The 54,196-nt window shown below is 50.2% G+C and carries 66 protein-coding genes and 2 tRNA genes (2 of these 68 cut by a window edge); 37 read left to right on the top strand and 31 right to left on the bottom strand.

The genetic code is table 11. The features are described 5' to 3' along the window. The 4 genes from SYNC_RS05520 to SYNC_RS05505 all read left to right on the top strand — a co-directional run. On the top strand, window positions 1-718 hold the 3' portion of the coding sequence (locus SYNC_RS05520; protein ID WP_011619125.1) for an FAD-binding oxidoreductase. It extends 575 nt beyond the left edge of the window; 718 of the gene's 1,293 nt are visible here — the last part of the coding sequence; the start codon falls outside the window, past its left edge; the stop codon is at window positions 716-718. 642 nt (window positions 719-1,360) lie between these two features. After that, a complete protein-coding gene (locus tag SYNC_RS05515) occupies window positions 1,361-1,645 on the top strand; it encodes a hypothetical protein (protein ID WP_237699288.1) in 285 nt (94 codons plus the stop codon). Window positions 1,646-1,771: 126 nt separating this feature from the next. Then, window positions 1,772-2,263 carry a hypothetical protein gene (locus SYNC_RS14635; protein ID WP_237699287.1) on the top strand — a complete coding sequence of 164 codons (492 nt, stop codon included), beginning with the start codon at window positions 1,772-1,774 and terminating at the stop codon, window positions 2,261-2,263. Window positions 2,264-2,773: 510 nt separating this feature from the next. Next, window positions 2,774-4,345 (top strand): SulP family inorganic anion transporter, encoded by a 1,572-nt coding sequence (locus SYNC_RS05505; RefSeq protein ID WP_041426486.1) that lies wholly within the window; start codon window positions 2,774-2,776, stop codon window positions 4,343-4,345. Between the two features lie 19 nt (window positions 4,346-4,364). Here SYNC_RS05505 and SYNC_RS05500 read toward each other — a convergent pair whose 3' ends face one another. Beyond that, a complete protein-coding gene (locus SYNC_RS05500) occupies window positions 4,365-4,688 on the bottom strand; it encodes a hypothetical protein (protein ID WP_041426485.1) in 324 nt (107 codons plus the stop codon). A 111-nt stretch (window positions 4,689-4,799) separates the two neighbouring features. Here SYNC_RS05500 and SYNC_RS05495 point away from each other — a divergent pair, with 111 nt between their 5' ends. From SYNC_RS05495 to SYNC_RS05475, 5 genes are read left to right on the top strand one after another with little or no spacing between them, the layout of a single operon-like run. Further along, entirely contained in the window at window positions 4,800-5,852 is a 1,053-nt protein-coding gene (locus SYNC_RS05495; RefSeq protein ID WP_041426484.1) for an amino acid ABC transporter substrate-binding protein, read from the top strand. Beyond that, window positions 5,849-6,748: an ABC transporter permease subunit gene (locus tag SYNC_RS05490; protein WP_011619120.1), complete on the top strand. Its 900-nt coding sequence runs from the start codon at window positions 5,849-5,851 to the stop codon at window positions 6,746-6,748. The genes SYNC_RS05495 and SYNC_RS05490 overlap by 4 nt, the downstream gene beginning before the upstream one ends. Before the next feature lie 25 nt (window positions 6,749-6,773). After that, entirely contained in the window at window positions 6,774-7,277 is a 504-nt protein-coding gene (locus tag SYNC_RS05485) for an HdeD family acid-resistance protein (RefSeq protein WP_041426483.1), read from the top strand. Then, a complete protein-coding gene (locus SYNC_RS05480) occupies window positions 7,277-8,305 on the top strand; it encodes an amino acid ABC transporter permease (protein WP_011619118.1) in 1,029 nt (342 codons plus the stop codon). Before SYNC_RS05485 ends, SYNC_RS05480 begins: the two co-directional genes overlap by 1 nt. A 25-nt stretch (window positions 8,306-8,330) precedes the next feature. Beyond that, a complete protein-coding gene (locus SYNC_RS05475) occupies window positions 8,331-9,074 on the top strand; it encodes an amino acid ABC transporter ATP-binding protein (RefSeq protein ID WP_041426482.1) in 744 nt (247 codons plus the stop codon). On the opposite strand, the gene SYNC_RS15000 is transcribed toward SYNC_RS05475, so the two are convergent. Then, a complete protein-coding gene (locus tag SYNC_RS15000) occupies window positions 9,059-9,409 on the bottom strand; it encodes a hypothetical protein (RefSeq protein WP_011619116.1) in 351 nt (116 codons plus the stop codon). The genes SYNC_RS05475 and SYNC_RS15000 overlap by 16 nt on opposite strands. 46 nt (window positions 9,410-9,455) lie before the next feature. On the opposite strand from SYNC_RS15000, the gene SYNC_RS05465 reads away from it, so the two are divergent. Together SYNC_RS05465 and SYNC_RS05460 are read left to right on the top strand one after the other, a co-directional pair. Next, complete coding sequence (locus tag SYNC_RS05465; protein WP_041426480.1) at window positions 9,456-9,893, top strand: DUF6538 domain-containing protein; 438 nt, start codon at window positions 9,456-9,458, stop codon at window positions 9,891-9,893. Between the two features lie 59 nt (window positions 9,894-9,952). Next, window positions 9,953-10,900 carry an AEC family transporter gene (locus tag SYNC_RS05460; protein ID WP_011619115.1) on the top strand — a complete coding sequence of 316 codons (948 nt, stop codon included), beginning with the start codon at window positions 9,953-9,955 and terminating at the stop codon, window positions 10,898-10,900. Here the strand turns inward: SYNC_RS05460 and SYNC_RS05455 are convergent. Beyond that, on the bottom strand, window positions 10,842-11,429 hold the full coding sequence (locus tag SYNC_RS05455) for an alpha-ketoglutarate-dependent dioxygenase AlkB (RefSeq protein ID WP_011619114.1): 588 nt from the start codon (window positions 11,427-11,429) through the stop codon (window positions 10,842-10,844). The two genes, SYNC_RS05460 and SYNC_RS05455, sit on opposite strands and share 59 nt — an antisense overlap. 85 nt (window positions 11,430-11,514) lie before the next feature. Here SYNC_RS05455 and SYNC_RS13775 point away from each other — a divergent pair, with 85 nt between their 5' ends. Next, a complete protein-coding gene (locus SYNC_RS13775) occupies window positions 11,515-11,847 on the top strand; it encodes a hypothetical protein (protein ID WP_011619113.1) in 333 nt (110 codons plus the stop codon). Here SYNC_RS13775 and SYNC_RS05450 read toward each other — a convergent pair. From SYNC_RS05450 to SYNC_RS05425, 6 genes are all read right to left on the bottom strand, one after another. After that, window positions 11,809-12,702 (bottom strand): homoserine O-succinyltransferase, encoded by an 894-nt coding sequence (locus SYNC_RS05450; protein ID WP_011619112.1) that lies wholly within the window; start codon window positions 12,700-12,702, stop codon window positions 11,809-11,811. The two genes, SYNC_RS13775 and SYNC_RS05450, sit on opposite strands and share 39 nt — an antisense overlap. Before the next feature lie 214 nt (window positions 12,703-12,916). Then, window positions 12,917-14,239, bottom strand: coding sequence for an O-acetylhomoserine aminocarboxypropyltransferase/cysteine synthase family protein (locus tag SYNC_RS05445; protein WP_011619111.1), 1,323 nt, complete (start codon window positions 14,237-14,239; stop codon window positions 12,917-12,919). A gap of 24 nt (window positions 14,240-14,263) precedes the next feature. Beyond that, window positions 14,264-14,968: a hypothetical protein gene (locus SYNC_RS05440; RefSeq protein WP_011619110.1), complete on the bottom strand. Its 705-nt coding sequence runs from the start codon at window positions 14,966-14,968 to the stop codon at window positions 14,264-14,266. A gap of 64 nt (window positions 14,969-15,032) precedes the next feature. Then, window positions 15,033-16,028: a lytic transglycosylase domain-containing protein gene (locus SYNC_RS05435; RefSeq protein ID WP_148201858.1), complete on the bottom strand. Its 996-nt coding sequence runs from the start codon at window positions 16,026-16,028 to the stop codon at window positions 15,033-15,035. A 19-nt stretch (window positions 16,029-16,047) separates the two neighbouring features. Then, on the bottom strand, window positions 16,048-16,614 hold the full coding sequence (locus tag SYNC_RS05430) for a DOMON-like domain-containing protein (RefSeq protein WP_011619108.1): 567 nt from the start codon (window positions 16,612-16,614) through the stop codon (window positions 16,048-16,050). Between the two features lie 19 nt (window positions 16,615-16,633). After that, window positions 16,634-17,788, bottom strand: a complete 1,155-nt coding sequence (locus tag SYNC_RS05425) for a phosphotransferase enzyme family protein (RefSeq protein ID WP_041426478.1) — start codon at window positions 17,786-17,788, stop codon at window positions 16,634-16,636. On the opposite strand from SYNC_RS05425, the gene SYNC_RS05420 reads away from it, so the two are divergent. Then, window positions 17,787-19,094, top strand: coding sequence for a DNA repair exonuclease (locus SYNC_RS05420; RefSeq protein ID WP_237699286.1), 1,308 nt, complete (start codon window positions 17,787-17,789; stop codon window positions 19,092-19,094). The genes SYNC_RS05425 and SYNC_RS05420 overlap by 2 nt on opposite strands. After that, entirely contained in the window at window positions 19,094-21,745 is a 2,652-nt protein-coding gene (locus SYNC_RS05415; RefSeq protein ID WP_011619105.1) for an AAA family ATPase, read from the top strand. The genes SYNC_RS05420 and SYNC_RS05415 overlap by 1 nt, the downstream gene beginning before the upstream one ends. On the opposite strand, the gene SYNC_RS05410 is transcribed toward SYNC_RS05415, so the two are convergent. Then, a complete protein-coding gene (locus SYNC_RS05410) occupies window positions 21,742-23,271 on the bottom strand; it encodes a hypothetical protein (protein WP_011619104.1) in 1,530 nt (509 codons plus the stop codon). The genes SYNC_RS05415 and SYNC_RS05410 overlap by 4 nt on opposite strands. 507 nt (window positions 23,272-23,778) lie before the next feature. Here SYNC_RS05410 and SYNC_RS05405 point away from each other — a divergent pair. From SYNC_RS05405 to arsS, 3 genes are all read left to right on the top strand, one after another. Then, window positions 23,779-24,360, top strand: a complete 582-nt coding sequence (locus SYNC_RS05405; protein WP_011619103.1) for a glutathione S-transferase family protein — start codon at window positions 23,779-23,781, stop codon at window positions 24,358-24,360. A gap of 117 nt (window positions 24,361-24,477) precedes the next feature. Continuing rightward, window positions 24,478-25,677: a glucosylglycerol 3-phosphatase gene (stpA, locus tag SYNC_RS05400; protein WP_041426477.1), complete on the top strand. Its 1,200-nt coding sequence runs from the start codon at window positions 24,478-24,480 to the stop codon at window positions 25,675-25,677. Window positions 25,678-25,736: 59 nt separating this feature from the next. Then, entirely contained in the window at window positions 25,737-26,762 is a 1,026-nt protein-coding gene (gene arsS / locus SYNC_RS05395) for an arsenosugar biosynthesis radical SAM (seleno)protein ArsS (protein WP_011619101.1), read from the top strand. On the opposite strand, the gene SYNC_RS05390 is transcribed toward arsS, so the two are convergent. Next, window positions 26,755-27,054: a cell division protein SepF gene (locus SYNC_RS05390; protein ID WP_011619100.1), complete on the bottom strand. Its 300-nt coding sequence runs from the start codon at window positions 27,052-27,054 to the stop codon at window positions 26,755-26,757. The two genes, arsS and SYNC_RS05390, sit on opposite strands and share 8 nt — an antisense overlap. A gap of 19 nt (window positions 27,055-27,073) precedes the next feature. On the opposite strand from SYNC_RS05390, the gene SYNC_RS05385 reads away from it, so the two are divergent. Beyond that, window positions 27,074-27,547: a hypothetical protein gene (locus tag SYNC_RS05385; RefSeq protein ID WP_011619099.1), complete on the top strand. Its 474-nt coding sequence runs from the start codon at window positions 27,074-27,076 to the stop codon at window positions 27,545-27,547. On the opposite strand, the gene SYNC_RS05380 is transcribed toward SYNC_RS05385, so the two are convergent. After that, entirely contained in the window at window positions 27,548-27,994 is a 447-nt protein-coding gene (locus SYNC_RS05380) for a Fur family transcriptional regulator (protein ID WP_011619098.1), read from the bottom strand. A gap of 104 nt (window positions 27,995-28,098) precedes the next feature. On the opposite strand from SYNC_RS05380, the gene SYNC_RS05375 reads away from it, so the two are divergent. Continuing rightward, window positions 28,099-28,335 (top strand): hypothetical protein, encoded by a 237-nt coding sequence (locus SYNC_RS05375; protein WP_011619097.1) that lies wholly within the window; start codon window positions 28,099-28,101, stop codon window positions 28,333-28,335. Between the two features lie 4 nt (window positions 28,336-28,339). Here SYNC_RS05375 and SYNC_RS05370 read toward each other — a convergent pair whose 3' ends face one another. After that, window positions 28,340-28,702, bottom strand: coding sequence for a hypothetical protein (locus SYNC_RS05370; RefSeq protein WP_041426959.1), 363 nt, complete (start codon window positions 28,700-28,702; stop codon window positions 28,340-28,342). 12 nt (window positions 28,703-28,714) lie between these two features. On the opposite strand from SYNC_RS05370, the gene SYNC_RS14995 reads away from it, so the two are divergent. From SYNC_RS14995 to SYNC_RS05345, 5 genes are all read left to right on the top strand, one after another. Beyond that, window positions 28,715-28,894 (top strand): hypothetical protein, encoded by a 180-nt coding sequence (locus SYNC_RS14995; protein ID WP_011619095.1) that lies wholly within the window; start codon window positions 28,715-28,717, stop codon window positions 28,892-28,894. A 27-nt stretch (window positions 28,895-28,921) separates the two neighbouring features. Then, window positions 28,922-29,155, top strand: a complete 234-nt coding sequence (locus SYNC_RS05365) for a hypothetical protein (RefSeq protein WP_011619094.1) — start codon at window positions 28,922-28,924, stop codon at window positions 29,153-29,155. A gap of 34 nt (window positions 29,156-29,189) precedes the next feature. After that, a complete protein-coding gene (locus tag SYNC_RS05360) occupies window positions 29,190-30,200 on the top strand; it encodes an SDR family NAD(P)-dependent oxidoreductase (protein ID WP_011619093.1) in 1,011 nt (336 codons plus the stop codon). 545 nt (window positions 30,201-30,745) lie between these two features. Then, window positions 30,746-31,327: a glutathione S-transferase family protein gene (locus tag SYNC_RS05350; protein ID WP_011619092.1), complete on the top strand. Its 582-nt coding sequence runs from the start codon at window positions 30,746-30,748 to the stop codon at window positions 31,325-31,327. Window positions 31,328-31,446: 119 nt separating this feature from the next. Further along, entirely contained in the window at window positions 31,447-32,073 is a 627-nt protein-coding gene (locus SYNC_RS05345; protein ID WP_041426475.1) for a DUF3598 family protein, read from the top strand. Window positions 32,074-32,088: 15 nt separating this feature from the next. On the opposite strand, the gene SYNC_RS05340 is transcribed toward SYNC_RS05345, so the two are convergent. The 7 genes from SYNC_RS05340 to SYNC_RS05315 form a co-directional block, all read right to left on the bottom strand. Beyond that, window positions 32,089-32,553 carry a nucleoside 2-deoxyribosyltransferase gene (locus tag SYNC_RS05340; protein WP_011619090.1) on the bottom strand — a complete coding sequence of 155 codons (465 nt, stop codon included), beginning with the start codon at window positions 32,551-32,553 and terminating at the stop codon, window positions 32,089-32,091. Window positions 32,554-32,562: 9 nt separating this feature from the next. Further along, a complete protein-coding gene (locus SYNC_RS05335) occupies window positions 32,563-32,958 on the bottom strand; it encodes a phosphoribosyltransferase (protein WP_011619089.1) in 396 nt (131 codons plus the stop codon). Next, the gene (locus SYNC_RS14285) at window positions 32,958-33,176 is read right to left on the bottom strand and encodes a hypothetical protein (protein ID WP_148201856.1); all 219 of its coding nucleotides are present in this window, start codon (window positions 33,174-33,176) and stop codon (window positions 32,958-32,960) included. Before SYNC_RS14285 ends, SYNC_RS05335 begins: the two co-directional genes overlap by 1 nt. A gap of 371 nt (window positions 33,177-33,547) precedes the next feature. Beyond that, window positions 33,548-33,724 carry a hypothetical protein gene (locus tag SYNC_RS14630; RefSeq protein ID WP_167897185.1) on the bottom strand — a complete coding sequence of 59 codons (177 nt, stop codon included), beginning with the start codon at window positions 33,722-33,724 and terminating at the stop codon, window positions 33,548-33,550. A 136-nt stretch (window positions 33,725-33,860) separates the two neighbouring features. After that, entirely contained in the window at window positions 33,861-34,067 is a 207-nt protein-coding gene (locus SYNC_RS05330) for a hypothetical protein (RefSeq protein ID WP_011619085.1), read from the bottom strand. Between the two features lie 669 nt (window positions 34,068-34,736). Next, window positions 34,737-35,057 carry an MgPME-cyclase complex family protein gene (locus tag SYNC_RS05320; protein ID WP_011619083.1) on the bottom strand — a complete coding sequence of 107 codons (321 nt, stop codon included), beginning with the start codon at window positions 35,055-35,057 and terminating at the stop codon, window positions 34,737-34,739. Next, complete coding sequence (locus SYNC_RS05315) at window positions 35,054-35,803, bottom strand: pyridoxine 5'-phosphate synthase (RefSeq protein ID WP_011619082.1); 750 nt, start codon at window positions 35,801-35,803, stop codon at window positions 35,054-35,056. The genes SYNC_RS05320 and SYNC_RS05315 overlap by 4 nt, the downstream gene beginning before the upstream one ends. A 179-nt stretch (window positions 35,804-35,982) precedes the next feature. Between SYNC_RS05315 and SYNC_RS05310 the strand changes: the two genes are divergently transcribed. The 4 genes from SYNC_RS05310 (at window position 35,983) to grxD (ending at window position 37,873) form a co-directional block, all read left to right on the top strand. After that, the gene (locus SYNC_RS05310; RefSeq protein ID WP_237699304.1) at window positions 35,983-36,636 is read left to right on the top strand and encodes a 1-acyl-sn-glycerol-3-phosphate acyltransferase; all 654 of its coding nucleotides are present in this window, start codon (window positions 35,983-35,985) and stop codon (window positions 36,634-36,636) included. A 26-nt stretch (window positions 36,637-36,662) separates the two neighbouring features. Beyond that, a complete protein-coding gene (locus SYNC_RS05305; RefSeq protein WP_011619080.1) occupies window positions 36,663-37,202 on the top strand; it encodes a hypothetical protein in 540 nt (179 codons plus the stop codon). Between the two features lie 68 nt (window positions 37,203-37,270). Next, window positions 37,271-37,504 (top strand): BolA family protein, encoded by a 234-nt coding sequence (locus SYNC_RS05300; RefSeq protein ID WP_041426474.1) that lies wholly within the window; start codon window positions 37,271-37,273, stop codon window positions 37,502-37,504. 45 nt (window positions 37,505-37,549) lie between these two features. Continuing rightward, complete coding sequence (gene grxD, locus SYNC_RS05295; RefSeq protein ID WP_011619078.1) at window positions 37,550-37,873, top strand: Grx4 family monothiol glutaredoxin; 324 nt, start codon at window positions 37,550-37,552, stop codon at window positions 37,871-37,873. Between the two features lie 37 nt (window positions 37,874-37,910). Here the strand turns inward: grxD and SYNC_RS13770 are convergent, their stop codons facing one another. Next, window positions 37,911-38,183, bottom strand: a complete 273-nt coding sequence (locus SYNC_RS13770; RefSeq protein ID WP_011619077.1) for a DUF6761 family protein — start codon at window positions 38,181-38,183, stop codon at window positions 37,911-37,913. A 118-nt stretch (window positions 38,184-38,301) separates the two neighbouring features. Between SYNC_RS13770 and SYNC_RS05290 the strand changes: the two genes are divergently transcribed. Continuing rightward, the gene (locus tag SYNC_RS05290; RefSeq protein WP_369791617.1) at window positions 38,302-39,024 is read left to right on the top strand and encodes a response regulator transcription factor; all 723 of its coding nucleotides are present in this window, start codon (window positions 38,302-38,304) and stop codon (window positions 39,022-39,024) included. A 512-nt stretch (window positions 39,025-39,536) separates the two neighbouring features. Here SYNC_RS05290 and SYNC_RS05285 read toward each other — a convergent pair. From SYNC_RS05285 to SYNC_RS05255, 7 genes are all read right to left on the bottom strand, one after another. Further along, entirely contained in the window at window positions 39,537-40,082 is a 546-nt protein-coding gene (locus tag SYNC_RS05285) for a hypothetical protein (RefSeq protein WP_011619074.1), read from the bottom strand. Further along, window positions 40,079-40,360, bottom strand: a complete 282-nt coding sequence (locus SYNC_RS05280; protein ID WP_011619073.1) for a hypothetical protein — start codon at window positions 40,358-40,360, stop codon at window positions 40,079-40,081. The genes SYNC_RS05285 and SYNC_RS05280 overlap by 4 nt, the downstream gene beginning before the upstream one ends. 223 nt (window positions 40,361-40,583) lie before the next feature. Next, entirely contained in the window at window positions 40,584-42,119 is a 1,536-nt protein-coding gene (gene crtH / locus SYNC_RS05275) for a carotenoid isomerase (RefSeq protein ID WP_011619071.1), read from the bottom strand. Window positions 42,120-42,150: 31 nt separating this feature from the next. Then, window positions 42,151-43,104, bottom strand: coding sequence for a cation transporter (locus SYNC_RS05270; protein ID WP_011619070.1), 954 nt, complete (start codon window positions 43,102-43,104; stop codon window positions 42,151-42,153). Beyond that, complete coding sequence (gene trmFO, locus SYNC_RS05265) at window positions 43,085-44,464, bottom strand: FADH(2)-oxidizing methylenetetrahydrofolate--tRNA-(uracil(54)-C(5))-methyltransferase TrmFO (RefSeq protein ID WP_011619069.1); 1,380 nt, start codon at window positions 44,462-44,464, stop codon at window positions 43,085-43,087. Before trmFO ends, SYNC_RS05270 begins: the two co-directional genes overlap by 20 nt. A gap of 43 nt (window positions 44,465-44,507) precedes the next feature. Further along, window positions 44,508-44,630, bottom strand: a complete 123-nt coding sequence (locus SYNC_RS05260; protein ID WP_006852358.1) for a photosystem II protein Y — start codon at window positions 44,628-44,630, stop codon at window positions 44,508-44,510. 27 nt (window positions 44,631-44,657) lie between these two features. Continuing rightward, a complete protein-coding gene (locus SYNC_RS05255) occupies window positions 44,658-45,221 on the bottom strand; it encodes a gamma carbonic anhydrase family protein (protein WP_011619067.1) in 564 nt (187 codons plus the stop codon). An 80-nt stretch (window positions 45,222-45,301) separates the two neighbouring features. On the opposite strand from SYNC_RS05255, the gene SYNC_RS05250 reads away from it, so the two are divergent. Then, a tRNA-Lys gene (locus SYNC_RS05250) sits at window positions 45,302-45,373 on the top strand. Between the two features lie 73 nt (window positions 45,374-45,446). Further along, window positions 45,447-45,800 (top strand): response regulator transcription factor, encoded by a 354-nt coding sequence (locus SYNC_RS05245; protein WP_011619066.1) that lies wholly within the window; start codon window positions 45,447-45,449, stop codon window positions 45,798-45,800. Here the strand turns inward: SYNC_RS05245 and SYNC_RS05240 are convergent. Next, window positions 45,797-46,990 (bottom strand): PAS domain-containing sensor histidine kinase, encoded by a 1,194-nt coding sequence (locus SYNC_RS05240; RefSeq protein ID WP_041426473.1) that lies wholly within the window; start codon window positions 46,988-46,990, stop codon window positions 45,797-45,799. The genes SYNC_RS05245 and SYNC_RS05240 overlap by 4 nt on opposite strands. After that, complete coding sequence (locus tag SYNC_RS05235; RefSeq protein ID WP_011619064.1) at window positions 46,980-47,363, bottom strand: PAS domain-containing protein; 384 nt, start codon at window positions 47,361-47,363, stop codon at window positions 46,980-46,982. The genes SYNC_RS05240 and SYNC_RS05235 overlap by 11 nt, the downstream gene beginning before the upstream one ends. 78 nt (window positions 47,364-47,441) lie before the next feature. Here SYNC_RS05235 and SYNC_RS05230 point away from each other — a divergent pair. From SYNC_RS05230 to SYNC_RS14280, 5 genes are all read left to right on the top strand, one after another. Beyond that, a tRNA-Pro gene (locus tag SYNC_RS05230) sits at window positions 47,442-47,515 on the top strand. A gap of 577 nt (window positions 47,516-48,092) precedes the next feature. Further along, complete coding sequence (locus SYNC_RS05220; protein ID WP_041426958.1) at window positions 48,093-48,359, top strand: DUF1651 domain-containing protein; 267 nt, start codon at window positions 48,093-48,095, stop codon at window positions 48,357-48,359. Window positions 48,360-48,586: 227 nt separating this feature from the next. Next, window positions 48,587-49,663 carry a calcium-binding protein gene (locus SYNC_RS13555; protein WP_049750329.1) on the top strand — a complete coding sequence of 359 codons (1,077 nt, stop codon included), beginning with the start codon at window positions 48,587-48,589 and terminating at the stop codon, window positions 49,661-49,663. Between the two features lie 93 nt (window positions 49,664-49,756). Beyond that, window positions 49,757-49,957: a hypothetical protein gene (locus tag SYNC_RS05210; protein WP_041426470.1), complete on the top strand. Its 201-nt coding sequence runs from the start codon at window positions 49,757-49,759 to the stop codon at window positions 49,955-49,957. Window positions 49,958-50,245: 288 nt separating this feature from the next. Then, a complete protein-coding gene (locus SYNC_RS14280; RefSeq protein ID WP_148201855.1) occupies window positions 50,246-50,602 on the top strand; it encodes a hypothetical protein in 357 nt (118 codons plus the stop codon). A gap of 1,093 nt (window positions 50,603-51,695) precedes the next feature. Here SYNC_RS14280 and SYNC_RS14275 read toward each other — a convergent pair. After that, window positions 51,696-51,926 (bottom strand): hypothetical protein, encoded by a 231-nt coding sequence (locus SYNC_RS14275; RefSeq protein WP_148201854.1) that lies wholly within the window; start codon window positions 51,924-51,926, stop codon window positions 51,696-51,698. Between the two features lie 1,152 nt (window positions 51,927-53,078). Between SYNC_RS14275 and SYNC_RS05200 the strand changes: the two genes are divergently transcribed. Then, window positions 53,079-54,196, top strand: partial view of a YbfB/YjiJ family MFS transporter gene (locus SYNC_RS05200; protein WP_011619059.1) — the 5' portion only. Its footprint extends 112 nt past the window's final position; only the first 1,118 of its 1,230 coding nucleotides appear in the window; it begins with the start codon at window positions 53,079-53,081; its stop codon lies beyond the right edge, outside the window.

The following is a 54,196-nucleotide window of genomic DNA, read 5'->3' as shown; positions in this document are numbered from 1 at the left end:
ACCATTAGTGATTTGGCGAAGCGTAGGCAGCATTCATCAACTAGCCGTCGCCATCGAGGAGGCAGAACAGTGGAACCACAGTGCCAGCTTGCAGTGGGCCTGGAACGAAAAAATTGAGCTCTTCATCACTTGCTGCGCTGACGACCCTGCAGGGATGAAAGCAATGGAGTCGCTGAGAACCCTTCTGGGCTACTGCGCTGAATCCAGCATGACGATCGTTGCCGGCCAACATGCTCAGCCCCCATTTGGAACGCTGGCAAGATCTAACACTGCACAGGGACACCTTCATAACGAAGTGATCAGCAGGCTGGGGCCTGCCTGGAGCCAACGATTGCCGTCACTGATCGCAGACCTCAATGAACTCATAAGCAACCGTCCTCATATCGGATGCCAAATCAGTGCTCAGCAACTTGGGGGAATGAGTGCTCTGATTCCCGTTTCACGCACATCTTTCATACATCGCGATGCCATCTGGAAACCATGGGTCAGCGCAGCATGGACTGCAGGTGATGCAAAGGGGCGAGAACGTGCACTGGAATGGTTGATGCGCACCAACAACCTCCTCTCCGACTACTGCCCGGGCGTTCACCTCACTCAGATCCATCCACATCTGTCTTGCCATAAAAAAGAACTCAATGACGCCTTTCAAGACTGGCTTCCAGGCCTCAATCAATTGAAGTCGCGTAAGGACCCCCGTGGGTTACTGCCACCGCTCTGAAGACAAGACACGAAAAAGAATTAAAAGAGCGAGGGCACCACTAGATAGCGGGTCTAATTAGTAGAAAATATCTGCCAAGAGAATGACCTGTCGCAACAATCAACACCGCTCTTAGCGTGGCTTTATCAACCAATAGACAGGAATTAGCACAACACTTGCCAGCGATCATTTCATCAACAACGTTGATCACCTCATCAACATAGCCACTACACTCTGCATTTCATTAGCATTAGCCAGGAAATTTTTGATCCAATGTCCTACTTTATTTTTTACTACCACCAGTCACCATTACGGGGTCAATATTTTGTAGCCCAGGGCCAGTCAATTGAGCAATGAACAAAGTAGTCATTTGCTTGAGACATGTGAGTGAAAAGCAAGGGTTGTTTCCCCCCGATGAACACACCATCTCCCAAATCAATAGACGAGGTGATGACCGGCATTAAAAAGTGCTGAGATCTTGCTTACACTGCACCAAAATCACTTCAGCACCGGAGATTCACTGCAGATACTCATGAATGAATTGAACCAGCTGAGGCACCATCCATTTCGTCTTTACTTGAGCGGCTACAGCAATGATCAACAACATGGTAATGGACTGAAAAAACGAGGACGAATGCTTATCTTTAATGACCAGGAGGACAGATGTCTCAAGTAAAGACTGACGAGCTTTGGGTGGAAGCCACAGAGACAATGCTGCTGATGCGCCATGTGCATCAGCACGGCTTCCAAGCTGATGGCTGCACATGGCAATCGGCCAAACAACAGGGGAATAGAGCAATCAGACGAATGGGATCTAAGAAGTTTGCTGAGGCCGTTCAGGAGCTTGTTTCTCTCGGCTATGGAGTCGTGAAGATCGAAAAGCCGCTCACGTATCGCTCTCTTAAGGAGATGGAGAACGTCAGCAACAAGAGAAGTGATAATGACTGACGACCTTCTGACAGCATTGCCCTCACCCAAGGGCAGATGGTCCTCATCAGAGTGATAATTAATAAGGAGCTGAGTGATGCCCAAGGCGAAAAGATGCTATAGAGCCAAGAAGAAGATGACAAGAAAATGAACGAAAGCAGTTCAATAACCCTGCTTCAACTTATCCAGGAGGTTGCCTACTGTGATGGATCAATGTCTCAGGAAGAAGAGGATTTGATCGTGTCGCTTATTGATAGCTATGGTCTTAAAGAAGATCGTGATGCCTTGAGAAACAGGCTTGTTGAAGGTTATTCGTCGCTGTCAAATCATAAAAGTGTGGCGAGGGGAAGCACCAAAAGGATTGTGCGTGATGAGCTTTTGAACCGCTTGAGAGCGCTCAAGACAAAGGAGGAACGAGATCTTGCAGTCAAACTTGCTTATCTCACTGCAATGGTTTCACGAGAGAGTGATGATTCGACAGACATGAATGCCAAGGAGCTCGATCTTTTTCAAACGATCACTGGTGCAGTTCAGTGCCCAGCGGAACGTGTTCGCGCTATTCAGTGGGCAGCTGATGAAGAACTCCAGGAATGGAGCATTCCGTCTTTGAAGCAAGTGCTCTTGAGATGGCTGGCCTAACTCACAATCTTTAGGAGTTTATGGGCTTACAAATGCTCTCCTTTTCCACAGATCAACTTTTACTGGGATGAAGACCGCTCCCTCAACCAACATTCACTCGGCAACGGTTAGCAAAACGCGTGAGCCAAGGTCGACGATTCAACTGGGCTTAGCCAATTCACAGCACATCCAATCGCAGTCTTGCCAATCGGTTTTCATCTGAGCCAAGCGATCAGGCAAAAACTCTCAGTACTGATGGCGATCCATTGATCGCTGATTCGAGCTTCAAGCCCCTCGAACAAGCCAAAGCGAGCCTCAGGATCGACGCACTTATGGCTTGAGTGTGGACGAGTCAGCAGTCATTCGCGTCGAATCCTGGACATCAGCAACTTTTGCGTTCCCGCTGCCTAAGAGCGATTTCTGACAAAACCCAGGCAGAGCCGCGGTAATCTTCGGCGCCTGCCTGTATGTCCTCAGAAAAGGATATTCAGCATTAACGCGTTCCCTGAAAAGAAAGTGGCACAGACGCCCATGGCTTCCTCTCCCGCAATGGGACTTCAGAACTGGTTCAGCAATCCGAGACGAGATGTTCTATCGGGACTGGTCGTGGCCTTCGCGATGATTCCAGAAGCGATCGCATTCTCTGGGATTGCAGGCGTGGATCCCAGGGTTGGATTGTTTGGAGCCTTTTGTCTCTCCATAACGATTGCCTTCGTCGGTGGACGAACAGCGATGATCACCTCCGCAACGGGATCAACAGCCCTGTTGATGACCGGATTGGTGGCGACAGGAAATGCAAGAGGAGAAGGACTAGGGCTGGCCTACTTGATGGCCGCAGGCATTCTCACCGGCGTCTTCCAAATTCTCTGGGGTTACTTACGCCTGGCCTATCAGATGAGGTTCGTGCCTCTGGGCGTCTTAAGCGGATTTGTGAATGCTCTTGCTTTATTGATCTTTCAGGCTCAACTTCCTCAATTGGGGATCAATCTTCACTTTGGGGAAGCTGGAAATGACCATGCCATGCACGCCCTAAGCGGAAGTCAAATCCCCGTTGTCTGGGCACTCGTCTTGCTTGGACTTGTCATCATTTATGGCCTACCACGTATTACACGCGCCTTACCTTCCCAGCTAGTAGCGATCATTGTGATTACAGCTATCAGTATGGGGCTGCAACTAGACATTCCTAAGGTTGTGGACCTTGGAGAGCTTCCTAATGGTCTGCCTTTTTTCAATCTTCCCTTTGGCGATGTTAGCAATCAAAGGGTTCCCTTTAATTTAGAAACGTTTGGAATTGTCTTACCAACAGCTTTATCGATCTCACTCGTTGGCTTAATGGAGACATTCCTCACTCAAGACATTCTTGACGAGAGAACTGATTCCAATTCAAACAAAAATACTGAAGCCAAAGGTCAGGGAATTGCAAACATCGTGTCCTCCCTATTTGGAGGAATGGCTGGCTGCGCGTTAGTGGGCCAATCAGTCATGAACATCGACAATGGTGGCCGAACACGCCTCTCCACCCTGTCATCCGGAGTCAGCCTTTTAGCAATGATTTTGCTTGCCAGTACTTGGCTTAAGCAAATCCCCATGGCAGCTTTGGTCGCTGTGATGATTGGAATTGCAGTGAGTACAGCTGACGTGGCTGGCTTGCGAAATATCCGAAATATCCCCAAAAGTGATACTGCCGTGATGGTGATGACTTTTGCAGTCACCATGCTCACAACGCCCCACAATCTTGCGCTTGGAGTCCTTGCCGGGGTTGCTCTTGCAGGTATTTTATTCAGCCGTAAAGTTGCAAAAGTCATTAGTGTTGAAGCGATTAAAATCAACACTGACGAATGTCGCTATGTCGTAAGGGGTCAACTATTCTTTGTGAGCAAAGTTTATTTTTTACAGGGATTTGATGTTCACGAACATCCAGCACGAATCACCATTGACATGAGCCAGGCACATATTTGGGACCAAAGTGGTGTTGGAGCACTTAACCAACTCATCCGCAAGCTCAGACTTGGTGGATCCGTCGTAAATGTTGAGGGGTTAAATAAAGAAAGCTTGAATCTGTTTGAAAGGATTGGAAGCCAGCCCGAAGGTAGTCATGGGTGATCACGAACCAACTTGATGACTATTTCTTGTTATAAAGGAGTGCCAAACAAGCCGTCATATCATTCCGCATACCATCGAGACGATTACTTATCTCAACGTCATTCGGATTTAACTCAACATAGCGAACCGTTACGTCATTACCGATGCTCATGATGAGACACAGTGTTTCCAAATCATTCGTTTCAACAGCCCTCATCCGAGCCCCTTCGAGCATGACTTTTAAAAGAGACATTTTATTGTAATAAGCTTGTTGATCAGTCTCCTCCCAAGCCATCGAAGGGGAAACTATTCCAAATAAAAACAATGCCGAAAACAGGGCGGATCCCGCAAGGGTTCGGATCATCGAACTGTTAACGGACACTTGCGGAAACTAAACCAGTTCTTTGAATTGACAAGAACGATCAGTCGAGATGAACGAGGTCTGACACACTTGTTCCTTACCAGAGACAAACAGATGAGAGTCCATCTTCTTGCGCTGCCGCTGGTTTCTTTCCTATTCATTTTGAATGGATGTGCCACGCTTGGAGAAGGCGGTGCGTCAAGACTCGATCTCATCAAACGGAGAGCTGAGCTTCGCTGTGGAGTGAGCGGCAAGATCCCAGGGTTTAGTTTTCTGCGAAGGGATGGTTCCTTCGCGGGACTTGATGTGGACATCTGTCGAGCCTTTGCAGCGGCACTTACTGGAAGCCCTGATCAGGTGCAATACAGGTCCTTAACCGCTCCAGAAAGATTCACAGCACTTAGAACTGGAGAAATTGACCTCTTATCGCGCAACACCACGTTCAACCTCAGTAGAGATGCCGTCGGAGGAAATGGTGTCAGCTTCGCCCCTGTTGTCTTCCATGACGGTCAAGGGCTCCTAGTCAAGCGTCAAAGTGGGGTCTCCGATCTCAACGACCTACAAGGCAAGACCATCTGCGTGGGCTCAGGAACCACGACCGAACAAAACCTCAACGATGCTTTTCAGGCCAGAGGGATCGACTACAAACCCATCAAGTATCAGGATCTCAACCAAGTGATCGCTGGCTACCTCCAAGGTCGCTGCAGTGCAATGACGTCCGATCGTTCTCAGCTCGCCGCGGCAAGATCCGGATTCAACAACCCTGAGCAACACGTCATTCTTCCTGAAGTCTTGAGCAAAGAACCCCTCGCTCCACTTGCAGCAGGTGGTGATCAGCGTCTGGCGGACGCCATGCGCTGGGTGATCTATGCGTTGATCGCTGCAGAGGAATTAGGCATTACACAACAAAACATCGGAGACAAACTTGAAGAAGCCCAACGTCGACCTGAACTCACACAATTGAGGCGATTTCTTGGCGTTGAAGGTGAATTAGGCGAAAAACTAGGTTTAAACAACGATTTTATTGTGAAGGTGATCCAAGCAGTAGGTAATTACGGTGAAATCTACAATCGACATCTCGGTCCGGACAGTGCTGTTCCTATTCCAAGGGGCCTCAATAATCTGTACAGGAATGGAGGAGTCCTGACCTCACCCCCGTTCCAATGAATCGTTCAAAACGCTGGTGGTGGCAACTCATCATCGTGCTTGTTCTCCTCACAGTGATGGGGATTCTGATCAACAACCTCGCCGTCAATCTCATAAGAACAGGGCTAGGTCTCAGTTTTGATTGGTTGTGGCGACCCGCAGGTTTCGCACTCAGTGAGCACCCACTTCCGTATCAACCTTCAGACAGCACAGCCTGGGCGCTGCTGATGGGATGGCTGAACAGCTTGCGAGTGATCGTTGCAGGAATTGTGTTGGCAACCCTGCTTGGCGTCAGCACCGGTGCTGCTCGCCGCAGCCTGAATCCGTTGTTAAGGCAATTAGCAGCTCTGTATGTGGGATCAATTCGTCAGATTCCTCTTCTATTGCAGCTTCTGTTCTGGTACTTCGTTGCCTTTCTGGGACTTCCCTCAGAGCCATTTGCACCCCTTGGAGCCGTGATCCACCTGTCCAATCAGGGCATCAGCTTGCTTGGAGTAACTCTCAGTGTGGAGTTTGCAGCTGTCCTCGTGGGACTCAGTGTGTTTACGGGAGCATCCATTGCAGAAGTGGTTCGCGGTGGTCTCGATTCCGTCCCACGCGGACAATGGGAAGCCTTCCGCAGTCTTGGCATGACAGAGGGACTTGGGTTACGCCGAATCGTCCTTCCCCAGGCTCTTCCTGCAATTCTGCCTGCACTCAGCAGTCAATATTTGAATCTGGCCAAAAACAGCACCCTGGCGATTGCCGTTGGCTACGCCGATCTCTACGCAGTGAGTGACACCACCATCACGCAAACGGGTCGAGCGATCGAAGGATTTTTGCTGCTTTTGCTGAGTTTTCTACTGCTGAACTTGCTGATCAATGGAGGCATGCAGCTGCTGAACCGCGCTGTTTTAAAAAGCCAGCACCATCATTAAACTGAAGTTGTATAAGTCCATTGTCATGAATACTCGCCGTATCGCTGCAGTCCTTTTGATTGTGGCGTCTGTTGTAGCGATTTTGCTGCCCTTTGCTTCAGCAACCCTTCTAACCATTGGATTGGGAGGGATTGTGTTCGTAGCTGGACTGAATCAACTGCTTCGGATTGGAGATATTCCAACCAATCAAGGGAAACTTTTTAAAGGCTTGTCAGGTCTGCTCTACATCGGCGGTGCTGTCTTTATTCTGATCGACCCTATCGATAGTGAAATCAGCCTCACGCTGTTTGCAGGCGTCCTTTTGCTTGTTGAAGGGGTGATGGAATTAGCAACAGGAGCCAGTTCCCACGCACCAGCAAGTGGTCTTGTGGTGGTGGATGGAATCGTGACTGCCGTGCTCGGATTGCTGCTGGTGATCGAATGGCCCACTGACAGCCTCTGGGCATTGGGAACCATCTTTGGAGTGTCGCTTTTCCTTTCCGCCTTGAACTTGCTCAAGCCCACGGATGCACCACCAGCCGCCAGCTAATGGCGAGAGAATTCCAACCTCGGCAGCAGCGCTATCGGCGTTGGCGCCAAAAACCGATTGAGGCCGCATTCAGCGTTCTCATTCTCGGTTTAATTGTTTGGGCTCTTTGGTCAACGGGGTCCTGGCTCATCACAGGAGCTGATTGGCGGGTGGTCACTCACAACCTTCCGCTGTTTGCCTTTGGCAGTTACCCCGCTGATCAACGCTGGAGGCCTTTGGTTTGGATGGTCGTTCTCCTGTTGCTAACGATCACCACCTTGGGCAGTGATCACTTACCCCAACCGCTGAAACGCCTCCGACCTTGCCTTCCCTGGGCATGGATCCTCATGGTGCCCACAGGAGTCGTTTTGCTTGCTGGATCCGCAAACCTCCAAGCAGTGCCATCTCGCGCTTGGGGAGGTCTCACCCTCACATTGCTACTGACAACAGCGAGTGGGTTTCTAGCGCTGCCCCTAGGCGTAGGGCTTGCTATTGGCAGAACGTCCAATTTGGGTTTGGTCGCGATGCTCTGCCGGATCTATATCGACCTCATGCGTGCCGTTCCTCTCATTGCGGTGCTGTTTTTCGGACAACTGCTCCTACCTCTCTTCCTCCCAGTTGAGATCGAAATCAACAGAGTGTTGAGAGCTGTGATGGCTTTTGCACTGTTTGCAGCTGCTTATGTAGCAGAAGATGTCCGCGGAGGACTGCAATCCATCCCACCCACGCAAGCGGAAGCGGCAGCGGCACTGGGTCTCAATGCGTCTCTCACGATGAGACTGATCATTCTTCCCCAGGCACTAAGGATCGCTGTTCCGGCTTTAACCAACCAAGCGATCGGATTGATGCAAAACACCAGCTTGATGGCGATTCTCGGATTGATAGAACTGCTAGGAATTAGCCGAAGCTTGCTGGCAAACCCTGACTACATCGGCCGTCATCTTGAGACTTATGTCTGGCTTGCTGGTGTGTATTGGTTGCTCTGTTCAGCGATGGCCCTCTTAGCGAAGCGAATTGAACGTCAAGGACACTTATCGACTGGCTCTTAAGACCGCTCCTATCCACACAACAGTTATGACGATCGCCATTCAAGCGCAATCCGTTAGCAAGTCTTACTCAGACGATCATCGAGCTCTTGATGAGGTGAATCTCAGCGTGAACCTTGGCGAAGTTCTCGTGGTCATGGGGCCCTCTGGTTCAGGGAAAAGCACCTTGATCCGTACCTTCAATGGCTTGGAAAGCATTGATGAAGGCCAGTTGGAAATCGTAGGGATTCAGTTGGATTCCAACCATGAAGAGCGACAGATCAAACGAATCCGGCGCAGAGTTGGAATGGTTTTTCAACAGTTCAATTTATTTCCCCATCTCTCCATACTGGACAACATCACACTGGCTCCAATCCGCGTCAAAAAGGCCAACAAGAAAGAGGCCGAACTCCGTGCGATGTCGCTCCTGACCCAAATGGGGATTGCTGATCAAGCCATGAAACGTCCTGCCCAACTCAGTGGCGGGCAGCAACAACGCGTGGCGATCGCCAGAGCCTTGGCGATGGATCCAGAGGTAATGCTGTTCGACGAACCAACCAGTGCACTCGATCCAGAACGCGTGAAAGAAGTTCTCGATGCCATGCGCGCGCTTGCTTCAGCAGGAATGACCATGGTGGTCGTCACGCATGAGCTGGGATTTGCCCGTGAGGTCGCTGACAGGGTGCTGTTTATGGATGCAGGAAAAGTGGTGGAACTGTCAGATGCGACGACATTTTTCAGTCATGCCAAAGAAGAGCGCAGCAGGCGCTTCCTCAATCAAATGACTAACTGACAACGTCCATCCAACTCGTGCAGGGCGCGCTCGGCGGCCACGAGCTCCCTTTCAGTCTGCAGCCAGCTTTCATTCCCTACAGGGAGGCTATTGATTTGCTCAGCCAAACGCTCCTGTAAGCGCTCACGTTGCGCTTGCAAGGCTTCACTGAGCCGCACAACTCTCTGGGGAATGGAACAGAAAGGAGCCGAAACAGCCACTGAACACCTGTCGTGGGACAGCTGAGACTTTGGCACATCGCCATAAATACTCCTAGTCTTCTCCGAGATCTGGCAGACAGCGCGATTTTTCGCCTCCTGATTGGAACCGATTAATTCGACGAAAACGCTTGTCATCACTGGAAATCCTCCGGCATCATGTTAGTTATCGTGTTAGGTATCAATGGGCAGGAGACGTAAAGGTCCAATACAACTCAATAGAGGCGCTACTTGGTACGTCCGTCTGTGGGTTCCAGAGAAAGACCGCAAGGCAGTTGGCAAAAGCACTCTCATTCGGTCTCTGAAGACCACTGACCATGCGGAAGCATTGGTTAGGTATGGAGCTGCTTACAGGCGGCTAGAGGCAGAGCTAGAGGCTCTACTCAATTCCGCACCGTCGCTACGGGAACAGGTGAAAAAAGGGTTAGAGGGACCTAATGAACTCCCTACAGATAAACCGCTCAAACAAAGAGAGCTCACAGAAATACAGGTTGGCGCCTTTGATCCATCAGATCAGGCACATCAATCCGTTTTTAATTTCTACGACAGGCGACCCCTTAACCAACACATCGCGCTTGCTGGAGCAGACGAGAAAACTATTTTGCAATACCTCACATGCTAGGTATTTTCATTTCACGAACCACGACACATTGCTGTCACTGAATTGGATCTGAGTTAACCGTGCTGCGCCTCCTGGCTGAACTCATTCCAGGCCTTCTTGGTGGTTATCTGCTTGGACGCTTCAAACCAGGGTGGGTCAAGCCCCTAGCAACGCCACTCGTGCGTTACGGCGTTCCCATCAGCCTGATGGGATTGCTGTTGAAAGGTGGATTAAACAGCTCACTCCTCAGCACGGCGGCCACGGCCGCGGCCGCCATCTTTGGCATGCTGCTGGTGCTCAGACGTTGGCGCCGAGAGAGCGATCAGTGGCTCTCGCCCACGCTTCAACTGGGGAGTTGCGTCGGCAACACGGCTTATTTCGGAATTCCGGTCGCTCTGGCTTTACTCCCCCCGGAGGCCCTTTCGATCAGCATCGGATACGACTTCGGTGCAACCCTCCTGTCTTGGGGCCTTGGACCCATCTGGCTGGCTGGATCAAGCCAGGAGGCTCATCCGCACCGTTGGCGTGTGTTGATCCACCACCTCAGTTCAAGTCCTGCGTCACGAGGACTACTGGGCGCCTTGCTGGTGATGGCTACGCCATGGCAAACAACGATTACGTCCGCACTCTGGATGCCTTCAAGGGTTGTGATCGTGCTGGCCTTGATCGTTGTAGGCATGCGACTTGCAGGCCTTTCAGAGGAGAGATCCGAAGCAACTCACAACACAGCAGCACCGATTGCTCCCAGCCAAGCGTTGAATGCTGCTCTGGGGTGCAAACTTTTGTTGTTTCCTGCACTCGTCTTAGGACTCACCCTGGTCCTTCCTATCAGTGCTTTCGCACGTCAGGCCCTTGTCCTACAAGCTGCAGCTCCCACTGCCATTTCCGTCCTCCTCATGGCAGAAACCGAGCAGGCAGACAGCTCTGCTGCCGCACAACTCATTTGGCGCAGCACCCTCCTGGCGATCGTCACGGTGCCAATTTGGGCTGTGCTGCTGAAGACATTGGGAGAAAGACTCGGAACGTGAGGTTCATCCTTGCCGTGCGAACCCTCTTGCGAACAGGAAGGGCGTGCATCCATAACCGTTGGCAATCAGGTTCCATTACCAGCAGGTCGCCATCGGCAAGTGCGAGTTCCACTCGACTGCGACTTTGGCGATGACGAAACTGCAATGCCCTGGTGGCACCAAAAGAAAGGGACGCGATTGGACATCTGGCATCAATCTCTGGTTCGTCATCGGCATGCCAGCCCATGCGGTCATCTCCGTTCCTGTAGAGATTGAACAGACAACCATTGAATTGGGCAGAGCAACTCTCATTCACCTGCTCAAGCAAGGGTGCAAACCAGTCAGGCCAGCCCTGGCCTCGATGAATCACACCGCTATAGCGGTAAGACACCGAAGAATCGGCGAGAAAAGCCGACAATCTCGGCACACGGTGGTACTTGCCGTAGACCCGAACTTGGGGCTGCTCCCAGACAATCTGTTTTTGACAAAGGCCAAACCAGTAAGCAGACGCCTGCGGTTCAAGCCAGCCAACACGATGGTTCCAGCTCATCACTCGTGGGTCTTACCTGAAACAAACCGGTAACGAGCCATAACAGAGACGAAAACTTCGAGGCAACTCCCCATACATTCTTCCCATGGCAGCTCGTATCACGGAAGAGGAATTTCTCAAACGGGCGCGTGAGCGCTTCGGTGATCACTTCGATTATTCGGAGATCAAATACCGCAGCTATAAAAGCCCGGTCAAAATTCGTTGTAACAAGCATCCGGTACAACTGATCAACATCACTCCGGAGAAGCATCTCCAAACCACAGGAGGCTGTCGGCACTGTTTAAGAGAGAGACGAATTGCCGCCTTGGAGCGGGAACTCAATCGCGATGCCGCTCAACGGCCAATCAAAACAACAACAAAAAAGAAGCAACTATCCACTTCAGGACTGAAGGCTGACGCGTTGGTAACAGAACCATAACCACTGCTGGAAAAGCAAATTGCGATGGGAACGCCACAGGGTTCTGGGGTGGTCAGAGTCAAAATTTTCAGGCGGAGGAACATCGCCGCGGGCTCGATCGCGCTCCATTTCCCCCTGCAGCCTTCCAACGTTGTATTCCGGATGGCCGAGATGCATGAGCTGACGCTGGTCTGGCGTTTCAAAGATGGTGTAGCCCACCTTCTCTCCATAGGCGAGAAGCCTCAGTCGACCCTGGCGTTGAGCCGATTCCATCGCCGCATCAGGTAATCCCGCATGACGGCTTTGCGGACAAAGAAATTGATCATCCTGGGTCCCCATCAGGGGATGACCAGGCACAAGACTGCGCATCGGAAACACCCCAAACAATTTCCGATCAAAGGTGACCTTGTTCACTCCAGCGAGATAAGCCAGAGCAAACCCAGCCCAGCACAGTCCGAGGGTGCTGGCACAAGATTGACGAGCCTCGCTGATCAGTTCAACCAGTTCTGGCCAGTAGGTGACTTCTTCAAACGCCAAGTGCTCCACTGGAGCACCTGTGATGATTAATCCATCCAATGAACGCTGTGACTGTGCCTCATCCCAGCTCACGTAGTGCTGGTTGAGATGGGCTTGATCCCAGCTTCGGTAAGCATGGGATTGAAGGCGAATCCAGATCGGTTCAATCTGAAGAACCGATAGACCCAGAGGATGCAGCAGGTTGAATTCGTACTGCTTCCCTAAAGGCATGATGTTGAGAATGCCAATGCGCAGGGGGCGAATGTCCTGACGCTCGGCTTGCTCGGGTTCAATCCAAGAGATCCTGTTCCGTTCAACAGCGGTGATCTTGTGATAGTTCCGAGGAAGTATCAGTGCCATCAGCTCAGATCCCTTCCAATGACTGAGTTTGATTCATCATGTATGCAATGACGAGCGGCCTTTTTTATGCAAGGTTTTCTCTGTTCAACGTAGCCAGGGCTCATGCACCGTGACTTCAGTCAGAGTGCGTCAAATGATGGGGAGTTCTAACCATCCTCAAAGCGATTGATCACCTCAGCCTTGGACTCCAAGTGACCAACCGCCTCTCCCAAAATCAGGTCGCCAGAGCCTGCTCAAAATCAGCCTTGATGTCTTCGATGTGTTCCAAGCCCACTGATACCCGCACCATGGTCGGAGTGACACCGGCTGAGGCTTGTTCATCGGCACTGAGCTGCTGATGGGTCGTGGAGGCTGGATGAATCACCAGCGTCTTGGAGTCGCCAACATTGGCGAGATGGCTTGCCAGCTTGAGGCTGTCGATGAAACGCACCGCATCGTCGTAGCCACCCTTCAGGGAGAACATCAGCATGCAGCCCATTCCACGATTTGTGAGATAGCGCTTGGCAGTTGCGTGATAAGGGTCGCTGGGTAATCCGGGATAGCTCACATGAGCAACACTGGGATGCTGCTCTAACCAGGTCGCCAAAGCCATCGCATTTTGTGCATGCCTTTCCACGCGCAAGCTCAATGTTTCTAAGCCTTGCAGCAACAAAAAGCTGTTGAAGGGACTGATAGCGGGTCCCCAATCGCGAAGACATTCCACCCTTGCCCTAAGAGCGAAAGCGATATTGCGTTCATCGGGTAACCCCAGCATTTTGCAAACGTCACTTCCGAAACCGAAGGCATCCCAGTGAACAAGGCCGTGATAAGCAGCGCTCGGCTGACTCAGCAACGGGAACTTGCCATTGCCCCAGTTGAAAGTGCCGGCATCAACGATCACACCACCAAGACTGGTGCCATGTCCACCAATCCATTTCGTGGCGCTCTCCACCACCACATCAGCGCCATGCTCAATGGGTCGAATCAAAGCTCCTGCCGCACCGAGTGTGTTATCGACAATGAGAGGGATGCCACGTTCCTTAGCGAGTGCGGAGAGGCCATCAAAATCGGGAATGTTGAAGCGGGGGTTACCCATCGCTTCGACATAGATCGCCTTGGTGTTGTCATCAATCTGTGCCGCGAAGCTGGCAACATCGTCGCCATCAGCAAACTTGACCTGAATCCCTAGGCGCGGAAATTGCACCTTGAACTGGTTGTAAGTACCGCCGTACAGAAAGGATGTGGAAACAAAGTTGTCTCCTGCCTGCATGCAGTTTGTAATCGCTAAAAACTGAGCTGACTGACCTGATGCGGTCGCTACGGCCGCCACCCCTCCCTCCAGTGCTGCAACGCGCTTTTCAAAGACATCCGTTGTGGGGTTCATCAAACGGGTGTAGATGTTCCCGAATTCCTTCAACCCAAACAGATTTGCACCGTGTTCAGCGTTGTTGAACACGTAAGAGCTGGTCTGGTAAATCGGGACCGCCCGAGAATTTGTCGTGGGGTCAGGGACCTGACCAGCATGCAACTGAAGGGTCTCGAAACGTTGTGATGTCAAGGCCGAAATACGGATAACTCCTTTCTAGCTCGCGACTTCCGTTGCAGGTTTCCAATTGTTGTCAGGTGCCGGTTTTTCAGTCTCAGCAAGAGATGGAAGAGTGTCACGCAGCAGAGGGGCCAGGCGACTGCGCACTTCAGATCGGAAAGAACTGGCCGCTTCCGCACTGAGGACTGGATAGGGCTGGTCACCCTCTTGCTCGCGCAGATGACGCCACTTGCTGTTTTCTTGGGCCTTAAGTTCTTTTAAGGCCGACATGAAGTCGTAATTCATCGTCTGACCATCTGCAGCTGCGAGAGGACCAGCCTGAGCTGCTAATTCCTCCCGGACCGCATCAAACGCTTTGGCTTTGATCGTGTCGGGAAGGCCAAGCACTGGCTGGTAGTAATCGAGCAAACGTCTTTCCTCCTCCAGCAAAATCGGCCAAGCGCCACGGGAACCTTCAGGTAAGGAATACCCAGCCTCAGCCGCATCCATCGCCTCCAAGTGAAAGCAGAGCCAGCGGTAATAGGACTTCTCGTTAATCGCCTTTTTCGCTGCAGCCTTGCCCGAAACAATCACAGGGAGCGCAGCTTCAGCCTTACGCAAAAACAAACGATCCTCACGTTCGAGGTTCATTGCTCCCCAACGCTGGCGATAGTCCCAAAGCTCGGCGTATCTCGCCACTTCATCCGTAGACCAACCCAGGGTCTTGAGCTCATCGGCCCGATGCGTCAGTTCCTTCGCCAAAGAGCTCAGCCTTCATCTCATCAGAATCGTAGAGGTCAAAGGCGATCACGCCAGTCACTCAACGTCAACCTGCAGGACGGCTGTGCGGATTCTGACGTAAATACAACAAGACATCGGTGGGCCGTGTCTGGTTGTACCCCTCATGAAGCCATAGATCGCCGGCCGAGGAGGCGTAGTGAATTTGCCAGTGATACAAACCGCGATAAGCAAGAGGATCCCGTTTCAGCAGGTCGGCGTAATGGAGAACAGCCCTGCCGTAGTGATCGCTGTTGTTGTAACCCCAGAGTCCTTTTCGGATGTCCTGAAGGCCGCCACGCCGAACCAAATAACGCGCTGCCGCATGAATGGCATCCCAAGGATCGCGAATATCACCACCACGGCCAATCCCAGGTTCCATCCAGGTCGTGGGTAGAAATTGCATCGGACCTTGCGCATTGGCTACTGAAATGCCATCAATCCGACCCATTCCCGTTTCGACCAAATTCACAGCAGCCAGGACTTCCCAATCAATGCCTGTAGACGCTGACGCACTTCGATAAGCCTTGAGCAATTGATCTGGAGGAGCCGGAGTTTGGATACGCCAGGCAGGAAGCGTGGACGAAGCAGGACCACGATGCATGGCCAGAAATGAGCGACGCGCTGCGATGTGCTGATCAAAAACCCAATGCCAGCGGTCATTGAGCTTCAATCGCACTTGGTCGGCGAGAGCAGGGCGATGCGATAACACCCGATAGATCACCTGCTGCTGATGCGCAAGAGAGGGAATGGCCTGTTCAGAGACCTCGGGATTACGAATCGCAAGCTCGATGTCTGACAACAACAAGGCCAGCTGATCGGGGTTGGCTGGAAACAGCGGGTAATGCTCTCCAGAAGGAGCACGGGGAAGATCTGGCCTTGTCGGGAGCACAGGAACAGCGAGTTCCACTGGTTCAACCTGTTCCAGGACGGATGGTTCTTGATTCCGGTTGGCCTGGAGTGCGGGTGAGCGCCTACAGCCCCAGGCCAGGGGAATCACCAACAGGGGAAGAGAGACCAGTAGGCGGCGAACTGAAGTCATCATCAAAAGCCTCAACGCTCCATCAACAGATCAGAAAGCTGCGACGGTCATGGAAGTCTGCAACCTCTCCTGGATGGGAGAGAGCCCAATAGCTGAGCCGGCCATCGCGGTCCTCCACAACCATCGTCAAACCAAGTTCTGGCATCTCCTCAATCGGCCACCAGGGACGTAAATCCAAGACCACATCGCAACGACAGTCCCGTCGCGTTTGTCGCACGGTTACCGATGGAGGCAAAGCCTCAACCAAGTCAGATCCAGCCTGTCGATAGCTCTTGAAGCTGTAAAGGTTCCAATGACCTAATGGCGATACGTTTAGTTCCCAGTACTGCTGCGAACCAGGCAAACCGATGAACGCCTCAAAGCAATTGTGCTTCCAAAGCTCATCGCAGCGATCACCATGCATCGAAACGCACGCTGGCTTTAGTGAAGGCAAGGCAAGAGCAAGCAAATCTCCATCGCTGTATGCCGGCCGAAGGTTGTAGCTGAGTTCAAGGAGGCCTCCTTCGCTCCAAACAAACTCGGCACTGAGCAAAAGATCAGGCGAATTGTGAGGATTGTGAGGAAGGAGCGGGCAAACCTGCCGGACCATCACGGGATGGCGCGACACTTCAGCCCGCTCCTGAAAGTTCGCGAATCATGAGCTTTAGGTCATCCCCCTGGGCTTCGATCGATTGGGTCAGAGCAAATTGCACCAAGGCTCGATCCAAATTGTGAGAAGGGCGTTCTGTCCGAAAGTAACGATCGCCATCCAGGTAGTCGGTTAAAAAGCGCAACCCAAGCTCAAACGGAATCAGGCGAATGCAGTCTGGTAGATAGCGGAAATCCTGCTCCGACAGGAAGGACCTCCCCATCGTCAGATAGCCCTCAAGAATCGCCCGACAGAGTTTGAGATCGAACGACACCAACTCAATCTGCAGGGTCTCCTCTCCAAGAGGATTGCAGCAAGAACGCAAGCAATCACCGATGTCGTAGTGAACCAAACCGGGCTTAACCGTATCGAGATCAATCAATCCCACCGCGCGTCCACTGAGCTCATCGAGCATCACGTTGTTGATTTTGGGGTCTCCATGAATCGGACGGCGTTGCAGCTCTCCGCGAGCGCAAGCAGCTTCCAGCACATCCACGCAGTTGCGTCGACGTTCCACAAAATCAAGCGCACTTTTCAGCCTCGGATCGAGAGATAAGCGTTCCTCAAGCAACTGAGCTTGGTCTCGGCAAACTGTGTCGAATTGCTTGAGGTAGATCGGGGCGATGTGAAAGCCTTCAAGAGTGTCTGCAAGGTCGCAAGACGGTAAATCACTGATGAGGTGATGGAACATGCCCAATCCATATCCCACCTCTCGCGCATGCCCACAATCACGGATCACATCACTCGTGGTGGCCGCTCCGATGTAGGTGATCGACCGCCAAAACTCTCCGTTGTGCTCGACCCAATGGCCTTCGCTATTTCGTGTTGGGAGCACCTTTGGAATCTCCCAACGTCGTCCAGCCAATTCAGGGGGATCCGTGGCCAAACGTTGTTGAACATGCGTGCCGAGGGCAAGCAAATTGCGCATGACCAGCTCGGGCTTTTCGAACACGCTTGTGTTCAGACGCTGCATCACAAAGGCACGACAATCCGCCTCCGCCGCTAATGACACCAAGAACGTGTCATTCACGTTTCCAGATCCCAGCGTGTCAATCGAAGTGATTTGCTCGGGCGGATGAAACAGTCCTGCAATCGCGTCGAGCGATGGGTAAAGCCTGGTAGTGGCATCGGCCATGACGAATCGCATGAGACTCAGAACGAAACAATGCCGTGTATCTGCTGATCCGCCAGCGCTGAGTGTGCGGAAAAAGAGCCGGGAAGCGGCAGCATGGGGGCAGAACACCCGCTCAGCAACGGTGCCACGCTTTTTACACACTGCTGACTGGCAAATCGGCAAGCCTTATCACTGGATTGAGGATCCTCAAAAACGAGCTCGTGTTCAGCAAGAAAGGGTCAACGCCGTTTCACGTATTGCAGCCATAGCAAGCGAGCAAAACCTTGATGCCGTGATGGTGGCCGGTGATCTGTTCGACTCGAGCACGGTGTCTCCAGCCCTTGTGATGGAGGTGATGGAAGCAATCGCTTCCATTCCATGTCCCGTACTTGTGATTCCTGGAAACCATGACCATGGAGGTGCCGGTGGCATTTGGCAGCGCCAAGATGTTCAACGTCAGATGCGGGAACGTTGCCCAAACTTGGAGCTCTTACTTCAAACAGAGCCTCAGGTCATTGCAGGAATGGTGGTGCTCCCTTGCCCGTTGCTGCGCCAAAGAGACAGTCGCAGCCCCGCAGATTGGCTGGAATCTTTGAACTGGAGTTCGTTACCCCAGAATCAGCCCAGAGTCGTCCTCGCCCATGGGTCCGTCCAGGGCTTTGGTGCAGAAGAACAGGTCAACCAACTGCATCACGATCGATGGCCTGAACAAGAGTTGGACTACATCGCTCTGGGTGATTGGCATGCCCTGACTCAACTAAACCCTCGTGCTTGGTATTGCGGCACCCCTGAACCCGATCGCTTCCCCACAAGTGATCAAGACCAACGCTCGCAAGCACTTCTGGTTGACCTCAAACGGCAACAGCCCCCTGATGTCACACCGATTGCAATCGGTGCCATCTCCTGGCACAGAATCGAAGCCAAGGTGAGCAGTAAGGCTGATCTGCAACGCCTCAAAGCAACGATCGAATCCTGTGTGGGGAGCAAGGTTGGGAAAGATTTATTGAGGATTGAGCTAAGCGGACAACTGTCTTTTCAAGAGCACCAACAGTTGCAACAGCACTTGCAAGATTTAGATCAACAACTGCTGCACCTCAGAATCCGCGGGATGCCGAATCGCAAACCCGAACCAGGTGAATTTCAAACGTTCTTACAACGCGACGATGCGCCCTTGATCAAAGGAATCACGAAAGAACTTGCGTCTGAGCTGGAAGACAACAGCACCTCCAGCGCTGAACACAACGATTTGGATCGAGCCATGCTCGAACAAGCGATGCTTGAACTGCAAAGGATTGTGCTGGAAGAAGCAGAGGATCAGGAGGCTTAATGCGGCTGATTCGTAGTGAATTCACCAGCGTTCGCCGCCATCAAGACTTAGCTCTGGACTTTGCTCCAGGGTTAACGGTCATTGGCGGAGCCAATGAAAGCGGCAAAAGTTCCTTAGTCGAGGCTCTGCATCGAACGCTATTTGTACGTGCTGCCTCCAGCGGGACGGCAGCGCAAGATCTGCGTTCCCAGGTCCATGCCGGCCATCCCCAAATCAAGCTGGAATTTGAAACCAGCGAACAACACTGGACCCTTCTCAAACGCTTTAGCGGTCCCAGTGGCACCACCCAATTGGAAACCAAGGGGCAAGTGGCCCTCATTGGATCAGCAGCTGAGGATCAATTAGCCCATCTACTCGGCGTTGATGAGATCCTCAACAGCAGGCAGGTCAACAAAACATTGCCCAGCCGCTGGGCGCATCTTTGGGTGAAGCAGGGTGAATCGGGTCGCGACTTGCTGAGCCTCAGTCATGACCACTACGACCTCAATAATTTGATCGAATGCTTGGAACAACAGGCCGAGCAATCACTTCAGTCACCACTGGATCAAAGGGTTCACAGCCAACTCGAACGTCTGGTGTCTGAAAGCTTGAGTAGCCGAGGCGTGCGACAGCAAAGCGAACTTTGGAAGCGTCAAGAGGCTCTTCAAGCTGCCAAGGAGCGTCACGCTAAAAGCCTTGAACAACTCCAGGACTTTGAGCTGTCCTGTGAGGAGCTTGATCGGATTGAAGACAAGCTGCGCAATCTGGAACTCGAGCAGTTACCCGAGCTCCGGCGAAAGCGCCAACGTTTGCTTCAACTGCAGGAAGCGCTTCAACAATTGAAGCCACTCACCCTGCAGCAACAACAACTTGAAAGAAGCTGCGCCACTCTTCGCAAGCTGGCGGCAGACAGCACGGCCTGTCATCACAATCTTGCCAACCTGGAGCGTGAGCTCCAAGCCTTGGAGACGACCTGCAACGCGGGAAGCAATCAAATCAAAAAGGCACAGCAACGGAGCGCAGAACTCGAACAACAACGACAGGCCCTGGAGCAGCAAGGCCTTTTGCTTAGACAACGCAAGGACCGCGACGAGCTTCATCAGCGCCTCGAGAGGCTGAATCGCCAACATGAGGAACGCCAACGACTAACTGCACAACATCAACAACTCAAGGTGGCGTTCAACAACATCGAAGGTGGTACCGCCCAAGACCTGCAGCAACTGAACAAAACGCAGGAAGAGCTTCGAGCCATCCGCATCCGCATCGAAAGCATGGCCTCAACAGTGTTGGTGGAATCTGCAGATCAAACCATTGCCATTGAGGGGTCACAGCTAAAGGAAGGTGAATCGTGTGAGCAAGCAGGTGTCTTCCGCATTGAAGTTGGAGAGCACGTCCGACTTCAGATCAGCCCTGGTGAAGGCACAGGACTAGCCTCACTCAAAGACGCACAAAAATCCCTTCAAATCGCCTTAAAAGCTGGATTAAAACAGTGGAAAGCAAACTCCCTTGAAGAAGCTCAACAACGCAGTGATCAACGCAACCATCTTCTCCAACAACAAGCGCTGATCAAAGCCCAACTCAGCCAACTTGCCCCTCCTGCAGGACAACAAGCGCCAAACCTCGCAGAGTTACGACTTCAGTTGGACGCACTCAATCAAGGCCTTCCCTCCAAGGATCTAAAAACAGATTCAGATCATGAGAAAGAACTGGATCAATGCCGAACTCACTACCGAAAGCTAAAAGACGAAAGCGATACTCATCAGAAACAAGTTCGCCTACTGGAGATTCATCATGATGCTCAACAGAAACAATGGCAACAAAAGAATCTTCAACAAGAGCGACTCAAAGCAGAGCAGAAGCAACGAACTAACCAACATCAATCGCTTGAACAAGAGATGGGATCCCTGGAACAACTCGCACAATCAATCGAAACATTGACATCTCAGCAGCGACTATTGGAAACCCATATTCAGGAACTTAGACAACCATTTCCAGCCCCAAAAAGCTCCGATCCGAAAGCAGATTTAGAGACGCTTGATCGCCTAGAGCATCAGCTCACAGAGCAGCGTCACGAGCTTGGGATCCAGCGAGGTGCACTCTTTGAACGATGCGAATCTCTCGGGAAAAGCGATCTCCACTCAGCAGTGGCTGAAGCTTCAGCAAAGCTTGATTTAGCAACGCAAGCTGAACAACAAGAAGCACTCTTGATCAGCGCCCGTAGCTATCTACTTCAATGCTTTCAAAAAGCCCGTAGCGATCTCTCTCAGCGCTATTCCAATCCTTTGAAATCCAATATCAATCAGGTCCTGCAACCCTTGCTGGCAAACCCCAATGACAGCTGCTCCCTGAGTTATGACCCAAAAGATGGTTTACAAGAACTAGGTCTCGAACGCGAGGGCACACTCTTTGCCTTTAACCAACTCAGCGGCGGGATGAAAGAACAATTGAATGCAGCCCTTCGCATCGCCATCGCTGACACCCTCAAAGAACGGCATGGGGGCTGCCTTCCCCTGGTCTTCGATGACGCCTTCACCAACACTGATCCTCAACGCATACAGGGAGTTTTAGAGATGCTGCAGCAAGCTGTTTCAAGGGGATTACAGATCATTGTTCTGAGCTGCGATCCAGACCCCTACAAATGTATCGCCAATCAAGTGGTGATGATTGATTAAAGTGCGTTTTCAATAACGTTCATGGCGCGAAGGTAGGCAGGAGGATCATCATCTACTTCCATATCTTCAAGGCCTGAATCACCTCGAATCAAGCGTCGTGCATTATCTGCGATCACTGCATTAACAATAAGATCCATAGCCTCAGGAAGTTCCAGATTCTGTAGAGCTTCTGCGTAGCGACGGCTATGGGAGGGGCGAACAGATTCCTGACAATAGGTAGACAATTGCCGGCTATCAGTCATAACTGAAAAGGCAACATCTTTAGTTGCCTGTCGGCCATAGATAGCCATATAAAGCAAATTAATCATGGATGCATCATGAACAGGAATGGAATATTTACGCGCAATTTGAGGCCAATAACGCAAGGCCTTCAATCCCTCTAAGCCACCCTTACGTAAACCAGCTTCTTCACACCACCCTTCCAGTTCCTCCATGCTCTCAGGACAGCGTTGCTCAAGACGCATATGGTCTGAAAGCACCTGACCAACCTGAAAGTTCCGCGTTGGCTTACCTGAAACAGGCATCATCATGCTGCCTCGAACATCAGCAACCATGGCGGTGAGCTGGGCAAAGGTATGGTCCCGAACCTTCTCCATATCCCCTTCTCGCACAAGGGCCGCTTCAATTCTCGGCACCCCATACCCCAGTTCAGTAAGGGAAAATGGCTGTCCGTTATAGAGCCGTTGACGATCGCGGCGCGCCATCGACACCGTGGCAGCTTGATCCAAGCATTGATCCAAGAGAAGCGTCAGCAAGGTAGGCAAAACGCCTGGATTCTGTTTGTGAAATGAATACCCAAAGCCCGCAAACACAGACGCCATGTTTTTAGCTGCCTTGATGTACTGGCCTTCCACGTTGTGAACACCCGGTGAAACCTGAATATTGGGCGAAAGACGATCCAGCAAACGCGCCCCCAACAAAGCCGTTAATGCATTGGGATGACAGAAGTTGGCCGTGAAACTATCAAGTGGATTGCGTAAGGCTCCATGACGATGAAAACCTGAGAAAAAAGCCAAATTGGGCTCTTTTTCACAGAGCACATAAGACTCATTGGCAATTTGGTCATGACCGAAGGAGCCAGCAAGACAGGCAATCACCACCTGCTCTCTGTTGAGCTCCGAACGCAGCCTGCAAGCCTCTCGAAGATCGTCCTCAACATGATTGCTATTGGCACTGAGGATCACTAACTCACAGCGCATGAGAAGATCGGCCAACGAGTTGGTCACGCGCTTGCCTGCAAGCTCGTGCGTGGCCATTTCCTCAATGGTTGCAACATGGACTTCGTCCATGCCTTGAATCACATCGTCAGGAAAAGCGCCAAGCAACTCTCGACCAGGGCGAGGTGCCAACAGAAGATGGCCCTCACTATTTTTCTGCATGGCGCAGTTGTAGGCAAGGGAGGCGGGATAGAGCCCCACGCTGTAAAGGCCAACCTTGCCTTTCTCCAGCTCCAATATTCGGCGATGGATGGCGTCCCGATCGAGAGACGGTGAAAAAAATGAGTTGCTCTTCAGCACCGTCTCCATCAACCAACCGCTTTGCACACCCCAACACTAAAGAAGGCCTGGCTAGACGCGATGTTCGAGATGAAAACCCACACGAGCCCGAGCAACCTCCGCAGTTAGAACGAAGTGACTGGAGCTCAAATATTTTTGCCTTCAACCACTGCCAGCAAGGCAGCCAGAGCGATTTCATACCTTCACTCTTAGACGCAAAGGCGCAGATTCCAAACAAAGAAGGCAGACACTCCGTCGTACAGAAATCGACGACAAAGATCTATCAATGCTCTCCGGACTATCACCCTAAACCTAGAAACATTGAATAGGCTAAAATAAATTCAACAGGCACAGAATTCTCCACACGCTAGATCGATCCACAACAGTCCTTAAATTTTTTTAGCCGAATCGATGAACGCAACCCAGTAAATCTTGCTATAAATTTGCCATGAATGACAAAATAGGAATTGCGATAAAAATCAGCGCTTCCCCCCTAAGCCATAACGGTTACGATAGAAACTAGAGAAGGATTCCAAAGTGTTGACGCTATACGGAGGACAAAGAACAAGGGCAAGCCTGCCCCGCTGGTACATGGGAGAGAAAGGCATCTCCTTCAACTTGATCGAATTAAATCATCAGAAAGGTGAGAATCTCCAAGCAGGATTCCTTGCGATTAATCCGTTCGGAAAACTACCAGTACTGATTGATTCAAGCATTTTAATGCCAAACGGAGAGCCACTTAAGCTCTTTGAGAGTGGGGCAATTCTTTTGCATTTAGCAGAGCAATATAGCGACGACATAAAAACGATTGGGCATAGAGCTTTAACCAGTCAGTGGCTGCAGTTTGCCAACTCAACGCTATCGATTGCCCTGTTTGCTCCCAGCCACAGAGAGAAGGAATTTCCGCGCCTGATGAAAGAGCTGGATCGCCAATTAGAAACTGGTGATCACCTGGTAGGGAACGTCTGGGGAGCAGCCGATTGCACCATTCAGGCCTACCTGGCCTATTTACCTTTGCTGTTTCCCCAGATCGATCTAGATCCCTACCCGTCAATCCAAGCAACGATCGAATCCGTGGTGCGTCGTCCCGCCTATCGCAAAGCCATGGGACAAGGTTGAGTTGCCTGCTCAATGGAACAGAATTAAAAAAAATCAACCCACATGAGGATCTCGGTTAAGACACCGGATCGCGCAATCAAACCTCTTCAACACTCCTGCAAGGACATCGTTTAAACAATGGCAGCACTAAGCCTTGATGCACTCCGCGACGAAATGAGGGCCGAGACAGACTTGCTGATCGTGCAAGACCTCGATGGAGTTTGCATGCCCCTCGTCAAAGATCCGCTCACACGCAGCCTTCGCGCTGACTACGTACAGGCTGCGGCAGCCATGCAAAACCAGTTCAGCGTGTTGACCAACGGCGAACACGAGGGTCGCCGTGGTGTTAATCGACTCGTTGAGAAAGCCTTAGGCGACGACCAGAAGGCACAACGAGAAGGGCTTTACCTACCAGGACTGGCCGCCGGAGGCGTTCAATTTCAAGATCGTTTTGGAGTGGTCTCACACCCTGGCGTGAGCGATCAGGAAATGAGCTTCCTGGAATCCGTCCCTCAACGGATGCATGATCTGTTGCTTATAAAACTGAGTCAAGTCATGCCTGAGTTGCAAGGCCAAGCACTCGAAGACGAACTCAAGCTGGCAATTCTTGACACCCAGGTCTCTCCAACTATCAACTTGAATAGTCTATTCAGCAGAATCAAAGGAGACGTAAAGCGGCAAAAACAGCTGCAGTTAATGTTGTCGGATTTGATGGATTCCCTTATGTCAGCTGCAACAGCAGCTGGACTACCTAAGTCATTTTTTCTACACGTCGCTCCAAACCTGGGACAGGATGCTTCTGGCCAGGAAAGAATCAAACCAGCTGAACCTGGAGACGTTGGCACCACTGACATTCAATTCATGCTGAAGGGAGCCATCAAAGAAGTGGGCTTGCTGGTGCTCATCAATCGGCACATAGCGCAAAAAACCGGGACGGCGCCGCTCGGTGAAACCTTCAATGTGCGCACCGCGCCCCATGACCATCAAGCCCTGCTGGATCTATGTCATCAGCACATTGAACGAGACGCCATTCCCATGCTGGTTGGAGTTGGTGACACCGTGACATCCACGCCATGTCCATTGGGCGATGGTTGGCTGCGAGGCGGCAGTGACAGAGGATTTCTGACCCTTCTTCAACAACTAGGTGCAAGCTATGAGCGCCCATCCCGGGTTGTTCTTGTGGATAGCAGTCACGGTGAAGTCGATCGTCCGAATTTGAGTGACAGCAAGCTCTTAGGGATCAGCGATCCAGAGGACCCACTCCGTTTTGATTGCCTCGTCAAGGGAGGTCCAGAGGAATATGTCGACTGGTTTAAAACCTTGCCTCAACCTGGATAGTTCTCCAACGAGAAATGGGGGTTACTCCACACCCAGCACCCCACTACTCAAAAATGGAGATGGATCTCAAAAGCAAAAACAAGCAATCCCCCAAGCCCATCACCTTGACTTCAATCTCTTCAGCGAATGAGCAGCAACGCCAACAAATCAGCGTGAATGCTTTCCCTGCGCTAAAGCGTGGCGAGCTTGAAACGCTTCAAGTCAATCTCGGCTACCGCTGCAATCAAAGCTGCAGCCATTGTCATGTAAACGCAGGACCGTGGCGCACAGAAATGATGGAGGAGGAGCAGATCAAGCGGATTCCGAAAGTTCTCCAAACCCTGAATCTCAACTGTCTTGACTTAACTGGAGGCGCTCCAGAACTGCATCCCCAGTTCCGATCACTCGTACGCAATGCAAGGGGCCTTGGCGTTCAAGTCATTGATCGCTGCAATCTGACGATTCTGCAAGAACCTGGCCAAGAAGACCTAGCTGCATTTTTGGCCAATGAAGGAGTGAAAGTGGTTGCCTCTCTACCTTGTTTCGAAGAAGAACGAGTAGATAATCAACGAGGCCTGGGTGTTTTTAAGCGCAGTATTTCTGGATTACAAAGCTTAAACAGACTAGGCTATGGAATGCCAGATAGTGAACTTGAATTAGATTTAGTATTCAATCCTTCAGGGGCACAACTGCCTCCAGAACAAGGCGAATTAGAACATATATATCGCGACAAGTTATTGAAAAACTATGGCATTCATTTCAGCAAATTATTAACAATCACAAATATGCCGATCCAGAGATTTGCACAAACGTTGAAAGCCCGGGGCGAGCTAGAGGCTTATTACTCATTGCTTCATCAAGCACATCGAGACAAGAATCTCAACTCAGTGATGTGCAGAAGTTTGATCAGTGTCAGCTGGACAGGAGTGTTGTTCGACTGCGATTTCAATCAGCAATTAGGCATTCCTGTGAGCTCTGGGCCAAAAACGCTGGATGAGCTTCTGAATCAGACTGAAACCGTCAACAACCAACCGATTGCTGTTGGCGCTCACTGTTTTGGATGCACAGCTGGAGGAGGTTCCAGCTGTGGTGGAGCACTCAACTGAGCTGATCAATATCAACAGAGGCCGGCGCGAATAACAACACCCTCTCTCCAACTCGACGCTCTTGCCCCTGAAGGGCATAGACACCACCAGAAACGAAGTCAGCAGTTCGCTGAGCGAGGTTTTCTTCCATCTCCGAGAGATTGAGCAGAACAGTGCGTTGTTCACGTACAGCCATCACCGCATCCAACCCCTCCTCGAATCCGCGAGGTGTGAGAACAATAATTTCGTTAAAGCCTGAGACGCCAGAAAGGTCCATACTCACCAGATTGACGGAACCTTCTGCTCGCCACAAGAGCAGTAATAATTAATCAATGATTGATTCAGATCCAAAGACCAACGGGGGACACTGCGGCACGAAGCCAAAGAAATTCGCAATTGGAATTGCTCCGCTTGGAACGGTCTCCATCGGAATTGTGCCCATGGGGGTGATTTGTATAGGAGTTGTTCCGATGGGGGTTGTCTCGATCGGGGTCGTCGCGATGGGCGTGATCAACCTTTCCGTCGTAGGGATGGGACTGTTGGCGATTGGGGTCAACACCATGGGCGTTTGGACAGCAGGACCGATGAGCATGGGAATCGTGCAACTAGGCAAGAGCAGAACGGACCACAGCGGTCATCACCATGGCCAGCCAAACCAGAATCAGGACGGTGATGACCCGAGGTTCTTGGCCTACCCAACCAAGGCCGAAGCAGAAGCCGTAGCCGAGTCTCAAGGCTGTAAAGGGGCCCACGCGATGGGTGACTTCTGGATGCCCTGCTCAGAGCATTCAACAAGCGAGCAATGATTAAAGGCAGTTAGGACACACAGCTCGAACGGTCAAACTTGATTCGATCAGTTCAAAATTGAAACGCTTGGCTGCTTCGCGGCCAGCCTCAAGAACCGAGGTGCTTTCAAATTCTTCAGTGCGTCCGCAACGAACGCAAATCAAATGGTGGTGATCGCCATGATCATCGCTTGCGAGCTCAAACCGACGACCTCCGTCACTGAGTTCAAGCTCCTGCAGAAACCCCATCTCAACCAGCAGTCTCAGGGTTCGGTAAATCGTGGCCAATGAGACTCTTGCCTTTGAATCCACCAGCAAACGATGGACATCCTCAGCACTGAGGTGAGTGCCTCCACCGATCTGCTCGAACAGGTCGAGAATCAGCCGACGCTGTGGCGTTAAGCGCCTGCCATCCAGATGCAATCCACGCTCGAGGGGCCCTTCAACCGGAACTGGCAATGAAGCCATTGGCGTCTGCACCGGAACAACTCTTCTCAACAGTACCCATTAATGCGAGAGGAGAACATGGCTGGTGAAAGACCGGTAAGGTTTGATTCTGTTTTTCGATCATTGTGTCTACCTCCTGGCGAGTGTTGATGCGCTTTGTAGCCAGCGGGCTGTTCCTGCTTGCACACGGATTACTCGTGCTCGAGTATGTAGCGCTTGGCACAGCCCTGCACGGTGTTGCTGAAATCTTCCTTGCACCCTGGGCGATCCGTCATCGCGCCTGGGACTTAATCGTGATCGGAGTGGTCTTCTGCGTTTTTGATCTATGGGGAACGCTCAGGCTCACCAACACAATCGGCTGAGAAGTCACTGATCGATCCACCAACGCTGAACCAATCCAGACACATCAGGCGAGGGCGAAGGAACGGTTACCACCGAAAGCCGCTGTCGATCACGGGCATAGTCGTAACGACAAAAGCCAACACCAGTGCCAGAACAGGAGGAGAGGGCAGGTAGTGCTGATCCTGAGGGATCTTGCTTAGGGGCCTGAATGGCTGGATCAGGTTGTGGCAACCAGCCTGAGGCCAACAACGATGCATCTGCCGCGCGAATCGACTGACCAACTTGCAATTCAACAGTCGAGGAAGACGAGGAAGACATGGAATCGGCGAAGCCAGCGCCACCAGTCAGGAATGGCAAGACGAAGAGTGCCAAGCGCAGTCCTTTCATCGCTTCCAAACCATGACTGACTTCGGCATAGCAAGACCGCAAGCCGAACGTCATCAACGAGATGAAACGCTGAGAACCATCAATCGCCGCAGCTGCCCTGGGGAGCTCGAGCGGTTGAAGTCAGATACCGGGTCCATCACAGAACAATTCCGACAACCAACAACCAGCTCCAACGGCAAAAATCGTCGCTAACAAGGAGTGAACACACTTACAAAGCCAATGTCCGCTCAGGCCGTAATCGACCTTGCCAACGCGATCAAAGCGGATGCAACCTTGAAAGCGCTCTGCGCATCAAACCAATGCGCTGATGTTGATGATCAGTGCAGTGTTGCCAAAGAGAAAGGATTTGATATTCATCCCCATGACTTTGATCAATTCAATAATGGCGAACTCATAGAAACAGACCGTGAAGACACGTTCCTAAAGCCATCATGGTGGGACCGGATTTCATAACAGTAAAATCATCGACAAAACAGCATCAAACAGCTTGCAGTCAGGATCAATCGAGACTCCACAACGAATCCTGATCACAGGAGGAAGTTCTGGAATCGGACTCGAAGCAAGCAAGCGGTTAATTCGAAAAGGGCATCAGCTCACACTCCTTTGCCGCACAGAAGAGCGTTGTCTGGAAACAATTAAGACTCTCTCAGCCAATAAAGCGGAGCAGATAACAGCAGAGGGACTATCAATCAACCTTGAAGATCTTCACAGCGTTGAAACGGGTTGCCGCACACTCCTTCAAGAAGATGAGCCAATCGACACCCTCATTTTAAATGCAGGGATTCAAAATGTAGGGATTAAAGAACCACAATTCACCAAACAAGCAATAGAAGAAACATTCTGCGTAAATCACCTCGCTCATCAACACATTGTCATGCGTTTGCTGCCATTATTACTCAAAAGCAAGAAGCCACGACTTGTGATCACGAGCTCTGAAGTGCACAACCCGGCGAGCGGAGGAGGACGGGTTGGCAAACCAGCCACACTTGGATCTCTTGACGGATTAAGACAACACAAACAGTTCGCAATGATTAATGGTGAAACTATTTTTGACGCTGATAAAGCCTACAAAGACAGCAAGCTGTGCAACATCCTGATGGCACGACACCTTGCCAACAAACTCAAGAAAAGTGGCAAAGAGATACCAGTCATCACATGGAGCCCAGGACTGGTAATTCCCAAAGGCAGCGGAGGATTTTTCCGAACTAGTCGTCAACAAAACCCCATTGGTTTAGCTCTCTTCGCCTTCGTTGCGAGAGATTTACTAAGACTGACAGAGACGCTGGAAAAAGCAGGAGCACTACTTGCAGATCTAACCAATAGAGACAACTACGAAAAGAATGGATTCCAATACATCAGCAATCAACTAATCAGCCCTGGACGCCATATTTTCAAAGAAATTGAAACAAGTCAGGAAGGAAAGAATGAACAAATTGGCGAAGAGTTGTGGACACTCAGCAAAAATCTGATCCATCAAAAATTACTTAAAGCCCCCTAAATCCAATGCAGCCCTAAAGAAAACAGGATCACACAATGAAGCATAAATAGATACGCTAAAACGAGCAAAAGTCGAGATGCGGCAAGTTATACGACTGAGCCACGGAGAGGTGATGGAACTGTTTGGCAAAAAAGCAAAAGGATCTACAAAAAGCGAAAGGCTTTAATGCAGCAACCATGATCCGATCATGAATGAATTCAGAACAATCGAAAACTCGGAAATCATTAGAGTTCACACTACAAATGGATACCAAAAGCGGAAGAAGTTTATCAATGAGGATCTAAGAGGGCAGATAGCAATATTAGATAGAACAGTCAACCTTCTAGGACAAAAAATGAAGTTAGTTTTTCGCTATGTGGAATCCTCTTCACCCAAAATACTCTTGAAAGTTATGAGCTTCCAAGTGCATCTCAATCACGCATTGACCAGCCTGCATCAAAAAGGAAACTTGATAATGAACACAAGCCCCTATCAAAGGATTGAAAACCAGCGGATAAAACCAACAATCCACTAGCATTATCCGACAACAGAAGATCCATTCAGCAGTGGCAATCACCCTTTACGGCGGTCCCCAAACACGAGCATCCATGCCTCGTTGGTACATGGAAGAGATGGGAATTCCCTACGATCTTGTGGAAGTATCGTTAGCTGAGGGTCAAAATCTTAATGAGGACTTCCTATCGATTAATCCGTTCGGAAAACTTCCAGCAATGAAGGATGATTCCGTTCTTGATTCCAATGGTAATCCACTCGTTTTATTTGAATCAGGTGCCATCCTGTTGCATTTAGCAGAGCATCACGGAGATGAGATTAGGCAACCTGGCGATCGCTCATTAATCAGCCAGTGGACACATTTTGCAAATTCAACATTAGCCTTTGCAATTTTCGTTCCTGATCAAAAGCTAAAAATCTTACCGCGACTTCTTACTGAAATTAATTCAGAAATTACAAAAGGATATTTGATCAACAACAAGTGGGGCGCTGCCGATTGCGCCATTACATCTTACTTAGCATACATCAAACTATTCTTTCCTAGTGAGGACCTTAGTGCATACCCTGCAGTCAATACTTTGATCCAAGCCACTCGCGAACGACCTGCCTATAAAAAAGTGATGGGACTCAAATAGAAAGGGCATAAAAATAGACTTTAAAAGATGAAGATTTTTACGATTATGATTGAAGCGTCTTAATGCAATTCAATTTAATAAAGCATAAACCGCACAATTAACATCCATCCATCAAACCTATGAACGACCTTCGTAATACATTAATTTTGCACAATAGCGGAGTTTGGCAGGGATGCTTCGTCAGGCTGGATCACACTGGACAAGAACAGGAACGCTTTTCCACTTCCCTTGATGTGAAGGAGGCTGATGGAATCATTCAAACCTGTTTGACCTACAAAGAAAGTGGACGTCAACAGTCGATGAACTTCGCATCGTTACCTCCATCGATGCAGGTCACACAGACAGGGCACTGGTCAACAGGTCCAAGCTCCATCACACCATGGAACTGGGTTGCAGAGGTCTGCGTCGGCAATCAACAACAACGGCGTCGAATAATCGTTCGCCACGGTGTGAGTGGACTTGATCGTGTCATTTATGTTGTAGAAGCCAAACACGGCATAGTACAACAAAACCCACCACAACCACTGCAATGCCAATCAACATCCTTTGGATCGCTACTGATATGGAACCCAGAACCAGGCGTTGAATTATTTCTTGATCCCAGAGATCGACAGCAAGGAGACATTACAGGCTGCGGAATTCGCTGGTGCGATCACAACGGAACCACCCATCAAATTTTGCGTCAATACAACACAGCAGGTGCTCTTTGTCCTTTATCAGACAGTTGGATTATGCCATCCAATTGAGCCGAAAAACAACAATCAGGATTGAGCCCATTGCCCTAAGGGCCTTTCTCGATTCTTAATCGAATCCACTGAGTCGTACACCATCTCTTGCCAATTCGATGCAGGCAAGCCGGCGAACAACATCAAATTGAGAGGGTACTGATCCGAATCTGTGCAACGGCGAAAGTCGTCACGGAACAAGAAAACAGGTTTGTTCAGAGCATAGGCAGCTCCAACCTCCACCATCACTCCCTCATCTGGTGGAGTTCCATTGACGATGGCAAACACTCCGTGAGCATCTCGGACATCCTGCATACATTGCTGGGCCACGCGATAGGCCCATCCAGGCTTGGTGGTATCAACATTTCCATTCCGCTCAAATGGCTCCCAGACCGTAAGGCCAAGCTGGGATAGAGCAGCAACAAACTCAGGAATCAAAAGACGTTTGCACTGGGCAGAGAACCCATAAGGAGAAGCAAGATAAATCGTTTTCGATGTCATGAAGGAGTCTCAGTGAGTGATGGATCGAGAGGCCCGATAGCAACTTTCATCCTCTGCTGCAAGGTCGACATTTTCCCAAGGAAAGACCAACCATTGATCGGGTGAGATCGTTGTTGCAGTATTCCACCATTCCGGAGAGCACTTGCTCATCCAGACCACAAAAGTGGCATCAACCTGTTGACGAATCGCACTCAAGGTCTGGCCAGTTTCATACACATCGTCAACAACTAGACAACCATCCTTTGGTTCTGTCAGCCAAGGAAGAGAGAGACTGTGACTCAATGCCACTGCTAAACAAACACCACCACGCGGAACTCCATAAATACCTATGAATGAGTGAGAGGCATAGCGTGCAGTGATTTCCTCAACTGCCCAATCAAATTGGCTCCAAGTGAGTTGCTGCATCAAACAGTAGGGTGCATGAAACCGTAGATCGCCTGCTCATCGTAGTCACTCAAAGGTGGGCACTCAAGTGAAGAGGGAGGTTCACCGAGAGTTTTCCGATGTTCCTCAATGACCTTGGCAACGCAACTTGCATTTGCAAACCACTTGACTAGCAACAAAAAGAAAACAACAAAATACGGAATATTTAAGTTTAATGCAGCGAAGGGTTCAGAAAGCAAGCCGTTACTCCTCCATCACTGCAAGGCAATGCAAAACATTTGGTGCCGACATTTGAGAGACAAAACACGTGAATGAGTGTTTCGTTTGCAGATAATTGGGTTCCTTCCTAAAAGGCTTTGCCATCTTTTTTACAAGTCGTTGACGCTCTTCCTTCATTGCAAGCTTGGGCAAAACAGGCATCATTCAATTGCTTGGAAGCCAATTTTGAAAAATGCTCGAGCCAAAACGTTACGAGAACAGCAGTGAATTATGACTAATCCTTTCTGTGGTGGTTGCTGTGACACAGGCAAGTGTTGGGTGAGAAGAGAACTGCGAGACAACGCTCGAACCAGATGTCACTGTTATTCTGATCACTTAACAAAATCAATTTTCAGCAGTCGTATTCGATTTCTGAACGCTGTTGATGCCTAATCACATCGTCATCCCTCATCTGCGATTCGTCATAATCAAGTGCCCGAATTCGGCAGGCAGAGGCTTTAAAGGGCTGGTGCTCTCCTTCACGAATCAAGGTGCCAATGGGCTGTGCTGAGGCGATACTGATCTGCATCAGTGGTTGCTGCTACTAATCCATTGGTAACAACTTTCAAGCAGGGCAACAGCGTCTGTGCTGTCTTCCAGATCAAAGGAGCTCATCGATCATGGATCCACCATTCACTGTGATACGACTAATCACATTACTTTGATCACCCATAACGCTTCATAAAGTTTTCAAGGGTGTAGAACTCATTGTCTGTAGAGGTTTCCTTAATCAACTCATCAAGAGTCTTGGCTTCCATTGCTGATTGATACTCTTCAAACGAGAGGTCAATCCCAGGATCATAAGCATCTTTGAACAACTGATTGTATTCATTGCATAGCGCTTGAATAATTTGCCTTCGACTAAACTCCATCAGACAGTCCTTAAGCCTTCTTCATTATTATGCACCCTGCCCGGCACAGCTCAGCAGAGCATGTGCTTCAATTCATTTGCATTACAATCAACACTCAATACCACTCATCACCATACAAAACAAATCGCAGATAAGACAGGAAAATCTTTAAACGATTTGACCAGAATTAAAAGAAGAGCACTATATTCTCAATCCCAAAATATCTCAATTTACTTCGCAAAAGAAAGCAAGGCCCCCTGAACTTAGAACTCACAAACCTTGGTATTCATTGGACAGCCTTCGCAACAGGTTGGTCGTTTTAAACGTTCCTGCTGTGCATTAGATGCTGCTGCCAAGCCAAGCGCCACAACGAAAGCAGAAATAGCTGCAAGCACCGGGAGTCTGATCACCATTAACGACGCGAAGATCTCGAAAAACCATTCTTCATTTGAATTAAAACATTGATTCACCAATTCGCCAATCAAATAACAGACAATTCAACCAGACACAACAGTGGGCTTCCCACTATTCCTGCAATCAATAAGTATAAAAAATATTTAAAATACTATTTACAGTTAGCTTAAACTGGCTTGAATACCAAAACTCAACTGTTAGAAAGCTCCCCTGATTAGCCAAGAGCCACACTTCCCTCAGCTCTCACTCTTCAATTAAAGGCTCAATCCTGTGCCGTTAGTCTTCTTCCGCAAGAGGGTCTGGAATGGAATCAGTCGGAGCATCGAATTGTCCCTCGAGTACATACTCCAGACGCAACTTCATGAATGTGATGAAGGTGGAATCTGTTGAGACCACTGCTGCTGAAGGTTGTGGCACCTTCGCTTTGATCTCAGACAATTCAGGCGCATTCAAGAAACTGGGATTGCGAACAAGCCAAAAATCAATTTTTTTGCCTTGTTCGCCGTAATGCCTGCGTCTTTCCTTCAACACTTCTTCTAGGGGTTCTTCTTCCGTCAGGAAGCGAGCACTCGCTGCAACAAAGTGATGGATGGTCATGAGCTAGTGCTTCCGAACAAGGGGTCACGTCTTGGATTCTGAACCAGACACTTCATCTCTCTTACGGCTTCTTGTAAGCCCACACAAAGAGCCCGGGCAACAATGGTGTGACCGATGTTGAGCTCCTCCATTCCTGCAATTGCAGCAATGGGCTCCACGTTTTGGTACGTCAATCCATGGCCTGCATTCACCCGTAACCCCATCGACCGAGCCTGTTCCGTTGCCTCGATGAGACGCGCCAAGGTTATGGGTTGTTCTCTCCAGCTGGCCTCTGCATAGCGTCCTGTATGAAGTTCAACCCAACGGGCACCACTTTGCTGACAAGCCTCCAGTTGGTTTCGATCTGGATCCACGAACAAACTGACGGGAATGTCGTTGCTCTGGAGCGTATCAATCACAGAAGACAAGCTTTTGCACTGACTGCGGACGTCTAAGCCTCCCTCTGTTGTGACTTCTTCTCGCCGTTCAGGTACCAATGTGACCATGTCTGGTTGCTCTCGCAGAGCAATCTCCACCATCTCTGTGGTGGCAGCCATTTCCAAGTTCAAACGGGTGCGAACGGTTTGACCTAAGAGGGTTAGGTCGCGATCTTGAATGTGACGGCGATCTTCCCTGAGGTGAATCGTGATCCCATCAGCACCACCCAACTCAGCCATCAAGGCCATCGGCACAGGATCAGGTTCAACTGTTCGCCTGGCTTGGCGAACATTGGCGATGTGATCAATGTTGACCCCGAGACTGGCCACAACCCTCGTCCAAAGATTTCAACTTTATGCGCGGGTGGTCGCCGAACGAGACGCCGCTCTAACTGCCCAAGCATGAGCGATAGGGAGACATGAGCCGCCTACATTTCATCCCTGTAGGACAGCGGTATTAAGCCGTGGGCAGCGTTCTGAAAACTAGAGGAGAAGTCTTGGGTTCAGCGATGAATCCCTTCTGGTCATCGCTTGCGATGTTGTTCACGCAAGACTTGGCTTTGCCTTGGTATTTCCGAGAGCGTCATGTGCTCGGAGCCCATCATTTGCCTAAAGAGGGTCCTGTGCTTTTGGCCCCGACCCATCGAGCTCGCTGGGATGCCCTGATCTTGCCCATGGCAACGGGCCGACGGATCACCGGCCGTGATTGCCGCTTCATGGTGACGCGAAGTGAAATGACAGGGCTTCAGGGCTGGTTTCTCTATCGGCTTGGCTGCTTTCCCGTGGACCAAGGACGTCCCACACTGACGACGCTTCGCTACGCAATCGATCTCCTGGCAGCTGGCCAGCAGGTGGTTGTGTTTCCCGAGGGGCGAATCAACCGCACCGACGAACCGATTCGTTTGCGCCAAGGGCTCGTTCGTCTTGCCCAACTGTCCAAAACGAATGGGGTTCCCGTCAGCGTTGTTCCCGTAGGGATCGCCTACAGCGAGGCCAGTCCCCCCGCCTCTAGTAGTGCCGCAATCTGCTTTGAAGCCCCTCTTCTAGCCGAAGGAACGGGTCGGGAAGCTGCAGCTCATATGAGTAAGCAATTAGCAGATCGGATGCATACGGCTGAACAAGCGGCCCGACAGGCAGTGGGCCGACCACTAAGAAGCCACTAAAGTCCGCCCACTGTCCGGCTCAGTTCATGCGTTCCCGTCTCACCATTACCGCTTTAGCCCTTTTGGCTGGTTTGGCTGCTGCTCCCGTGCAGGTGTTTGCTCAGTCTTCAGATGGAACAAACTCCTCTGTGAGCAAAGTGCTGGCGTCAAGCGGTGCTGGCTTCAATGTTGCTGCTGTCCGCACCCTTCTCAACCGGGGCGATTCAGCAGTGGCATCAGGAAATCTGGATCAAGCCAAAACCGATTACGACAACGCTCGGACAGCGGCCAAGCAGCTGTTGGCTTTTTATAGGGATCTCAGTGGTGCTTTCAGAGGTCTGGATGCACGGATTCCAAGGGAGATGGATTCCAAAGGACGCGAAGCTCTTTCCCTTTTGGCGCAAGCCAATTTGCGTTTGGCTGCTTTGTTCAGACGCCAAAATCAGCCAGAAGTTGCAGTGCCTGTTCTCGTTGAGGTTGTGCGTCTGATGACTCCAGCCAGCAACGAGGGGCAGAAGGCCTATCAAAGCTTGGTTGAGCTGGGGTTTGTAGAGACACCGTTTGCTGGGGCGAAATCAGCGAAATAAGAAGCGAGCCACAGGAGTCATTCACGACGTTGATCTGCCAGCATCAGCTCAGTTCAATCCCGCGTTGCATGGTTCAGTCAGAGGCGGTGAGTTCGGCGATTCGCCGAGCTCTTCCAGATGCTCAGGTCTCAGTAGAAGACCTCACGGGAGGTGGAGACCATCTTCAAGTCACTGTGGTGTCTGCAAAATTCGAGGGTCTCACCCGAATCAAGCAGCATCAATTGGTCTATGGCGCTTTGCGTGAAGATCTTGCGAGTGAGGCCATTCATGCCTTAGCTCTCATCACTTCCACTCCTAGCTAATTGTTCGCGCCTTCAGTCCTTACCCCTCAACGCCATCTTTGATCCATGGATTCCAAAACGAAAGAGCGTATTCAGACGCTGATCCAGTCAAGTCCCATTTTTGTGTTTATGAAGGGCACGAAATTAATGCCGCAGTGCGGGTTTTCAAACAATGTTGTCCAAATCCTCAATGCCCTAGGCATGAGTTTTGAGACCTTTGATGTTTTGTCTGACATGGAAATTCGTCAGGGGATCAAGGATTACTCAGATTGGCCCACGATTCCTCAGGTTTATGTCAAAGGGGAATTCATGGGTGGATCCGACATCTTGATCGAGATGTACAACAACGGGGAGTTGAAGGAAAAATTAGAGATTGAGCTCGCCAGCTAACTCAGAGCGATTCGATCTCACCTAAAAAATTTGATCGTTACCAGTCGCGATGGGGATGGCTGTACAACGTACTGACATCTCCATCGGGCCCAATAAAGCTTGATGGATCCATAATCCAGCGCTCAACAAGCGACTCAAGGCGAGCCATCTCACGCGTTTCCAGAGCACTACAGCGTCTTAGTGCGTGCAAATAACCATCCGCATACAGCCTTAGCTCAGACGGGCTGTGGTATCTGGTGGTCAGCTCCTGACAGGCATCGCACAGCGACTGGAAGTGTCGAATGGCTTCCGGATGCTGAAGGGATGTCATCTTTAGTGTGAGCTGCAGCCTCTGCTACCAGCAAGGAGAGGAATGGTACTACCGTAAACGCGGTTTTCCCTGCTGCGTGACCTCCTCATCCCGGGACCTTCTGGACAACAGTCCTGACTTGGTCTCCAATTCACAATTTGTGCCGTCTGCAGGTCAGCCACGAGAACCGTTCCGGGTTCTGGTTGTTGAGCCCCATCCCACGCTGCGAACCGTTCTGGTTCAGCGCCTGCGTCAAGACGGTCACCTGACTGCAGCGGTTTCCTCCCCTGCAGAAGCTCAGGAACTTTGCCAGGACCAATCTCCTGATTTATTGGTTTGCGCTGAGCTCCTCGAGCAAAGTTCAGCTTTGCGCTTGGCCCAGCAATTGCGTGCGCCAGTCATCGTCTTAACCGCTCGTAGCGGTGCTGAGCCTGTCGTAGGACTGCTCGACGATGGCGCCGACGATGTGCTTCGCAAGCCCTTTGGTCTCGAAGAGTTAGCTGCACGCTGCCGCACCTTGCTTAAACGCGGTCACAGCGGACTACAGGAGCGTGTCAGTGTTGGGCCCCTTGAAGTTCACCTACTACTTCGACAGGTCACCCTGCGCGAGAAGCCTGTTGAGCTCAGCCCTAGGGAATTCGCCTTGCTCTGCGCTCTGCTGATGCCTCCAGGAATGGTGCGGAGTCGTCAGGAATTGCTGCGTATGGCTTGGCCTCCCTTCAGTGGAGGCCCACGATCCGTTGATACCCAGGTGCTCACTCTGCGACGCAAGCTTGAGCAAGCAGGGTTAGGAGATGGGGGTGGTATCACAACCGTTCGCCAGCAGGGCTACCGATTCAGCCTTGAAAACATCAGGGACTAAGGATCAGTCGCTTGTTGGCTTTTGCTGCAAGTCAGGAAGGTCAAACGGTCAGGGAGATCACCCAATCAAACTGCCCCAACCAATGCATCGCCCGACTTTTATCGGGACCATGCTTGGCACTTGGGGAAGCCAAGAGAATCCTGTGATGAAAAGAGCTCACAGAAGCTGAGGTTGCATGATTCTTGGTCTAAAGCGAGACGGGCAACAAACTTGATTTCATCTAAACCAGCAGCAGTAGTGGAATACACCTGTTTATTTCCAGCAAAAAGACTGCTAAGTAATGTTTCCACTAGCACGGCACTTCCTTACCAAAACCCATGACTAGTTTGGTAATAGCGAGCAGCCTCGTTCTCTTAAATGTGGCATTGATCTCCACCATCTGTTATCAGTGCCGCTAATCAAGGACGATTAAAAGCATGTGCAAATTCGCATAAACCAAGACATTTAACAGGAAATTATTCAATTTTCATTAATCAAATGCAGTGGTAATGAAGTCTTCAAGATCACTCAAATCACGAAGGAGTAACGATCAAACCTTGCCGAACAGCAAACGCTACGGATCCTTCACCAACGAGCATCAAAGCAGCTAATGCAGCCAGAAGCTGATAAGTCCATGGAGGTGTCAACCTGCCAATTCCGGTCGTTCGTAATGAGCTCTGGGATTGAATCAAATCAAGAAAACGATCAAAGTGTTCAAGACGCTGGGGAAGCAGACGTTGGCTCTGATCGTGGGTTGTGATGTAAAAAACCTTTCCGCCCTGACTCGTACCCACAGGAACGAGGGCTTTCATCTCGGTCCATTCCAGGCTCCAACCTCGACGCAGCAGCCAGCTGCACCAGGCAGGGTGTCCGACCGTGATTCCCGAGCTCGTGACAGTGACTTGTTCGCTGAGCATGGCCAAAACAACTAATAATCCGAATTGAACAGCGGCAAGCAGCCACAACCTCAGGGATGCAGGCGCAAGAGCTGGCAACGGCAGCACCAAGGCTAAGTAAACGGTAATCAACGTCCCTCGAATCAAAGGGGAGAGCTGAAAACAATGGCTGCTTTTGTTCATCGATCCTCCGTAGAGCCCGGTAAGGGCTCGATCACGTCATTGGGTCTGTAATACCCACCAAAGACTTCTGCCTCACGACCTTTCCAGAATTCACCCAAACGCATGAGATCAGAGTGGGCCTCTTTGATGCTGCACATGTAATCCTCTTGACTCATGCTGCCGCGAGCTTCCTTGAGCTTGGCCAATCGCAATATCTGCAGCATCCAGGGTTTACTCAGGTCCCCTCTACTCTCGAGATAACGAGCCAATTCAGCGGCGCTGGGAGGGATGGACTCCACGATGGGCGTTGCCAAAGTGCCCAAACCTTAGGCAAAAACAATGACCCTTAGCGTGATCTGCCAATGCAATGTGGAGTGTGGGATTGACTGGAGGCGCAAAATAGTTTTCCATCACGTTCACAGCTAAATCATTGGCAATTTGAAGAGAATCCTTCGTTGCCAACACGAATCAATCACAAGAGTTAATAGCACAAGCACAGCCTCCGATGGTGCTGCTACTCGTTCAATCTGGAAGAGACCAAGAGTTCAGGCCAAGGTCCGCCCCGATTCTGTGGCTGCAGGCGTAACCACTAAAAGCAACTGCATTGAGCCCCTGACCCGGGAAACAGGAATCACCAACGCAGTACAAATTTTTCAAACCGGTGCGGTTAAACGGCATCGGCAACAACCCAGGAAGTTGATTAGCGGGAATCGGCCCATAGCTGCCACCCATTCGGCCAAGGAAGCGCCGATGTGTGCGGGGTGTCCCGACTTCCTTGAACTCAATGGAACTCTTCAAGCCTGGGAGGAGGACTTCGAGCCGATCGATGACGCGATCGGCATCCTTCTGTTTCTTTTCTGCATAAGCCGAAGGGGAGAGGCCTTTCCAGTAGCTCATATCACTCTGCGTAAAGGTGTGCAGGATGTGACGTCCAGTTGGAGCCAGAGAAGGGTCCAGAAGAGATGGCATCGATACAAACACCACGCCTTGCTCTGCTTCCATCTCAGCCCAGTCTTCAAGCAACAGGTGATGACAATGAAAACCCTCAGGAACGACAGATGCATCAACACCGAGGTGCAGTGACAGGAATGATGATGAGGGCTGGTAACGCTTGCGCCACGTAGTTTCAGCGGCTGGCGTGTGATCAGGGCCAACCAGAGTTGACTCTGCGGACCCTTCCCCGGCGAAGGTATCCCAGCGGGTGGCGTTACTCACAATTCGTTTAGCTCTTAGCTCCTCGCCATCGGCAAGCCGAACGCCAACAGCCTGACCTTGTTCAATCAGAACGTTGGTCACGCGATGCTTGTAGCGAATTTCACCACCATTGGCTTCCAGACCAGCCACGAGTTTTTCGGCGATCACACCTACGCCACCTTTCGGATAGTTGATGCCACCGGCATGCCGATCGGAAAACACCATGCCTGCATTGATCATGGGTGTGCGATCTGCTGGCATCACGGACCAGCAAAAACATTCCATGTCGATCAGACGTAAAAGATCCTCATCCTTGATGTGCTTTTTGGCCACATCTCCAACATTGAAAGGCAGCCACCGAGCAAGACCAAGGCAAGCAAGTGGAGCCTTAAAAAATACTTTTGCGAGATAGGCCGGATCCTCCAAAGAAAGCAGAGGCATCGCATCTAAACAACGAAACACCTGCCAACAGGTCTCGTAAAAAGCGCTAATGCCTTTGGCTTCATGGGGAAAGCGAGCACTCATTCGCGTGATGAAGTCGTCGTAGTTCCTGTCCACGGCCATCGTGAGGCCGTCTGGAAGGTGATATTCAAGCTGCACAGCATCAGGAACCGTCGCGCAGTGTTGGCCCACGTCGGCCAGTGCTCTGGTGAGCAGGTTGGTGTGCCCCTTCTCTCCAAATCCAAAAATCATCGAAGCACCAACATCAAAGGTGTATCCCGCTCTGCGAAAGCTGCCTCCAGATCCCCCAGGAATCAGATAGCGCTCGAGAACCAGGGTCTTAGCTCCCTTCGCGGCCAATTGTGATGCTGTGACCAGGCCACCGATCCCGGATCCGATGACAATTACATCCCAGTCAGGCATCGGAGCGACGATTCATCCTTCGATCCAGACCCTAGGAGGCTCCGGTCGTGGAAAAGGGAGGGGTGGCGGTCAAAATCACTTCTGATCGCACCGGCATGGCTAGGAGCTCTCGGCAGCGCTCCTCAATTCGTTCTCGGATCAGATCAATCGCAGCACCATCCATCGGTTGATTTGGATTGAGATACACCACCACAAAAGACGTGCGCCCCACCTGCATCACGGTGAGGTCCAACAGCCAGCATGACAAGCCGGCGAGCAAGTCTTCCAGAGCAAGTCGAGTGCTGCGAACGATCTCCGTTTCTGCAGATGCACCTGATGCCTGGCCAAGCGTATTCAAAAAGGTCTGCACAGGGTCTTTAAGGATGACCATGCTCACCAGCAAAACCAAAATTGAATCGGCGATTGGGCTTAAGGATGCCAAAGGCGTTCCCTTCAGCAGCGGTGCGCCCAGCAAAGCAATGCCTGTAAGCCCACTGATTAAGGCATCAATACTCGCGGCCCTTGCCTCAGTTAAAAGCAATTGAGACTGACAGCCTGAGCGATTCCAATCATGGTGATGACGCCATGCCAGACCCCAGCAAATCGCCACCATCGAGGTGGAGTAAATCGCTACGGGGCCAAGGGTGACCACCGCAATGGAATTTCCGCTTGCGTAATCAATCAACGTGCTCAGGCCACTCATCGCGGCAAAACTGAGGACACCGATCAGGACAAGTGAACGGAATAAGACGTACAAGACTTCTTGTCCGTCGTAGCCGTAGGGATAGGCCCGGTCGGGAGGACGCACCACATTGCGACTAATTCTCGAAGCGACAAGGCCTGAGCCCACCATCACCGCTGAATAAAGACCATCGAGGAGAAGGGCATAGGACCCTGAAAGCAAGTGAACCCCAATCCCAGCAACGGCCATACAGGCGCTGGCATAGACACCAATGCGCAGCGAGCGGATTTCGATTTGACGCGCTTCAAGCGGTGCAAACGACATTGTCTACCTGGCTCTCATCGATTGTTCGCTGAAGATCCGCCAAGGCTCTGTCGCGATAAGCCCCATAACGGGCTCGCTTCTCTCTAATGCACTCCTGAAGTTGAGGCATCAAACCAAAATTAGGGGGCATCGGTTGAAATTTTCCAGACGGCGCCTCACTGATGAAATGGGTGAGTGCCCCAATCATCGTGGTGTGTGGCAACTGCATCGGGTCATGCCCATGAACCAACCGTGCTGCATTCGTACCAGCCAACCAGCCTCCTGCAACAGCGGCTGCATATCCCTCAGTGCCTGTGATTTGGCCAGCAGCGAGCAAATGAGGGCGGCGGCGAAACTGAAGAGTTGGCTCTAACAGTTCTGGAGCCTCCAAAAAGGTGTTGCGATGCATCACCCCAAAACGAACAAAATCGGCCTGCTCTAACCCTGGGATTAAACGCAACACCCGTTTCTGTTCCCCCCACTTGAGATTGGTCTGGAAACCCACGAGATTCCAGAGCCGCCCGTCTTTGTCTTCCTGTCGCAATTGCACAACGGCATAGGCCCGTTTTGCGCGGCGCACATCACGGTCATTCACATCTCCCCAGCGCGGATCCCATAAACCAATTGGCTTGAGAGGTCCATAACGCATCGTGTCCTCTCCACGACGGGCCAACTCTTCAATCGGCAAGCAGCCCTCGAAAAAAGTGGCACTGTTCTGGTCAAAGTCCTTCAGTTCGGCTTGTTCGGCATCCAGTAGGGCCGCTCGAAACGCCAGAAACTGGTCTTGATCCATCGGGCAATTGATGTAGTCGGCATCGCCCTTGTCGTAGCGACTGGCCCGAAAAGCCTTGGTCATATCAATACTTTCACCCTCAACGATCGGGCTCGCCGCGTCGAAGAAATGGCAATCTTCTCGGCCAGTGAAAGCACGTAGATCGTCGGCCAAGGCTTCACTGGTCAGAGGGCCGGTTGCTAGGACGGCGATCTGATCAGGATCGGGCAGAGTCAGCTGCTCTTCTCGACGAATCGTTACCAAAGGGTGATCGTCGAGGGCAGATGTCAGTGCTGCGCTGTATCGGCCACGATCAACAGCAAGAGCTCCGCCGGCGGGAACAGAATGGTGATCAGCTGTTTGGATCACGAGTGATCCGAGACGCCTTAATTCTTCCTGCAACAAGCCTGCTGCACGGTCACTGCTGAGAGCTCCGAAACTGTTGCTGCAAACAAGCTCAGCAAACTCTGAGCTGTGATGAGCAGGGGATCGCTTGAAAGGTCGCATCTCCCAGAGCGTGACGGGAACGCCAGCTTTCGCGACCTGCCATGCAGCTTCTGTGCCGGCAAGCCCGGCACCAATCACAACAACCGAGGACTGTTCGCTCAAGGACGAAGGAATCGAGATCTCAGCTCAACCCTATCGATCACCATCAAGCACGGCTTCGTTTGATCATCAGCTGGAGCTGGCCAACAGCAGCACGACCGATGTTGAACCCTGCCCAGGCAAGTGCCAGAAGGATCGGAGAAGCCACGAGCACGAGCCGAAGGTCCATGAGTTCATTCACTAAATCTTTTGGAGTTTAAGGACAGTCGGGAGAAGCCGGGATCAACAGTGGGCAGTCCGTTTGGTTTTGCAGCAATTGAGACCACTGCGCAGCTAGCTCGGCGTAGTGGTCTGCATGGTGCCACTGATCCTTGATTTCTTCCTGACTCAGCTCACGTTTCACCTTGGCAGGCACGCCGGCCACAAGCGTTTGGGCTGGGACATCCTTCGTGACCACAGACCCAGCAGCAACAAGGGCCCCTCGCCCAACGGTGACTCCATTGAGCACAACGGCACCGATACCAATCAGACACCCAGCCTCAAGCGAAGCCCCATGAACAACGGCTCGATGTCCAATCGTGACGTTTTCGGCAATGTGAACGGGAAAAGTTGGATCCCCGTGCAAAACAGCACCTTCTTGAACGTTGCTACGAGCACCGATATGAATTTGTGCCATATCACCACGCGCAACTGCCGTAGGCCAAATGCTTGCCCCTGAGCTCACAGTCACATCGGCCATCAGCACAGCTCCAGGTGCAATGAAGGCATCCGAAGCAATGGAGGGCTGGTGCCAAAGGTTGTCCATTCCTAACTCGGTCATCAGTACTGAGAGGAAATATCATGCGGGAGGATGGTTGAGTGATAACCTCCAGGGGTGCCTGATTGGCATGCCTATGCGGCGGGTCGCTAGCTCAGCGGTAGAGCACTCGGCTTTTAACCGATTGGTCCTGAGTTCGAATCTCAGGCGACCCATTTGTTCAAAGCTAAACCTTTTTCCATTCTTGATTAATGGACTTAGGCAAAGGCTCCTTGGATCGGGAAGACAATGAAATACGTAGCGATAGTTGATGATGATCCACGATTACGAGAATTAATTCGGGATGAATTAATTGACGAGGGAGTGGAGCCAATTGTATGTACGGACGGGGAAGCTTTACTGGAGCTGTTAGATCAACGCAAAATAGATTTAATCTTGCTTGATTTAATGATGCCAAAGATGGACGGCATGACATGCCTACAACGGCTAAGCGAGCGTTCCAATCTTGTTCCAGTTTTGGTCGTTACGGCCTTCAATGAAGACCAAAAACGCAGCGAAGCAAAGGCTCTCGGTGCTAGCGATTACATTCTCAAACCAGACTTATTCGAACTACTCCCTGAACTGCTTGAGCGATATCTCTAAACAGAATTAGTCATATCAGTGAATGACTTTGGGCGTGGAAATCGCAAAGTTACAACAAGACCCTTAGGGCCTGAGCTAGCGGGTGCTTGAGGAGATGAACAACTCGCTGATCCTCCCATCCCTTCAATCAGGCTTTTCACCAAAGACAGCCCCAGTCCTCCTCCATCAGTCATGTCGGCATTTCGATGTTCCTGGACACGTGTAAATCGGTCGAACACTGCAACACATTGCTCATTACTTTGGATGCCAGGACCATTATCAATGAATTGCAGCTCTATATGGGATTCTGCTTGAATCAGTCGGATCTGAATCAATGGCTTGGAATTACAAAAACGACGACTATTGTCAAGCAGATGATCAAGAATCAAATGAAAAGCATCCTGATCAACGATAACTTGATAGTCATCAGCTTCATTAGCAACATCTACCTGAAGACAGCTTCTTAAATCAGAACTGAGCTTGAAAGTCCATTGATCAATAAAAGCTCGCAAATCATCGATTTGCAACTTCCAACGGCGATAATCAGTATCCAACTCAGAAAGCAATAAAAGATTGTCAACCAGAGTTGCCATCCTTTGAGTTTCCGCAGTGGCATCAGACAGGGATTGCCGAATATTGTCAGAAAACTGTTCTTTACGCTTTAGTCGATGCAGATTTCCAGTAATAATTGCAAGCGGTGTTCTTAATTCATGAGCAAGATTATCGATAAATTGTCGCTGCCTTGCCAAGGCTTTCTCCAATGGATCAAGATCACGAAATATCAACAAAACAAAGCCCTGATTCATTTGAATAATCAGACGCCAACTCACCGATCGTTTAATCAGTCTTAACTTCTCAGGATCATTAGCAAGAGTAGAGGGTGCTTGTATTAGATAGGTATTACGACCTTCAGCAGATAAGGCTTTTTGTAGAGGATGACTGGGATCTTCATCCCGCAACGGACTGCGATCAAGATGATGAAACTGCAGCAAAGCTGAAAGTGGTCGTCCAACCATCTGCAATGTGATTCCTCCTCCCCAAAGATCTGCTGCTTGCTGGTTGGCCCAGCGCACTGCAGAGGATTCGTCAACGATCAACATCGCTTCACCAGTTGAATCGAATGCAACTCGCAGCAATCCGAGCGACTGACTCATCTGCTGTATCAGCGATCTGGAGTCTGGTGGCCCTGAAAAGCTGTCTTCAACAGGCATGGGGGCCCTCCAAGGGCCTTAGCGTTGCCGCAAAGCTCCAACCACCAGAATCGCTGCATTCGGCAACGATGAAATGTTCACTACGGATCTCAGCTCCGTTACTACAAATGGTCGCCAACTCGAGGGGGTGATCCAGAAGCTTTGAGGTCTCTGTGAGTTTGAAGCGAGAGAAGCCTGCGTGATGGAGCTCACGGAATGATTCGGGCAAGATCATCCCAATCGTTTGACCCACCAAACGGTCGTCCCAGCCATAGATCAGGCGGAAGCGATCATTGAATTCAACGACCTTCCCCTGAGCATCCGTTCGAACAAAAGGGAGATTGTGTTGCTGCCTTAACGCATCAACCGCACCAGGAGTCCAGGAATCTGACATGCCCGGAAAAGCTTTTTGTCAGCTTAGACACGCATCTACAGGATCAAGAGAACCCATTCCTTTAAAGTATTCGGGCTGCGGGGTGTAGCGCAGTTTGGTAGCGCGCCTGCTTTGGGAGCAGGATGTCGCAGGTTCGAATCCTGTCACCCCGATGCCTAATTAGCCAGTCCCCAGCTGGATTCTTCGCCACTCGAAAGGGTGGCTTTTTTATTGCCTGGAGAGTGATGTGCCAACTGTGTGCCAATAGACCTCTAGTCGTGGACTGTTTTTGGCACAACTTTCCGAGCACCAGGACCTACCCCTTGTCATCACAGCCATACTGTTTTCAACTGAACCTCAGGTTGCTGATGGCGCTGGTGTGAGCCTTTCAACCGCTTGTGAGCGCAGAGCAACAAAGCTGAAACTACCCACTGCATTAGACAAAAGAAAACCCCGCGAAAGGCAGGGTCTCTCGGCTTCTCTTTGGGCGTGTTACCTAGTTTCCACTCCGTGAAGAAGCCCTCCTCACTTTTGAATAATGCCTGAGAAATCCGGCTGAGCAAGTCCCTTCGTATCAGTTGATTGATTGTTCTGCGGAATTTCCTCAGCATGTGCTCGGTCAACTCCCTACAAGGTTTGACTCCTCACACCCCCCGAAGAAGGCTTAGTCGCCTTCTTTTTTTATACCTTGACTCATCCTTTCGAGTGAGTGGCTCTGACCCCAATAGGCAATCTCGCCAAACTGCACTGATGTGGCAGAAACAGCCCGATTACGCCCGATACAAAGAGAAGCTCAACGGTGAGGGCTGGCTGGTCAACAGGCAAGAGGGAACGCTCATACAGATCAAGCCAGATGCACCAACACAACATGCTCAGTTCGTTCTGGTGAGCTACTACCGCTTTTCAACACGGCTTGGTCAACCCATCAGACAACAGCGGATGCTCAGGCACCTAGGCATCGAGATGTGGGTCAACCTGCAGAAGATCGGTTGGCATCGCTGCTCAGCGCCTAACTGAGCAACCCATTTGGAAGGACAGACGAGCTGGAAAGATCCTCAGATGCTGCACAGAGGGGGGGGCTGAGGCGGCATAAGGCTCAGCGGTTGCAATGGTTTTCAGGTTTCACCAGAAAATCACCAGATCTCCACCCTGTTTCCACCAGGAGATCACCAGGGAATCACCAAGAGCGCAGTCATCTTCATGTTGTCGGGGGTTCAACCCTCTCACTCTTTGCTTTCAAACCAATGACTGCTTACACACCAGACCAATCACGAATTGAGCTTCTCCTTGATCAATTGGAGGAACGTCAACGTTACGACGATCATGTCATTTATCAGGCTGACGTCATGCCAACTACGCAAGCTGTAGACAATGCATTTGAGCCTGCAATCGTTGAGCCCACGACCAACTTTTTTAACCCTGATGGACCAGTCGCTGAACTTCCTTCGTTCACGACAATTATCGACACACCTACCAAGGCTTTTGGCATCAAAGATTATTACCAGGGCAGTGATGCAGCAGAGATCTTTGAGCTAAGGGATTACCACCTATTCTCTAACCCCATTAATCGAACGGTAGTTCTTGCAGAAGGTGGAGATGACATTGTTCATGGAACACGTGTCATGGATCAGGTTAGTGGCGGTGATGGTCATGACACCGTCTACGGATGGTTTGGTGACGACCAGATACAGGGCGGTAATGGCAACGACATGCTCTATGGCCAACAGGGCAATGATGGGATTTTAGGAGACAATGGCAATGATTACATCGATGGTGGCGAGGGCAATGACTACTTAGATGGAGGGACAGGAAACGACTTGATGTTCGGCGCTAGTGGTGACGACCGCATGTGGGGAGGTGATGGCCATGACAGCATGTACGCAGGTGAAGGCCGAGACATTCTCTCCGGCGGGAATGGCAATGACGTCTTGGATGGTGGCCAAGGCAATGATGTTCTTACTGGCGGTTCTGGCGCTGATACTTTCGTCTTCTCGGGGGGAATGGATGTCGTCAAGGACTTCAACTGGTTTGAAGGTGACAGGATTAACCTTGCTGGTTTCCAGGGGACTGTTTCTGTTAAAGAGTACGTAGATGCATCGGGCACCGTTCACACGGCTGTTTCTAAATCAGCCGACAACTTTATGGTGTTCGAAGACAAGTCTGGTCTGGAGATTGTCGAGGGTTTAAAAGGGAATGAAGGATTGAACGTAGTGGCAAGTAACTTTAATCTACCTGGCACTATGAACTCCTTGCCCCAAGATTCTAGCGAATCTGAAGATTTAATCAGCAGCATGATCGTTGCCGATTCACTTGCCTTCTGAATGCATCAAAACCACAATCAGATCATCAGAGCCCCGCCACGAGCGGGGTTTTTTATTGCAGAGGGGAATGCTTTAACCAGTTGACCCTTACCAATGACTCTCGACACTCAGATGACACTGGCTCTGCTGCAAGAGCTATTGATGGCACTGAGGGCTAATGACGCTGATGGCTACAAGTCTTGGCTAGCCCTTGGCATTGAAGAGCTTGGAAGGGATGTAGGTGGTGATGTCGAGTCTGAGTGGATGGTGCCCCTGTTGGTTGAAGCAGAGAGAGACAGGCTGAGCCGGGTGTGAGTCTCTAACCCGCTTGAGAGAGCAGAACAGCAAAGCCGAGACTGCTGACTGCAGCAGGCTTTCTGCAGCCTTGTGAGCAAAATCACAGCCACTGTTGAGCCAGGGCATCGAGTGAACTCCTGAATTCGGAGATGGTGAGTTCACAGGGGGCAAACAAAGCTTCCAAACCTCACTTCTAATCTCATGGCTAATTTCTCTTTCAAAAAGATTGGAACACTTATTATCTTGCCAATGATTGTTTTAGCAAGCATTACTGCCGAAGCCTATTCAGCTCCGAAAGTATGAGTGTTGAGCCAATCTCAACGCGGACAAGTTTTCCGCAGAAGCAGGTCTATCAACCAACAATTAACAAACAATACTAATCAACATTGCTATCACTCACCAATCTCAGTTGAATCTAAAATCGAATATTCCCAAAATGACGCGTTTGCCAGATTTTCTGCAAAAGAAAACGGGATAGAAGAATGGGAAGATAAAGGTTATGCCATAAGCAATGTTACCCCGCAATGGAAATTCGCCAAAGATAAAACCATTAGGTACGAGCAAAGGACTGGATACCCAGGAGGCGTGCCAACCTCTGGATGGATAGCAATTCTTAAAGCAACGCCATGCCAGACTTATAACCCTGGCCACAACATTCCCTAAACATTTGTCTGAAGTTGATTTATGCATACCCTGCTCTTATGAGTGGGGTTTTTTATTGCCTACGGAATAGCAGCAAAGCTGAAACTGCCTACTGCAGCGGGCAGCAGCAACACAAGCAAGGCATCGTTACGGCATCTAATTAACGCCCCATGCTGCGTCGTCTCTCCCTAGGGCGGTTGGCTTCTTCCATCTCTAATGCTGCTCTTCCTGCCATTGCTCATGAGTCGGTTGCACTGATGGCAGTAAAGAAGTGCCGCCACTGATCACCAGTGGTCGATGCAGAAGAGGAGCTGCTCTCCAAAAAAGAAGAGTCTGCCTACGTAAAACGAAGAAACCCACCGACACCGCATTCGAAGAAACAAAAATCGAACTACAAATGGTATTGAAGGTAGGCGTCAAACGATACAAAGAAAATACACAATCACACTCAAAAAAGAAATTAATACAGCAATTTGAGACGTCTTGTCTATGGATGTATGAAAAAATCAAAGAGACAGACGAGCCAAGATGTATGGCCAAGTTACCCACAAAGATTCAGCTCATTGATCAATGTGTATTGGAAGCTGAAAGGCGCTTTGGAAGAAGCTGGCCTGAAGGGCTAGCACACCACATAGCATCCCTACACTGCACATCAACACGCTTTGTTGTGTCGCGAAGATTGATCTTGGGAGAGATCAGTTAATTAAAGACGCCCCTTATGTTGCTAGTCAATTACAGGTTGAGTGAACCTAAGAACGATTCACTCAACCTGTAATTCGACCATTGCTGGGAACGATAATTATCACACTAACAAATTCAAAAATCTAGCAACCACAATAAGCAACCTGGATGTAGCGACGACTGCATCAAAACTTTGATGCTTCGCTGCCTTGCCTGAAGGCTGAGCTTTTTTCAACCTGCCTGAATTTTGATCCAATTCACGCTCGATCCTATTGACCTCATCGTATGTGGAGCCCATTCGAATACTGCGATATAACGAGCAGAAGAACGCACCCTTGAAGGATGGCGCAAGGAACCAGGCATGGTCTTTCATTTTTTCATTTGGACAGATGCCTGAGCGATTGACTACACCTAATAATAATTTACGCTCGTGTTAATAATAGAAACTCTTTATCGCTTTTAGGTTTATAGGTTCAGGTGCATCTTGATAGTATATTCTTTCACCTTCTACTTCTCTTTGCTTTCGAGAAAGCTCACCTTGAAAGCCAAGAAAACGTCTTGTAGCTTCTTCTAACTTGCAGGTTCTATCCGTAACATACTTTTCATAAGTGTCTGCATCATTGAAGTGTACTAAATAATCAATACGTTCACCTTTTCCTTCCATTCATCACAAGCTGCTTCTGCCTGTTTCTGTGATGCATACTTGCCACATCCAACTAGCACAGATGCAACGAAGATAGAAGCTAGAAAGAGTGTCTTTTTCATAAGTCCATCATACCAATCACTCAACCACCCAAAGCACCACTAACTACAAACATCTAATTTGATTGTCGAATTTCGCTTACGCATCCCTTCACAAAATTCTTGGTTGATTTTATCTAAGGAAGATGTAGCTGTATTAGCTCCTTGATGAGAAGTCTGTACCGTTGAATTGATTAAAGAGCAAACAAGGACAAGTAAAAACAAAGCAATTGATGACTGACCAATCCAACCTACTTTCCTCGCATTGGCAACTTTCATGAGTTGTGATTGATAAGTCATTTAAGTGTTGCAGTGCTTGATCTTGCTTACATGAAAGCTTGCTTAGATTTTGACAAAAAAGTCTGAAGCCTTATATCTTCCGCTCCAAGCAGCAGAAGCACCTCCAGGGGCAGAGAGTGTTTCTCTAACAAAGCGAATTCTCTGCGATCAGAAGTGGACCTTGACTCTCCTACAGGAGCTACTGATGGCACTTAGGGGTGTGCCAGTTATGTCAAGCTCGTTCACAAACCGTTTCAACTGCCAAGTACCACAAGATTTGCAGGGATTGATCAAGTTCCTTGGATGCTTGACGCCTGAACAACTGAGCTGTGATGGCCTGTCTAGCTACCAAAACAGTAATCCGCGCAGTAGCAACTGGATGGCATGGAGGCGCCTTACTAGGCCATTGGCGCAATGCTCAAAGATGGAGCTGAAGACTGAACCTGAGGTTTATTGATTCGTGGCCGGGTTGATCGGGCGAAACATGTAAAGACATTCCCTTAGAAGCAGACGATCCACATCACCTTCGAAAAGCCCGGCGACTTAACAGTAACTGAGGTCAGCGAAGTAACGAGGCATCACTAACCGCCGACATCGCCCTCAATACCTGACAGGGCTAGAGTTCTAAAGATGCTTGCATCTTGAGTCCAGCATTCAATAATTCAGATAAGAGTGTTCAGGCAATATACGCTCACTACCTTTATTTTTTTCACTACCAGAAAACTTAATTGGAAGATTTAAGCTCACTATTCACTTATCAATCGCCAACCAAAGTCAATTTTTTAATACACAAACAATGAGATTTAACTTTGATCATTGGTCTCTTGATCTTCTTGGTGGATGCTTCGGGATCGCAATTGGCTTGGGCCTAGTTCGGTTTGATTTTGGAATTATTGGCAGCCTGATGGTAGACGCTAACTGGATTAACATTGAAGATATTGGAAGACTAGCTGCAATCAATATGTTTGGCTACCTTGCAGGGGCTATTCAGCAGGCTTATATCAAGCGCAGACAGGTTTCAGTCAGATTTGTATTTGCAGGACTAATTGTAATCATGATTTCGATTATTCTTGAGGGGAGATATATAAATTTCACAAGTCAATCAATTTTGCGATTACTGTGTGGATGGGGTGCTGCACAGCTCGTTGCTGGACTGCCATCTCTCGCTCTTGAGCGTGTTCCTTCCAACTGGCGAAGACAATCAACTGGGGTGATCATGTGCGGAGGTGGAGTTGGTGCACTTCTCGGAGCTGTAGCAATCGGAACTTTTTCTCCTACTTCTGCCCCTACTGCATGGAATGTTCTTGGATTGCTGACTGTGTTTCTCAGTTTGCCGACTTTAAAACTAATTTTTACAAACTTCAAACTTCAGGCTAACTTCGCAAAATCTAATTTTAAGAACGTTAGTGATGTCCGATCGAGAAGCAAAGCTGGGGCTCCTGGTAGTTCAATCTTGTTCATTATCATGGGATTTGTCTTTATGCAGATAGGCCAAGTACCTGTAATTCTTTATGAACCATTGATTGCAATCAAGAAAATCGGCTTGACTCCCATGGTTTCTAGCAATGTGGATGGCTTATTCGGATTTGGACTAATCATGGGTGGCTTAATACCTTCAATTACGTCTTCAAGATTAACAACCAAGGCGTTTTTACCACTTATATCTTTGTTTGGATTATTGGGAGTAATTCTTTTTGGAGCGACGCAAAACGTATCGGCACTGTCTATCTCCATTCTCTTAATTGGTATTTGGGATATGATGATTGGCACTTTGACTATAGATCGTCTTGGACAATTGTGTAATGAAGAGCTTCAGCGAAGATATTGGGCTTCTGCTACATCCTTTGGCTCTTTAGGGTTCATCATCTTCTCAATTGCAACATCGCAGCTTTCAGGTACCAATATCAATCTTGT

Source organism: Synechococcus sp. CC9311 (assembly GCF_000014585.1).
Lineage (GTDB): Bacteria > Cyanobacteriota > Cyanobacteriia > PCC-6307 > Cyanobiaceae > Synechococcus_C.
This window is presented reverse-complemented; position numbering and strand designations above follow the sequence as displayed.

Coding starts and splice junctions, on each gene's coding strand:
- SYNC_RS05285 (WP_011619074.1), bottom strand. CDS start 40,082: ATGAACAAAAGCAGCCATTGTTTTCAGCTCTCCCCTTTGATTCGAGGG.
- SYNC_RS05475 (WP_041426482.1), top strand. CDS start 8,331: ATGACGATCGCCATTCAAGCGCAATCCGTTAGCAAGTCTTACTCAGAC.
- SYNC_RS05245 (WP_011619066.1), top strand. CDS start 45,447: ATGAAATACGTAGCGATAGTTGATGATGATCCACGATTACGAGAATTA.
- SYNC_RS05500 (WP_041426485.1), bottom strand. CDS start 4,688: ATGATCCGAACCCTTGCGGGATCCGCCCTGTTTTCGGCATTGTTTTTA.
- SYNC_RS05270 (WP_011619070.1), bottom strand. CDS start 43,104: ATGTCGTTTGCACCGCTTGAAGCGCGTCAAATCGAAATCCGCTCGCTG.
- SYNC_RS05365 (WP_011619094.1), top strand. CDS start 28,922: ATGTCCGCTCAGGCCGTAATCGACCTTGCCAACGCGATCAAAGCGGAT.
- SYNC_RS14635 (WP_237699287.1), top strand. CDS start 1,772: ATGAACGAAAGCAGTTCAATAACCCTGCTTCAACTTATCCAGGAGGTT.
- SYNC_RS05320 (WP_011619083.1), bottom strand. CDS start 35,057: ATGACCATCCATCACTTTGTTGCAGCGAGTGCTCGCTTCCTGACGGAA.
- stpA (WP_041426477.1), top strand. CDS start 24,478: ATGGCAGCACTAAGCCTTGATGCACTCCGCGACGAAATGAGGGCCGAG.
- SYNC_RS05455 (WP_011619114.1), bottom strand. CDS start 11,429: ATGAGCTGGAACCATCGTGTTGGCTGGCTTGAACCGCAGGCGTCTGCT.
- SYNC_RS05260 (WP_006852358.1), bottom strand. CDS start 44,630: ATGGACCTTCGGCTCGTGCTCGTGGCTTCTCCGATCCTTCTGGCACTT.
- SYNC_RS13775 (WP_011619113.1), top strand. CDS start 11,515: ATGGCAGCTCGTATCACGGAAGAGGAATTTCTCAAACGGGCGCGTGAG.
- SYNC_RS13555 (WP_049750329.1), top strand. CDS start 48,587: ATGACTGCTTACACACCAGACCAATCACGAATTGAGCTTCTCCTTGAT.
- SYNC_RS05305 (WP_011619080.1), top strand. CDS start 36,663: ATGCGTTCCCGTCTCACCATTACCGCTTTAGCCCTTTTGGCTGGTTTG.
- SYNC_RS05515 (WP_237699288.1), top strand. CDS start 1,361: ATGTCTCAAGTAAAGACTGACGAGCTTTGGGTGGAAGCCACAGAGACA.
- SYNC_RS05340 (WP_011619090.1), bottom strand. CDS start 32,553: ATGACATCGAAAACGATTTATCTTGCTTCTCCTTATGGGTTCTCTGCC.
- SYNC_RS05420 (WP_237699286.1), top strand. CDS start 17,787: ATGACGAATCGCATGAGACTCAGAACGAAACAATGCCGTGTATCTGCT.
- SYNC_RS14275 (WP_148201854.1), bottom strand. CDS start 51,926: ATGGAAGGAAAAGGTGAACGTATTGATTATTTAGTACACTTCAATGAT.
- SYNC_RS05240 (WP_041426473.1), bottom strand. CDS start 46,990: ATGCCTGTTGAAGACAGCTTTTCAGGGCCACCAGACTCCAGATCGCTG.
- SYNC_RS05370 (WP_041426959.1), bottom strand. CDS start 28,702: ATGAAAGGACTGCGCTTGGCACTCTTCGTCTTGCCATTCCTGACTGGT.
- SYNC_RS05415 (WP_011619105.1), top strand. CDS start 19,094: ATGCGGCTGATTCGTAGTGAATTCACCAGCGTTCGCCGCCATCAAGAC.
- SYNC_RS05385 (WP_011619099.1), top strand. CDS start 27,074: ATGATTGATTCAGATCCAAAGACCAACGGGGGACACTGCGGCACGAAG.
- grxD (WP_011619078.1), top strand. CDS start 37,550: ATGGATTCCAAAACGAAAGAGCGTATTCAGACGCTGATCCAGTCAAGT.
- crtH (WP_011619071.1), bottom strand. CDS start 42,119: ATGCCTGACTGGGATGTAATTGTCATCGGATCCGGGATCGGTGGCCTG.
- SYNC_RS13770 (WP_011619077.1), bottom strand. CDS start 38,183: ATGACATCCCTTCAGCATCCGGAAGCCATTCGACACTTCCAGTCGCTG.
- SYNC_RS05485 (WP_041426483.1), top strand. CDS start 6,774: ATGAATACTCGCCGTATCGCTGCAGTCCTTTTGATTGTGGCGTCTGTT.
- SYNC_RS05255 (WP_011619067.1), bottom strand. CDS start 45,221: ATGACCGAGTTAGGAATGGACAACCTTTGGCACCAGCCCTCCATTGCT.
- SYNC_RS05330 (WP_011619085.1), bottom strand. CDS start 34,067: ATGGAGTTTAGTCGAAGGCAAATTATTCAAGCGCTATGCAATGAATAC.
- SYNC_RS05410 (WP_011619104.1), bottom strand. CDS start 23,271: ATGGAGACGGTGCTGAAGAGCAACTCATTTTTTTCACCGTCTCTCGAT.
- SYNC_RS05210 (WP_041426470.1), top strand. CDS start 49,757: ATGACTCTCGACACTCAGATGACACTGGCTCTGCTGCAAGAGCTATTG.
- SYNC_RS05430 (WP_011619108.1), bottom strand. CDS start 16,614: ATGGTCCGGCAGGTTTGCCCGCTCCTTCCTCACAATCCTCACAATTCG.
- SYNC_RS05335 (WP_011619089.1), bottom strand. CDS start 32,958: ATGCAGCAACTCACTTGGAGCCAATTTGATTGGGCAGTTGAGGAAATC.
- SYNC_RS05235 (WP_011619064.1), bottom strand. CDS start 47,363: ATGTCAGATTCCTGGACTCCTGGTGCGGTTGATGCGTTAAGGCAGCAA.
- SYNC_RS05300 (WP_041426474.1), top strand. CDS start 37,271: ATGGTTCAGTCAGAGGCGGTGAGTTCGGCGATTCGCCGAGCTCTTCCA.
- SYNC_RS05495 (WP_041426484.1), top strand. CDS start 4,800: ATGAGAGTCCATCTTCTTGCGCTGCCGCTGGTTTCTTTCCTATTCATT.
- SYNC_RS05310 (WP_237699304.1), top strand. CDS start 35,983: ATGAATCCCTTCTGGTCATCGCTTGCGATGTTGTTCACGCAAGACTTG.
- SYNC_RS05435 (WP_148201858.1), bottom strand. CDS start 16,028: ATGATGACTTCAGTTCGCCGCCTACTGGTCTCTCTTCCCCTGTTGGTG.
- SYNC_RS05380 (WP_011619098.1), bottom strand. CDS start 27,994: ATGGCTTCATTGCCAGTTCCGGTTGAAGGGCCCCTCGAGCGTGGATTG.
- SYNC_RS05465 (WP_041426480.1), top strand. CDS start 9,456: ATGGGCAGGAGACGTAAAGGTCCAATACAACTCAATAGAGGCGCTACT.
- SYNC_RS05345 (WP_041426475.1), top strand. CDS start 31,447: ATGAACGACCTTCGTAATACATTAATTTTGCACAATAGCGGAGTTTGG.
- SYNC_RS05220 (WP_041426958.1), top strand. CDS start 48,093: ATGTGGCAGAAACAGCCCGATTACGCCCGATACAAAGAGAAGCTCAAC.
- SYNC_RS15000 (WP_011619116.1), bottom strand. CDS start 9,409: ATGACAAGCGTTTTCGTCGAATTAATCGGTTCCAATCAGGAGGCGAAA.
- arsS (WP_011619101.1), top strand. CDS start 25,737: ATGGATCTCAAAAGCAAAAACAAGCAATCCCCCAAGCCCATCACCTTG.
- SYNC_RS05490 (WP_011619120.1), top strand. CDS start 5,849: ATGAATCGTTCAAAACGCTGGTGGTGGCAACTCATCATCGTGCTTGTT.
- SYNC_RS14995 (WP_011619095.1), top strand. CDS start 28,715: ATGACTGACTTCGGCATAGCAAGACCGCAAGCCGAACGTCATCAACGA.
- SYNC_RS05425 (WP_041426478.1), bottom strand. CDS start 17,788: ATGGCCGATGCCACTACCAGGCTTTACCCATCGCTCGACGCGATTGCA.
- SYNC_RS05505 (WP_041426486.1), top strand. CDS start 2,774: ATGGCTTCCTCTCCCGCAATGGGACTTCAGAACTGGTTCAGCAATCCG.
- SYNC_RS05480 (WP_011619118.1), top strand. CDS start 7,277: ATGGCGAGAGAATTCCAACCTCGGCAGCAGCGCTATCGGCGTTGGCGC.
- SYNC_RS05450 (WP_011619112.1), bottom strand. CDS start 12,702: ATGGCACTGATACTTCCTCGGAACTATCACAAGATCACCGCTGTTGAA.
- SYNC_RS14630 (WP_167897185.1), bottom strand. CDS start 33,724: ATGCAGATCAGTATCGCCTCAGCACAGCCCATTGGCACCTTGATTCGT.